Below are 56,890 nucleotides of genomic sequence, written 5' to 3' on the forward strand. Positions count from 1 at the left end.
TTCCGCAAGGAAGTAAGATCCCTGAAAGATGATCAGGTTGATAGGTCTGAGGTGGAAGTGTGGCGACACATGGAGCTGACAGATACTAATCGATCGAGGACTTAACCTAATTTCTAATGATGTCACACCTGTTATCTAGTTTTGAGAGAACACTCTCAATTGTTTGGTGGCGATAGCGAAGAGGTCACACCCGTTCCCATGCCGAACACGGAAGTTAAGCTCTTCAGCGCCGATGGTAGTCGGGGGTTTCCCCCTGTGAGAGTAGGACGCCGCCAAGCAATTGCACGTTAGTGCAATTATGGAGGATTAGCTCAGCTGGGAGAGCATCTGCCTTACAAGCAGAGGGTCGGCGGTTCGAGCCCGTCATCCTCCACCATTCTTACTATACATAATATGTTTACATATGAGCCGGTGTAGCTCAATTGGTAGAGCAACTGACTTGTAATCAGTAGGTTGGGGGTTCAAGTCCTCTTGCCGGCACCACTTTTATATGATATAATATTCAAGTCTCTTGTAAGAAGAGCCATTAGCTCAGTTGGTAGAGCATCTGACTTTTAATCAGAGGGTCGAAGGTTCGAGTCCTTCATGGCTCACCATTTATATGTTGCGGATGTGGCGGAATTGGCAGACGCGCTAGAATCAGGCTCTAGTGTCTTTACAGACGTGGGGGTTCAAGTCCCTTCATCCGCACCATTTCTGCGGAAGTAGTTCAGTGGTAGAACACCACCTTGCCAAGGTGGGGGTCGCGGGTTCGAATCCCGTCTTCCGCTCCAACTATACCATCCACGCCGGGGTGGTGGAATTGGCAGACACACAGGACTTAAAATCCTGCGGTAGGTGACTACCGTGCCGGTTCAAGTCCGGCCCTCGGCATTATAATTTGCGCCCGTAGCTCAATTGGATAGAGCGTTTGACTACGGATCAAAAGGTTAGGGGTTCGACTCCTCTCGGGCGCGCCATGATCTACATGAAATCGGGAAGTAGCTCAGCTTGGTAGAGCACATGGTTTGGGACCATGGGGTCGCAGGTTCGAATCCTGTCTTCCCGACCATTCTTGGGGCCTTAGCTCAGCTGGGAGAGCGCCTGCTTTGCACGCAGGAGGTCAGCGGTTCGATCCCGCTAGGCTCCACTTGATTTCAATATATGATTTGGCGGTGTAGCTCAGCTGGCTAGAGCGTACGGTTCATACCCGTGAGGTCGGGGGTTCGATCCCCTCCGCCGCTACCAAAGGACCTTTAGCTCAGTTGGTTAGAGCAGACGGCTCATAACCGTCCGGTCGTAGGTTCGAGTCCTACAAGGTCCACCACAATACGGAGGAATACCCAAGTCTGGCTGAAGGGATCGGTCTTGAAAACCGACAGGGGTGTCAAAGCCCGCGGGGGTTCGAATCCCTCTTCCTCCGCCATATATATTCTTGCATTTTTATCATCGCGGGGTGGAGCAGTTCGGTAGCTCGTCGGGCTCATAACCCGAAGGTCGCAGGTTCAAATCCTGCCCCCGCAACCAAACAAATATATCCTTTTAAATAAGGAGCGCCCGATGGGTGCAACTAATTAAAATGGTCCGGTAGTTCAGTTGGTTAGAATGCCTGCCTGTCACGCAGGAGGTCGCGGGTTCGAGTCCCGTCCGGACCGCCATTTAAATAATAAGGCTCGGTAGCTCAGTTGGTAGAGCAACGGACTGAAAATCCGTGTGTCGGCGGTTCGATTCCGTCCCGAGCCACCATTTACAAATATATATATTTTGGCGGTTGTGGCGAAGTGGTTAACGCACCAGATTGTGGCTCTGGCATTCGTGGGTTCGATTCCCATCAATCGCCCCAAAAAATTGCGGGTGTAGTTTAGTGGTAAAACCTCAGCCTTCCAAGCTGATGTCGTGGGTTCGATTCCCATCACCCGCTCCATTTCTATATCGTCATGGGCCTGTAGCTCAGCTGGTTAGAGCGCACGCCTGATAAGCGTGAGGTCGATGGTTCGAGTCCATTCAGGCCCACCATACCATGACTTTTACGTTCCACAGTAGCTCAGTGGTAGAGCTATCGGCTGTTAACCGATCGGTCGCAGGTTCGAATCCTGCCTGTGGAGCCATATGGAGAAGTACTCAAGTGGCTGAAGAGGCGCCCCTGCTAAGGGTGTAGGTCGTGTAAGCGGCGCGAGGGTTCAAATCCCTCCTTCTCCGCCATGACGGCCCGTTGGTCAAGCGGTTAAGACACCGCCCTTTCACGGCGGTAACACGGGTTCGAATCCCGTACGGGTCATCCTGAAACCTTGCATATCCTGCAAGGTTTTTTTGTTTTCTAAAACTATATGATATGCGTCTGATTTTGTTTTTTATTCTATATCAAATTTACAACAAAAAACTCCATATCTTTTGTTTTTCTTCAGAAAATGAAGTTTTATGTCAATAAATATAAGCGCTTTCTAGAAAGGGCTTTTTTTTATTTCTACGAATAAATAATATAAATGAAAACTATGATGTCAGAAAGGATGATTACATGGCCGCTGCCAGCCCAACAGCACATGATGTTTATCTTTTTCACGAAGGCAGTCTGTTTAAAAGCTATCAGCTGTTTGGCTCGCATTATCGCGAGCTGAATGGCCAAAGCGGGTATGAATTTTGTGTGTGGGCGCCTCATGCGTCAGAAGTTCGAGTGGCTGGAGATTTTAACAGCTGGTCAGGTGAGCTTCATGTTATGCAGAAAGTTAATGATCATGGCATTTGGACGTTATTTGTTCCAGGTTTGAAAGAAAAGGAACGATATAAGTATGAAATCGTGACAAATAGCGGAGAGACCATGCTGAAGGCAGACCCGTATGCTTTTTATTCAGAAGTAAGACCGAATACGGCGTCTCTTACTTACGATCTTGCAGGGTACAGCTGGAATGATCAAAAGTGGCAGAAGAAGCAAAAAGCTAAAACGATATATGAAAAGCCGGTTTTTATTTATGAGCTTCATCTTGGTTCATGGAAGAAGCATCCCGATGGCACGCTTTACTCCTATGAAGAATTAGGCCAGTTTCTTATTCCTTATATCAAAGAGCAGGGATTTACCCATATCGAGCTGCTGCCCGTTTATGAACATCCTTATGATCGCTCTTGGGGTTATCAAGCAACGGGGTATTACAGCCCGACAAGCCGATTTGGCACGCCTCATGATTTGATGAGGTTTGTTGATGAATGCCATCAGGCAAACATCGGCGTCATACTTGATTGGGTCCCCGGACATTTTTGTAAAGATTCGCATGGGCTTTATATGTTTGATGGAGCGCCGCTTTACGAATATCAAAAAGAGCGTGACAGGGAGAACTGGCTGTGGGGCACCGCTAACTTTGATTTAGGAAAACCGGAAGTTCATAGTTTTTTAATTTCTAATGCGTTGTACTGGGCGGAATTCTATCATATAGATGGTTTTAGGGTCGATGCCGTGGCTAATATGCTGTATTGGCCAAATCAGGATGAACGCCATACGAATCTCTATGCAGTTGAATTTTTAAAAAAGCTAAATCAAACAATGCGGGAGGCATATCCGCATGTCATGATGATAGCGGAAGATTCCACCGAATGGCCTCAAGTAACAGGTTCTGTTGAGGAAGGGGGACTCGGCTTTCATTTTAAATGGAATATGGGCTGGATGAATGATGTGCTGAAATATATGGAGACGCCTGCTGAACAAAGGCGGCACTGCCATCAGCTTGTGTCTTTTTCCTTGCTTTATGCGTTTAGTGAACATTTTGTATTGCCATTTTCTCATGACGAAGTCGTCTATGGAAAAAAATCACTTCTTCATAAAATGTCTGGCGACTATTGGCAGAAATTTGCCCAATATCGGCTTTTACTCGGTTATATGACGGCTCATCCCGGAAAAAAACTCATTTTTATGGGATCAGAATTTGCCCAATTCGATGAATGGAAAGATACAGAGCAGCTTGATTGGTTTTTGAACTCCTTCCCCATGCATCAAAAAGCAAGTGTTTTTACTCAAGATCTTCTCCGCCTTTATCAAAAAAGCAAAATCCTTTATGAAAATGACCATCGTGCTCAATCATTTGAATGGATTGATGTCCACAATGAGGAGCAATCAATCTTTTCTTTTATTCGGTATGGCAGAAGGCACGGTGAGGCGCTTATCATCTTATGTAATTTTACACCCTCGGTCTATCATCAATACGATGTTGGCGTTCCCTTTCTTACCCAATATATCGAAGTGTTGAACAGTGATAATGAAAAATATGGGGGCTCAGGTCAATTGAATAAAAAGCCGTTGGCAGCCAAAGCTGGAGCTGTTCATCACAAACCGTGCTATATCACAATGACAATCCCCCCTTATGGCATTTCGATTATGCGGGCGGTGAAAAAAAGAGGAGAGATAAATGAATGAAAAAACAATGTGTGGCTATGCTCCTTGCCGGCGGGAAGGGCAGCCGTCTCAGCGGATTAACAAAAAACATGGCAAAACCGGCCGTATCTTTTGGGGGAAAATACAGGATTATTGATTTTACGCTCAGCAACTGTTCGAATTCAGGCATAGACACAGTAGGCATCTTAACGCAATATCAGCCGCTGGAGCTGAATTCCTATATTGGCATTGGCAGTGCATGGGATCTTGACAGGCACAATGGCGGCGTTACGGTATTGCCTCCTTATGCCGAGTCATCCGAAGTGAAATGGTATAAAGGGACGGCAAGCGCAATTTATGAAAATCTCAATTACCTGAACCAGTACGATCCTGAGTATGTGCTGATCTTATCAGGCGATCACATTTATAAAATGGACTACGGCAAAATGCTTGATTTTCATATTGAAAAGAAAGCGGATGTGACCATCTCCGTGATTGAAGTAGGATGGGAAGAAGCGAGCCGATTCGGCATCATGAAGACAAATGAAGACGGGATAATCACACATTTTGATGAAAAGCCTAAATTTCCAAAGAGCAATTTGGCATCCATGGGTATTTATATTTTCAATTGGCCGCTCTTGAAGCAATACCTTGAGATGGATGACCGGAATCCGTATTCAAGCCATGACTTCGGCAAAGACATCATTCCTTTGCTTTTGGAGGAGAAAAAGAAGCTTTCCGCTTATCCGTTTAAAGGATATTGGAAGGATGTCGGCACGGTGCAGAGCTTATGGGAAGCCAATATGGATTTGCTGAAAGACCAGTCTGAGCTAAGGCTGTTTGAACGCAATTGGAAGATTTACTCTGTCAATCCGAATCAGCCTCCGCAATTTATTTCGCCTGAGGCGCAGGTTCATGACTCACTTGTGAATGAGGGGTGTGTTGTTTATGGGAATGTGTCTCACTCCGTTCTATTTCAAGGTGTCACCGTCGGTAAGCACGCAACGGTCAAGCGTTCAGTGATTATGCCGGATGTGACAATCGGTGAGCATGTCGTGATTGAGAATGCTATCGTGCCCAAGGGCTTAGTGCTTCCGGATGGCGCAGTGATTAAATCTGAAAAAGACATTCAGGAGGTACTGCTTGTTTCGGAGGAATTTGTAGAGAAAGAATTGATTTAATGACTGAAGAGGAGGCAGAATCAGTTGATCAATAATCAAATGTTAGGTGTTATAGATGAAACCACATATAAGCATTCTCTTCAGGATTTAACCGCACAGCGGTCGCTTGGTGCGATTCCTTTTGCTGGCAGATACCGTTTGATAGATTTTATGCTGTCCAATATGGTGAATGCGGACATTAGGAGTGTGGCGATTTTTCCGAAATATCGCTACCGGTCTCTTATGGATCATCTTGGAGCAGGGAAGGAATGGGATTTGCACCGAAAAAAGGACGGCCTCTTTTTTTTTCCGTCACCGCATTTGCATGATGAGTATAATGAATTCGGTTCATTTCGCCAGTTTTCTGATCATCTTGATTACTTTCATAGAAGCACACAGCAATATGCCGTCATCACCAACAGCCATACTGTGTGCAACATTCAATTTCAATACGTGCTGAAAAGACATCAGGAGGCGGGCTGTGACATTACCGAGGTCTTTCAGGACGGTCAGTCGCTGCAAATCTATATCATGTCTTCTAAACTCTTGAAGGATCTGATCTACGGACATATTGAAAAAGGATACAGAACCATTCAGGAGGTTGTTGAAAAGGAAGCCTCCGCATTGACCATCTGCCCATATGAATATTCGGGGTATACAGCTGTTATTGATTCTGTAGAAAAGTATTATACCCACAGTATGGAGCTTATTCAGCCGCGTTTTTGGCAGCAGGTGTTTTTGCCTCAGCAGCCGATTTATACAAAAGTGAAGGATGAGCCCCCCACGAAATACGGGAAGAACAGCACTGTTAGAAATTCTTTAGTGGCAAACGGCTGTGTGCTTGAGGGAGAGATCGAAAACTGCATTTTGTTCAGGGCGGTGCATGTCGGGAAAGGCACAAAACTGAAAAACTGCATTATTATGCAAAAAACGCAGATTGGTGAGGATTGTTTGCTGGAGCAGGTGATTGCTGATAAAGATGTCAAAATCGGCAATACAACTGAAGCTGCGGGAACGGAGGAGCAGCCGCTCGTATTAAAAAAAGGTTTGGTGCAAGGAGAGCTGATGAATTCTTGAAGGTGTTATTTGCTGTCTCAGAATGTATCCCGTTTGTAAAATCAGGAGGCCTGGCCGATGTGGCCGGCGCGCTGCCCAAAGTGCTTTCTCGTCTTGGGAACGACGTAGCGGTGATCATGCCGAAATACAGTCAAATTCCTGATCCTTGGAAAAAGCGTATGAAGAAAACAGCTGAATGTACGGTTGCTGTTGGCTGGCGTCAGCAATATTGCGGGATTGAACATTTGGCTGAAGATGGTGTGAATTATTATTTTATCGACAATAAATATTATTTCTCAAGGGATTCCCTGTACGGGCATTTTGACGATGGGGAGCGGTTTGCTTATTTTTCAAGAGCTGCGCTGGAAGCGGCAGAAGCAGTGAGTTTTCAAGCCGATATCATTCATACTCATGACTGGCATACAGCGATGGTCAATTACTTGTTGAAAGAGGAATACAGCAAGCGCCCTTTTTATAAGCAGATGAAAAGTGTGCTCACGATCCATAACTTGCAGTTTCAAGGTATATTCCCGCCTGAGGTGACACATGACTTGCTCGGTCTGGACATGAGTCATTTTCATTATGAGAGATTAGAATGCAATGGATTTGTTAATTTTATGAAAGCAGGGATTCTCGCTGCTGATCATGTAACAACGGTGAGCCCGACTTATAGAAATGAAATCTTAACGCCGTATTACGGCGAGCAGCTTGAGCCAGTTTTGCAGCATAGAGAAAAAGATTTAACAGGGATCTTAAACGGTATTGATGACTCTTTCTATCAGACAGAGAGCGATCCGTATATTGAGATGCATTACGATCCTGAACGTCTTGATTTAAAGGAAGAAAATAAAACGAAGCTCCAGCGGCGGATGGGCCTTCCGGAACGAAAAGATATTCCGCTGATCAGTATGGTAACAAGGCTGACCAAACAGAAGGGGCTTGATCTTGTTAAGAGAATGATGCACGAGCTGCTGGAGGAGAGAGACATACAGCTGATTGTGCTCGGTACGGGGGAACGGGAATTTGAGGACTACTTCCGGTACATTGAATTTGCATTTCACGATAAATGCAGGGCGTATATTGGGTTTGATGAGCCGCTTGCCCATCAGATTTATGCGGGCTCGGATTTGTTTCTGATGCCGTCGAAATTTGAGCCGTGCGGCCTGGGGCAGATGATCGCGCTTCAATATGGCGCTATTCCGATTGTCAGAGAAACAGGCGGGCTCTATGACACTGTCCGTTCCTACCGGGAGGAAGAGGGCACAGGCAACGGTTTTACGTTCTCAGCCTTTAATGCTCACGATCTGAAATTTACGATCGAGAGGGCGCTGTCGTTTTATCGCCAAAAGGATGTATGGAAGAGCATCATGAAGACCGCAATGAATGCAGATTACAGCTGGAAACAATCAGCCAAACAGTATCAGCGCATTTTCGAGCATGTGACAAGGAGTGGACGGGATGTTCTCGAGTAAAGAACGCTTTGTAGCCTTATTTTTAAAGCGTCTGGAAATGACGTGCGGGAAAAGCTTTAAGGACTCTTCCAGGCTTGATCAATATAAAACCTTAGGCAATATGATCAGAGAGTACATCAGCGCTGATTGGATCCAGACAAATGAAAGAAGCAGGTCCAATTCCGGAAAGCAGACATACTATTTGTCGATTGAATTTCTTCTCGGACAGCTCCTTGAACAAAATTTAATGAATCTCGGTATTCGGGATGTAGTGGAAGCGGGTCTGAAAGAGATCGGCATCAGTTTAGACGAGATCCTTTATATGGAGAGTGATGCAGGGCTTGGGAATGGAGGTCTGGGGCGATTGGCAGCTTGTTTCTTAGATTCTCTGGCTTCGTTAAACTTGCCTGGGCATGGGATGGGGATTCGCTATAAGCATGGTTTATTTGAACAAAAAATTGTTGACGGGCATCAGGTTGAGCTGCCTGAGCAATGGCTGAAAAACGGAAATGTGTGGGAAGTAAGAAATGCTGATCAAGCGGTTGACGTGCCGTTTTGGGGCGAGGTGCATATGACTGAAAAAAACGGCCGTCTGCATTTTCGTCATGAGCAAGCAACAATCATTACCGCCGTTCCTTATGATATCCCGATCATCGGATACGATACGGGCACAGTCAACACATTAAGACTTTGGAACGCCGAACCTTATGCGCATTATCATGGCGGCAATATTTTGTCTTATAAACGGGAAACAGAAGCTGTATCTGAATTTTTATACCCTGATGACACGCATGACGAGGGTAAGATATTACGGCTGAAGCAGCAGTATTTTTTAGTATGTGCAAGTTTAAAAAGCATTGTGAACAATTACCGCAAAACGAATCAATCATTATATGGTCTGCATAAAAAAGTAAGCATTCATATTAATGACACCCATCCTGCACTTGCTGTGCCTGAACTGATGCGGATTTTGCTTGATGAAGAAAACATGAGCTGGGAAGATGCCTGGCATATCACGGTACATACAATTTCCTATACGAATCATACGACACTGTCAGAAGCGCTTGAAAAATGGCCGATTCATTTATTTAAGCCGTTGCTCCCACGAATGTATATGATTATTGAAGAGATTAATGAGAGGTTTTGCAGAGCGGTTTGGGAGAAGTATCCCGGTGACTGGAAAAGGATAGAGGATATGGCGATTACGGCGCACGGAGTTGTCAAAATGGCTCATCTCGCAATAGTGGGAAGCTACAGTGTAAACGGAGTTGCCAAAATTCATTCCGACATTCTAAAGGAACGAGAGATGCGTCATTTTCATTTGATGTTTCCGAATCGGTTTAACAATAAAACAAATGGAATTGCCCATAGGCGCTGGCTGTTAAAAGCCAATCCCGGCTTGTCTGCGATGATAACGGATGCGATAGGCGATGAATGGATAAAACAGCCTGAATCCTTGATTCGGCTGGAACCATACGCTACTGATCCCGCTTTTATTGAGCAGTTCCAAAACAACAAAAGCAGAAAAAAGCAAGAGCTTGCTGATCTGATTTTTTGCACGGCCGGAGTGGCTGTAAATCCGGACAGCATATTTGACGTACAGGTGAAACGGCTTCATGCGTATAAACGGCAGCTGCTGAATGTTCTTCATATTATGTATTTGTATAACCGCCTGAAGGAGGATTCGGGATTTTCTATTTATCCGCAAACCTTTATTTTCGGAGCAAAGGCTTCACCAAGCTATCATTACGCGAAGAAAATTATTAAACTGATTCATTCCGTTGCGGAGAAAGTAAATTATGACCCGGCGGTGAGGCAGCTGCTCAAGGTCGTTTTTTTAGAAAATTACAGGGTCTCTATGGCGGAGCAGATTTTTCCGGCATCAGATGTAAGTGAACAAATTTCGACTGCAAGCAAGGAAGCGTCCGGTACAGGAAATATGAAGTTTATGATGAATGGCGCGCTGACAATCGGCACGCATGACGGGGCGAATATTGAAATGCTGCAACGGGTCGGAGCTGATTGTGTTTACACTTTTGGTTTGAAAGCGGATGACGTTCTTTCCTACCAGGAAAACGGAGGCTACAGATCAAGGGAGTATTATCAGCATGACCGCAGAATCAGGCAGGTAGCAGATCAGCTGATCAACGGTTTTTTTGAAGGTGAAGCCGATGAATTTGAATCCATCTATGATTCGCTGCTGCCGCATAATGACGAGTATTTTGTATTGAAGGATTTCAGTTCATACGCGGATGCCCAGGAGCGTATTCAAGCCGATTATCAAGATCGGCGAAAGTGGTCAAAGCGTTCGATTTTAAACATTGCCCATTCAGGTTATTTTTCAAGCGACCGGACGATTCACGAATATGCGAAACACATTTGGAGAATTAAGCCGATGATGTAAAAAAGCCGCTGTTTGAGCGGCTTTTTTTGTTCAAAGATTCATTGAATAGATCGTAAAGGATAAGACAGTTGCAAAGGCACTCCATAAAAAATAAGGCACAAGAAGCCAGCTTGCGGCCCTGCTGTATACTTTTGCAATGATGATTACAACCAGCGCTGTTATGGCGACAAGCAGGCAGTCAATGGATGCGGCAAGGAGATTCTTTTGCGTAAACTGAAAATAACTGAATGCCTGATTAAGCACATAATTGATCAAAAACGCCAGCCAAAAGCTTTTGGCTTTTTTAAATGAACATTTGGCAAAAACAATGGCAGCTGAAAGAGAAATCAGTGCAAACAGGACGGCCCAGATGATGCCGATCGTTGACCCGCTTGGCGTCCAGTCTGGCTTTTTCAGTGAATGATACCAACTTTGGTCGATCGGAAATAGAAAGTCTGCGGCTGAAAACAGTGCGTATGTAATGATAAAAACTACGATTGCGCCGAACATCTTTTTCATATATTTCCCTCCGGTATGTATTTATTTTACATGTAGGTTTACCCTTTATCTTGGATAGATCAAACCCCTGATATGCGGGAGAGATAATGTAGAGAGCCGCTGTAATGCGGTCATTTATGAAAACACAAAAGAGAACCCCCTTTGCCTGGGGGTTCAATCTGCATGGAGATCGCCAAACGTCGTCATGATGCCTTCTTCATCCAGCTCTTCCTCATAACGTTCATGTGCCCTGCTTGGATACACTGTAATTTCTTTGCCTGTAATATCTGTGGCAATGAAATTCTCATATGATTCTGTATTGCCGATATTTTCTTCGGCATTCATCGTCATATCATCATAGCTGAGCGGCGGATTTTCCATGTCTTGCGGTGTTTCTGAGTTTCCGTATTTTTCAACGTCCTGGTAGGAATCTTCACTGTCGTAAGGCGCTCTGATTTCTTCATCATCGTCAAATTCAAATTGCCCGAAGGGTGTTTCTTCTTCGATCGGACGGTCTTTGGAAACAACATCCTGTGATGAATATTCCGCGAGCGTTGTAGCAGTCGGAAGCGCTTCTAGGCGTTCATAAGGAATTTCCTTTCCGCTGACCTCACAAATCCCGTACGTGCCGTTTTCTATCGCCTTCAATGAATGCTCAATGTCACGGAGATGCTCCCGTTCATGCAAATCAAGAGCAATGTCTTTTTCGCGCTCATAAAGCTCTGTCGCCTGATCGCCTGGGTGATTGTCATAAGCAGAAAGCTCACCCCACGAATCATATGGAAAAGCGGAATTGAGCTGAAAATGGTCATTGTCTTTGAAGCGGTTCAATATATCTTCTTTCGTTTGTTCAAGTTCCTTTTTTAAATGCTGAAGCTGTTCGTTTGTAAGCAATATGATCGCCTCGTTTCTCTGTAATGCATACCTTTAGTATGGACAGATCGCCTGAGAACTTTCATAAATCCCTTGTGGAGGAATATAGGAGATTTTCCTTATATGGTAAGCGGATACAAGCTTTGCTATCAGTGGAGAAAGAAATTTAAGGTTTGTTTCTTTTTCATTTCTGCAATTAGGTTTATAATAGGTAAGGCAGGCCATTTGGACTGCATGATCTGTGTATTTGACACAATGTAGACACAGGTGTATGGTATTAAAAGCATTTTAAGAATTATGGAGGAATGTCTCATGGTGACAACGGTGCAGCGTACGTTCCGAAAGGAAGTTCTACATGCATTACATAAAGCCAAAGAAGTCAACCATGCTGTCTTAATAAGCTATTCGAGACAAATTGAGTCTCTTGACCCTCTATCATTTTTCAATTACGGAGCAAAAAAATATACAGGCAATCGATTTTTTTGGTCAGAACCTGAAAGTGAATTGACAATAGTCGGTCTTGGCAAAGAAGCTGTTTTCCAGACGAATCAAAAAAACGACGAGCGGTATCGCGAGGTTTTTGAACAATGGGAGCGCTTTAAAAAGACGGCTTTTCATATTTATGAAGAAGAAAAGCTGCAGCATCCTGCAGTGGGACCTGTCTTATTCGGAGGCTTTTCCTTTGACCCTTACGAAGAAAGAGGTACTCAATGGGACCATTTCTCGGAAGGGGATTTCTTTGTGCCTTCGCTTATGCTGACAATGTCTGCTGACAGTTCGTTTTTAACAGTCAACAGATGGGTCAGCGGAGAAGATGATGCAGAAGCTGTTTTGGAAGGCTTAAAAGCTTTTGCAGCGGAATTTATGGTCCCCGATTTAAATCAAGAAGATCAGGCTGTGATGACAGCATCTCAGGAGCTGGATAAGTCTGATTGGCTGAAAGCAATCGAAACGGCAACAAGCCAAATTAAAGAGAATCAATATGATAAAGTGGTTCTTGCCAGAGAGCTGCTGCTCACGTTTGACGGTCCGGTCAAAATGGAACCGGTGCTTAAAACGCTTTTGACCGATCAGCAGACAAGCTATGTTTTTGCAATCGAACAAGAAGGCAAAACCTTTGTCGGCGCATCCCCGGAAAGACTGATCAAAAGAGACGGCAACACTGTCATGTCTACTTGTCTGGCAGGTTCCGTAAAGCGCGGCTCCGATGAAGAAGAAGACCGCCGCATCGGCCTTGAATTATTAAACGATGAGAAAAATCTGCTGGAGCATGACATTGTTGTAGGCATGATTCATAACGCTTTTGTATCAAGCTGTTCTGACGTTGAAAAGCCTGACGAACCTGTATTGTACAAAACGAAAAGCGTCCAGCACTTATTTACGCCGATTGTCGGACAGCTTCACGCGTCTGCTTCGCTTTTTGACTTAATTGAGAAACTGCATCCCACACCGGCGCTTGGGGGAGCACCTCAGAAAAAAGCTGTAGAAGTGATCAGAGAGATCGAACCGATGTCCCGCGGCTGGTATGCGGCTCCTGTCGGCTGGATTGACAGTCAGGATAACGGAGAATTTGCTGTTGCCATCCGTTCAGGGCTGATTGAAGGCAGCACAGCACGCCTGTTTGCCGGGTGCGGCATTGTGGAAGACTCTGAACCGCAATCGGAATACGAAGAAACACAGATTAAGTTAAAGCCGATGATCTCTGCACTGGGAGGTGAGAGACGTTGACAGTGAACCCGATTACTCATTACATCGGAAGCTTTATTGATGAATTCGCCCTTTCCGGAATTACGGACGCTGTCGTTTGTCCGGGCTCAAGATCTACACCGCTGGCAATTCTTGCTGCCGCGCATCCGGATATCAACGTCCATATCCAAATTGATGAAAGATCTGCCGGATTTTTTGCATTAGGGCTGGCAAAAGCACAGCAGCGTCCCGTGCTTCTGATTTGCACATCAGGAACAGCCGCGGCCAACTTTTATCCGGCTGTGATTGAAGCCCATTATTCAAGAGTACCGATTATAGTGTTAACTGCTGATCGGCCGCACGAGCTGCGTGAAGTAGGCGCACCGCAGGCCATTAATCAGCACTTCTTATTCGGTAACTTTGTTAAGTTTTTCACAGACTCTGCTCTTCCCGAAGAGTCGCCGCATATGCTGAGATATATCCGAACGCTGGCAGGCCGTGCCGCCGGGGAAGCGCAAAAGCGTCCAATGGGGCCTGTGCACGTGAATGTACCTCTTCGTGAGCCGCTGATGCCTGACCTTTCTGATCAGCCGTTTGAAAGAATGAGAACTGGGCGTCACGTGTCAGTGAAAACGGGTACGCAATCCGTGGACCGGGACTCTCTGTCTGACGTGGCTATGATGTTGAAAGAGGCCGAAAAAGGCATGATTGTCTGCGGGGAACTCCACAGTGATGCTGATCAGCAAAAAATTGTGGAGCTGTCAAAAGCGCTGCATTATCCAATTTTAGCTGACCCGCTGTCTAACCTGCGGAACGGCGTCCATGATAAAAGCACCGTTATAGATGCTTATGACTCATTTTTGAAAGATGATGAGCTGAAGTCAGTACTGCGGCCTGATGTCGTGATCCGTTTCGGACCGATGCCTGTTTCAAAGCCGGTTTTTTTGTGGCTGAAGGATGACCCGGCCATTCAGCAGATTGTGATTGATGAGGATGGCGGCTGGAGAGAGCCGACACAGGCAAGCGCACATATGATTCACTGCAGCCCGTCTAGTTTTGCCGACGCGATCATGGCTGAACATACTGGAATGGATCGAACATCGGAATGGCTGGAAAAATGGCAGATCGTGAATCAGCGTTTCCGTGAATATCTGCAAACGGTCAGCAGTGAAGAGGTTTCATTTGAGGGCAACCTCTATCGAATCCTCCAGCATCTTGTGCCTGAAAATAGCTCGCTGTTTGTCGGAAACAGCATGCCAATCAGGGATGTCGATACGTTTTTCGAAAATCAGGACCGCAATTTCCGTATCTATTCAAACCGTGGCGCAAATGGGATTGATGGTGTTGTCTCTTCTGCCATGGGTGTTTGTGAAGGAACAAAAGCACCTGTGACACTCGTGATCGGGGATTTGTCTTTTTATCATGATTTAAACGGGCTGCTGGCGGCTAAAAAACTGGGTATTCCGCTTACTGTGATCCTCGTGAACAATGACGGCGGAGGGATTTTTTCATTTTTGCCGCAGGCATCTGAAAAGACACACTTTGAAGATTTGTTCGGCACGCCGACCGGGCTTGATTTCAAGCATGCGGCTGAGCTTTACGGGGGCACGTATTCATGCCCGGCTTCGTGGGATGAATTTAAAGCATCATACGCACCGCAGGCTGACAAGCCCGGCCTTCACATTATAGAAATCAAGACTGATCGCCAATCAAGAGTTCAGCTTCATCGTGATATGCTGAATGAGGCTGTGCGGGAAGTGAAAAAACAATGGGAACTGTAAGCATAACTGTTGCAGACGGCGTCCGCTATGCTGTGACAGATGATCGGCCGAATGCTTCTGATACCATAGTCTGTCTGCACGGGTTTACCGGCAGCAAACAATCCTGGGCCTTTCTGGACCAGTTGCTGCCTGATTCCCGTGTCATCAAAATTGATTGCTTAGGACACGGAGAAAGTGATGCCCCGCTGAATGGAAAAAGGTATAGCACGAGCCGGCAAGTTTCAGACCTTGCCGAAATATTTGATCATTTAAAACTTCACAAAGTGAAACTTATTGGTTATTCTATGGGGGGAAGGCTTGCATATTCCTTTGCCATGACATACCCCGAACGGATATCAGCGCTTGTGCTCGAAAGCACGACACCCGGCCTTAAAACCCTCGGGGAACGGAAAGAACGAATCTTGCGGGATCGGAAGCTTGCCGATTTTATTTTGCGTGACGGGATCAAAGCCTTTGTGGACTATTGGGAAGGCATCCCTTTGTTTTCGACGCAGCAGCGGCTTGCTGAAGACGTTCGGCAAAGGATACGGTCGGGCCGTCTGAGAAATAATAACATTGGACTGGCCAACAGTTTAATCGGTATGGGCACCGGTTCTCAGCCTTCCTGGTGGAGCCGGTTAAAAGATATTGCGGCGCCTGTGCTTCTCATCTGCGGAGAATGGGACGAAAAGTTTTGCGCCATTAATCAAGAGGTGCATAAGAAGCTTCCATCTAGTAGAATAGAGATTGTTCCTGAAGCAGGCCATACAGTGCATGTGGAACAGCCGCGTTTTTTTGGTAAAATAGTGAGTGGGTTTTTAACAAACTTATAACTCGTTCATATGGAAAAATAGAGGAGGTCATATCATGGCTGTAGAATGGAAAACTGAACGTACATACGATGAAATACTGTATGAATCGTATAATGGTATTGCAAAAATAACTATCAACCGCCCTGAGGTACATAATGCGTTTACCCCTAAGACGGTTGCTGAAATGATTGATGCATTTGCTCGCGCGAGAGATGATCAAAACATCGGCGTTATCGTGCTTGCCGGTGCCGGAGACAAAGCGTTTTGTTCTGGCGGAGACCAAAAAGTGCGCGGACACGGCGGTTATGTAGGCGACGACCAAATTCCGCGTTTAAACGTATTGGATCTTCAGCGTTTAATCCGCGTCATCCCGAAACCTGTTGTTGCGATGGTATCCGGATATGCGATCGGCGGAGGACACGTGCTTCATATCGTATGTGATTTGACAATCGCTGCCGACAATGCGATTTTTGGACAAACCGGCCCTAAAGTGGGAAGCTTTGACGCAGGTTACGGTTCAGGCTACCTGGCTCGAATCGTAGGACATAAAAAAGCCCGTGAAATCTGGTACCTGTGCCGTCAGTACAACGCGCAGGAAGCGCTGGATATGGGACTTGTCAACACAGTTGTTCCTTTGGAACAGCTTGAAGAAGAAACGATTAAATGGTGTGAAGAAATGCTTGAGAAAAGCCCGACCGCACTTCGTTTTCTTAAAGCTGCGTTTAACGCGGACACAGACGGACTTGCTGGAATTCAGCAGTTTGCAGGGGATGCAACCCTTCTTTACTACACAACTGATGAAGCAAAAGAAGGCCGTGATTCCTTTAAGGAAAAACGCAAACCGGATTTCGGTCAATTCCCGCGTTTTCCGTGATCAGCAGATACGTATGAAACGAACAGCTTGAGCCATTGCGGTCCAAGCTGTTTTCTTTTCAATAAAGTAATTTTACCTCGGAGATGATGACATGCTGACAGAACAGCCCAACTGGCTCCTGCAACGGGCACAGCTAACACCTGAGAGAATCGCTCTCATTTATGGAGATCAAACCGTGACATTTGCTGCATTATTTGCCGCATCCAAACGAATGGCGTCCCAGCTTTCCGCTCATTCTTTTCGAAAAGGGGACACCGCGGCTCTTCTGCTCGGAAACCGGGCGGAGATGGTATATGCCGTACACGCGTGCTTTTTGCTCGGCGTAAAAGCGGTGCTGCTCAATACAAAGCTGTCTAAACATGAAAGGCTGTTCCAGCTGGAGGATTCCGGCGCCCGCTTTTTACTGACGGATGAAAGTTTTGACATGCAGGATTATGAGCATATGGTTGAAACCGTTAATGTGGATGAACTGGTAAAAGAAGATGCACAGGATATTGAAATTGAGCCATACATGCAAATGGACGCAACGGCGACTCTCATGTATACCTCCGGGACAACCGGCAAGCCCAAGGGAGTTCAGCAAACGTTTGGAAATCATTATTTCAGTGCGGTGTCTTCTGCTCTTAATTTGGGTATAACAGAACAAGACCGCTGGCTTATCACGCTGCCGCTCTTTCATATCAGCGGACTGTCCGCATTATTTAAATCTGTGATTTACGGAATGACGGTCGTGCTTCACCAGCGTTTTTCCGTAAGTGATGTATTGGATTCTATCGACAGGCATCAAGTTACGATTATTTCTGCGGTGCAGACAATGCTGGCAAGTCTTTTAGCAGAAATAAGCTACTGCCCGTCATCCCTCAGATGCATCCTGCTCGGCGGAGGTCCTGCGCCGCTTCCTTTGCTGGAAGAATGCCGAGAGAAAGGCTTCCCCGTCTTTCAATCATACGGAATGACGGAGACGTGCTCACAAATCGTTACTCTCTCGCCGGAATTCAGTATGGAAAAGCTCGGATCAGCAGGAAAACCGCTGTTTTCATGCGAAATCAAAATTGAGCGGGACGGAAAAGCGTGTGAGCCGTTTGAACACGGTGAAATTATGGTGAAAGGCCCGAATGTCATGAAAAGCTATTTCAACCGGGAAAGCGCAAATAAAGCATCCTTTCAAAATGGCTGGCTGAAAACAGGCGATCTCGGTTATTTGGACAGTGAAGGGTTTTTATATGTATTAGACAGGCGATCAGATCTTATCATTTCAGGCGGAGAAAATATTTATCCCGCTGAAGTGGAGTCTGTGCTGCTTTCTCATCCGGCTGTTGCAGAAGCCGGCGTTTCAGGCGCGGAGGACACAAAATGGGGAAAAGTGCCTCATGCTTATCTTGTGCTCCATCAGCCTGTCAGCGCTGAAGAACTGACCGTTTTTTGCAAAGAACGTTTGGCGAAATATAAAGTTCCGGCAAAATTCTTTGTATTAGACCGCCTGCCGCGCAATGCGTCGAATAAGCTATTGCGAAATCAGCTGAAGGATGCGCGTAAAGGAGAACTGTTATGATCGAAATAGAAAAAATTACGCTTTATCATTTGAGCATGAATCTAAAAAAACCGTTCAAAAACAGTATTGAGACGCTTCAGGAGCGCAAATTTTTGATTGTAGAAGCCATCGATATATCCGGAGTTACAGGATGGGGAGAAGTGTCTGCATTCTCCTCACCATGGTACACCGAGGAAACGATTGGTACTTGTCTGCATATGCTGAAGGATTTTTTTATTCCTAATGTCGTCGGACGTGAATTCAGCCACCCTTCTGAAGTGCCGGACAGCTTGGCGCGCTATAAAGGTAACAGGATGGCAAAAGCGGGGCTTGAATCGGCTGTTTGGGATATTTATGCAAAAAAGATGGGGATTTCTCTTGCGGATGCATTAGGAGGGACAAGAGACAAAGTCCCTGCCGGAGTCGTTGTCAGCTTAGCGCCTCTTGAGGATATGCTGAAAGAAATTGAAGCTTATCAAAAAGAAGGCTATCAAAGAATAAAAATTAAAATTCAGCCAGGACAAGATGTGGAACTGGTAAAAGCCATCCGCAGCCGATTCCCTGGCATCCCGCTTATGGCTGATGCGAATTCCTCTTATGAACTCAAGGATATCAGCCGCTTAAAGGAGCTTGATGAATATCATTTAATGATGATTGAACAGCCGCTCCAAGCTGATGATATTGTTGATCACCGCCACTTGCAAAAGCATATGAAAACGGCGATTTGCCTTGACGAAAGCATTTGCTCAGCTGATGACGCGAGACGGGCGATTGAGCTGGGAAGCTGCAAAGTAATTAATATCAAGCCTTCTCGTGTCGGCGGATTGACGGAAGCTCTGAAAATCCATGATCTGTGCAAGGAGCACAATATGCCGGTTTGGTGCGGAGGAATGCTGGAGACTGGCATTTCAAGAGCGCAAAACGTGGCGCTGGCTTCCTTGCCCCAATTTACGATACCTGGCGATATTTCGTCATCTTCAAGGTATTGGGATGAGGATATTGTGACCCCTGATATCCGTATCGATAACGGATTTATTTCTGTGTCGAAACAGCCTGGTTTAGGGGTTGAAGTAAATCAGGAAATAATGCGAAAATATGTGACCAAAATGGATGTTTTCACACAGCATGGATGAGAAAAAGGCATTTTATCAATTTGAGAGAATGTGAGTGTGCTGTTAGAGTAAAAGCGTTGAATACATCCCTTCTCGTTTGACCGGCTGCTGAACCAGCCGGTTTTTTTATGTGGAAATATCTTGACAGAAATGGACAAACACGATATTTTTGCACTAAGGAAACTTTTTGTCCTATATAAACAAAACATGCTTTTGTCTAATTAAATGTCACATGTCTAAGAAAACACAACATAAGATAAAACAACAGGACATCGATGACAAAGAGGAGGAACAAATGAAAAAAAGAGGACTGATAGCGGCATTGATCCTTGCATGCCTTGCTTTAACGGGCTGTGGATCAGAGTCTTCCGGTAAAAGCTCTGATCAGCGGCTGCAAGTGACGGCAACGACTTCCCAAATTGCAGACGCGGCTGAAAAAGTCGGCGGAAAGCATGTGAAGGTCACTTCTTTAATGGGACCGGGAGTAGACCCGCACCTTTACAAAGCGTCACAAGGTGATGCGAGAAAATTGACATCAGCAGACGTTGTACTGTACAGCGGCTTGCATCTCGAAGGGAAGATGGAAGACATTCTCCGTAAAATCGGTGAACAAAAACAAGCGGCGGCGGTTGCCGAAGCAATTCCGAAAAGCAAGCTTATTTCTGCGGAAAAAGGGAAGATGTATGACCCTCACGTCTGGTTCAGCATCCCATTATGGATTTACGCAATTGATGAAATCGAAGAGCAATTCAGCAAAGCGATGCCTGAGCATGCGGATGATTTTAAGAAAAACGCAAAAGAGTACAAAGATAATTTGCAATATTTAGATAAATGGGCTCGTCAGGAGGTTGCGAACATTCCGGAGAAAAGCCGTGTGCTTGTAACCGCTCATGATGCGTTTGCGTATTTTGGGAAAGAGTATGGATTTAAAGTGGAAGGCCTGCAGGGGCTCAGCACAGATTCAGATTATGGCTTAAAGGATGTACAGGACCTGGTTGAGCTTTTGGCAGAAAAACAAATTAAGGCTGTTTTTGTAGAAAGCAGCGTGTCTGAAAAATCAATTAATGCCGTGGTGGAAGGGGCTAAAGAAAAAGGCCATTCGGTGTCAATCGGCGGTCAGCTCTATTCGGATGCAATGGGTGAAAAGGGGACAAAAGAAGGCACATACGAAGGCATGTTCCGCCATAATATCAACACGATTACCGAAGCGCTTAAATAAGGAATAGGGGTGAAAGAAATGTTTCCTGTTGAGCTGGAAAATGTAACAGTCGCTTATGATAAAAAGCCCGTTCTGCAAGAGATTTCGCTGCAGGTGCCGGAGGGGAAATTAATCGGTATTATCGGCCCGAACGGCGCTGGAAAGTCCACTTTGATCAAAACGATTCTCGGTCTTGTGCCCCGTGCCTCAGGAGACATCTCCATTTACGGCGAAACTTATAAACAACAGCGGACAAGAATCGGATATGTGCCGCAGCGAGGTTCGGTTGATTGGGATTTTCCTACCAGCGCTCTCGATGTCGTGCTGATGGGAAGGTATGGCCGAATCGGCTTGCTGAAAAGACCGAAAAAGGCAGACGCGGAAATGGCTGAAGCGGCTTTGGAAAAAGTCGGCATGCTCGATTATGCGAACAGGCAGATCAGCCAGCTGTCAGGGGGCCAGCAGCAGCGGGTATTCCTTGCCCGGGCACTCTGCCAGGACGCCGACATTTACTTTATGGATGAACCGTTTGCCGGCGTGGATGCAGCGACGGAGCGGGCAATCATGACTCTTTTGGCGGAGCTTAAGGATAAGGGCAAAACCGTACTTGTCGTCCACCATGACCTGCAAACCGCCGAAGACTATTTCGATTGGATATTGCTGCTTCATTTAAGGAAAATCGCCTTCGGCCCGGCGGAGGAAGTGTTTACGATTGAAAACCTTCAAAAAACGTATGGAGGAAGGCTGACATTTCTAAAAGATAAAGTGCTGGCAGAAGGTAACAAGGGGTGAGCGCATTGATAGAAAGTTTGTGGCTGCAGCTCCAGCATCCGAATACACAGTGGGTGTTGGCCGGGACGCTTTTGCTCGGCGCAGCAAGCGGCGTGTTGGGGAGCTTTGTGCTGCTTAGAAAACAAAGTTTAATCGGAGATGCGATGGCCCATTCTGCCCTGCCGGGTGTGTGTCTCGCTTTTCTGTTCACCGGAGAAAAATCGCTCCCTTTCTTTTTGCTCGGCGCAGCGCTTGCAGGGCTTCTCGGAACGTGGATGATTCAGCTGATACCGCGGCTGTCAAAAACAAAAGAGGACTCGGCAATTGGGATCGTTCTCTCTGTGTTCTTTGGCGTCGGTATTATACTGCTGACATATATTCAGCAGCTGGGGTCGGGAAGCCAAAGCGGACTTGATTCCTTTCTGTTCGGCCAGGCTGCTTCATTAGTCAGACAGGATATCATTCTTATTGCGGGAGTATCCGCCGTTTTATTGCTGCTTTGTACTGTCTTTTTTAAGGAATTTAAAATCATCACCTTTGATATCGCATTTGCAAAGGGATTGGGATTGCCGGTACGTTTTTTAAACGGATTTATGGCCTGTCTTATTGTCTGCGCTGTTGTGATAGGGCTTCAAACTGTAGGTGTCATCTTAATGGCAGCTATGCTCATTACACCCGCGATTGCCGCAAGATATTGGACCGAGCGTTTAACGGGCATGATCGTGATTGCCGGGATGACAGGCGGGATCAGCGGCGTGTCCGGAACATTGCTGAGTACAACAATGGAGGGCATGGCGACGGGGCCTTTGATGATTTTATCGGCAACGATCATTTTTCTTTTTTCGATGATTTGTGCACCTAAGCGGGGACTGGCTGCTAAAGGGATAAGATTAATAAGGCTGCGCAGAAAAACAAACCGGGAGCAGGTGCTTCTGACGATTTTTGAGCAGTATGAACATAAGGAAATATATGTAACGGAGGAAAGTATACGAAAGAAAAGGCGGCTTTCACCTTCATCATGTCATAAAGTTTTCGATGATTTGGAAAAAGAGCGGTGCGTTGTGCGGATTGAAAACGGGGTTTGGAAAGTGACACAGGCTGGGATAGAAAAAGGTTATCTGACGGCTTTAAAATATCGGATGTATGAAATGTACCTCATGCATGAAATGGATATAGAAAAAGCAGGTGCGGATCAGGATGATTTTGTGCCGGACCGATTGCCGGAGGCTATAAGAGATAGGCTTCTTTCACTTTTGAAGCTGCATGGCAGGATGCCTGAGCTCCGCCAGCCATACCCTGAAATCAAGAAGGGGAAGATTGCCAATGAGCTTTGAAGCGTGGATTATAGTGACGGGCATACTAGTCGGTGTCAGCTGTGCGTTGATCGGAACATTTCTTGTATTAAGGAGAATGGCAATGCTGGCCGATGCCATCAGCCATACTGTTTTGCTTGGAATTGTGGGTGCTTTTCTTGTGACAAAAAGCCTTGACGGGATTCCTATGTTCATCGGTGCAGCCGTGTCGGGACTGTTAACGGCATTTTTGGTACAGCTTCTTCACAGCAAAGGGGTTCAATCAGATGCCGCCATAGGCGTTGTTTTTACCTCCTTATTTGCAGTTGGTGTCATTTTGTTATCAGTATATGGAGCGAATGTCCATCTCGATATTGAACATTCATTAATGGGAGAAATCGCTTTTGTGCCATGGAATACGATCACGGTATTCGGAGTGGACATCGGGCCAAAAGCGTTTTGGATGCTGGTTGTTGTGCTGCTTTTCAATATAACGATGGTCAGTGTGTGTTATAAGGAGTTCAAAATTTCTTCGTTTGATCCGCAAATGGCTTTGGCCCTCGGAATACCGGTCATGCTGATTCATTACCTCCAGATGGGTATGCTGTCGCTTACGACCGTTGCCTCCTTTGATTCGGTCGGCGCCATATTGGTTGTGGCGATGCTGATTGTTCCGCCTGCTGCCGCCCATCTATTAACGGACCGGCTGCTTTATATGCTGATTATCAGCGCGGTCATCGGAGGGCTGTCAGCTCTATTGGGCTATATCTGCGCAACATGGCTCAATGTTTCCATCTCCGGAGCGATGGCGGCAATGACAGGAGTTTTTTATGCAGGTGCCTTTTTATTTTCGCCGTCAAACGGAGTGATGACGAAAAAGATAAGAATGCTCAAAACAGAAAAAGAAAGAGCTGTCTGATGCCAGCTCTTTCTTTTGATTTTTACAAATCTTGCGGTTTAAACGTTTTGCAGTCTGTTTCCCGGCTGTTTTCGGCAGTCTCGCCAGCATGGCTGACAACATAAATGGCATCGGCTGTGCATCTGTTGCCTTTGTCCCAATAAGAACAGTTGTTGACCTCACATAGGATTTTCTGGTCCATGCCATCCCCTCCTTATAAAGGTTCAAGCTTAGTATAGCCGGAGGGCTTGGGCCCTATTCTTCCTGCTGGCGGATATACCGTTTATCCTTCATAAACAGCTTCCAGAAGAAATAGAAGCCCGGGAAGAGGATAATGAATGCAACGATATATGTCATAAACAGCGCTCTGAACGTGGCGGGCTCGGTGAAACCGGACATGATCGTCACGTCAGGATAAATCATATAAGGGAGGTGGGCGCGGCCGTACGCGTAGCTTGCCAGAAAATACTGTATCGCAATCGCGACAAGCGCCAGTCTGGGTTTCCCAATCTTTTTGCCGAAGCTTTTGTTAGGCAGAAAAAGAGCTATGCCTGCGATGATGAATGTAATAAACGACGCAATAATCCAGGAAAAATCATTCATCATTCCAGTATAAAGCCAGTTTGCTTCATTCCGCATTGTTAGCATAATGCATATGGCAAATAGGAGCGAAATCGGGCCGGTGATTAAGGCGCTTTTTCTGTACGCCGTGTAGGCGTCCTGTTCCTCAGCCACATTCGAAACATCCGCCAGCAGCAGGGAGGATAAAAATAAAGTGCTTAAAATCGCAAACCCTATAAATGAATAGGCGTTTGGGCTTGTCAAAATGGTAGACATATTCAAGCTGTATACGCCGTCTGTGTTTTCGATAAATCCACCGTGTGTCACCGGGAGAACCAAAATCAGAACAGCAGGAATAATAAAACCGGAGATGCCGGAAATATATCTGAGCAATTTCCTTTCCTTCGCTGTGTTTGAAAAAACGAGAAATCCGCTTCGGATTGCTAAAAGCAATAAAATAATGCTGCCGGGAATTAATAAAACAGTTCCGAGCACAAACGTCGCACCTGGAAAAAAGCTGAAAAGTGCAACGACGATGGCCACGATAAAGACGTTAGTGACCTCCCAAGTCGGCGACAGAAAGCGGTTTGCGATATCAGTCGCCTTCATATGCTCCTTATTTAAATAGATCATAGACCAAAATCCCGCTCCGAAATCCATTGTGGCCATGACGGCGTAAATAAACACAAAACCCCAAATAATTGAGATGGCGATCAGAGCGTCAGTTGAAATGTCCATTTGTCGATCTTCCTTCCATTTAGTTTCCTGCTTGCTTGCGAAGCTATTAAGACTCCGCCGTATTTAAATCCTCATCCACAGGGTGCTTTTTGAAATAGTAAAGCAGCACATAAACGACAGCTGCGCCCAACACGGCGTAAACAAATGTGAAAAACAGAAAGAGCACACCGATCGAGCCTGTCGTCGTGACGACATCTGATGTTTTCAGCAGATGATAGATGACCCACGGCTGTCTCCCCGTACAAGCAAAAATCCAGCCGAATTCAATTCCGATAATGCTGAGAGGACCGGCCGTCATGAAAATCAACAGCAGCCAGGTTGGAAAACGATCTTTCTTTAATACTTTTCTCCAGACGACACCGATAATGGAATAAAGAATGAGCAGCATTCCGACACCGACCATCGCATTAAATAACGTGTGGATAAAAAGCGGCGGCCATTCGTCTCTCGGAAACGCATTTAATCCTTTTACAACAGTGTCAAAACTGTTGGCTGCCAAAAAGCTTAATGCCCACGGAATCTCGATTGCCCATTTCACTTTTTCCTCTTCCGGATCGGTAAATCCGCCGATTGCAAGCGGGGCATGGGATCTTGTTTCAAACAGGCCCTCTGCTCCGGCGAGTTTTTCCGGCTGATATTCATGCAGCATCTGTGCTGATTCGTGGCCGTTTAAGGCTGTTATCAATGAAAAGATACCGCCGATCGTCAGCGCGAGCAGCAGGGCCTTCCGGTGAAAGCGATAGACGTTTTCTTTTTTTCTCGACCGGATCATTTTGTATGCGGCAACAGAAGCAACGATAAAGGCTCCTGTCATGAACGCAGACAGAACGACATGGCCGGCGGTTACAAAAAAGCTTGGGTTAAAAAACGCGGCCCACGGATCAACATCAGTTATTTTTCCGTTTATAATTTTAAATCCGGCCGGGGTTCCTTCAAAGGCATGGACATTCGTGATCAGAATGGCAGACGCCGCGGCCCCGATCAGCACAAAGACAACAGCGATAATCCTCATGATCGGCGATAAGCGGTCTGCGGCATATACATAAATCGACATAAATAGGGCTTCGATAAAAAAAGCGTAGATTTCAATTTGGAATGGCAGGGACATGACCCGGCCGATGACTTCCATAAAACCCGGCCATAAAAGCGCGAGCTGAGTACCGGCAATGGTTCCGGTCGGAATGGCGACCCCCAGTAAAACAGCCTGTGCTTTTGTCCATCTCTTCGCCATGATGGCATAATGGTCATCCTTCGTTTTTTGATAGATCAATTCAGCTATTAAAATCATGAGCGGCAGACCGACTCCCAAGGTTGCGAAAATGATATGAAAGCCCATTGTCGTACCAAAAAGACTCCTAGCCAATACTAAATCATCCACAATAATAAACCACCTTTCTCAAAACGATCTGTATGTAATATGGGTTTATTATTTGCTTCCTCGGTTAGATTATTCTTCCTGTTCTTAAAAGCATGAGGTTTATGAAGCGAAAGATCGGGAAACCTGTAAGGAGATTGACAAAATGTTTGTTAGGATATAAAATAAAACGTAATTATTACGATTTGATAAGGAGAGATAGACATGAAGGAAGGAATTCATCCGAAGAATCACAAAGTAATATTTCAGGATGTAAACAGCGGATACCGCTTTTTGAGCAGGTCTACCAAAACATCGGAAGAAACAGCGGAGTGGGAAGATGGAAACACATATCCGGTTATTAAAGTAGAGGTAAGCTCAGATACTCATCCGTTTTATACAGGCCGCCAGAAATTCAATGAAAAAGGCGGAAGAGTCGAGCAGTTCAACAAAAGATATAACATGGGAAAATGAGGCAGCCGCAGGGCTTGCCTTTTTTTCTGGCCTCAACATCTTGCCGGTAGGATGACGAAAGGCAGAGGCTGTGATATATTGAAGAAAAAAGACCGGAAAGGAATACCGCTATGAGTCTTCTAAATGATATTCTTGACTTTAATAAAACTTTTATTGAACAAAAAGATTATGAAAAATATCAGACATCAAAATTCCCGGATAAAAAAATGGCGATTCTTTCTTGCATGGACACTCGTTTGGTTGAATTGCTGCCGCATGCGATGAATATGCGAAACGGTGACATCAAAATTATAAAGAGTGCCGGTGCGCTTGTTACACACCCGTTCGGAAGCATTATGAGAAGTTTACTGGTTGCAGTGTACGAGCTGAACGCAGATGAAGTCTGTGTAATCGGACACCACGATTGCGGTATGAGCAAAATCAGCAGTGAAAGCATGCTTAATAGAATAAAGGAAAGAGGAATTCCGGAAGAACGCATCGAAACATTGAAGTACTCCGGAGTTGACTTTGACCAATGGTTTAAAAGCTTCGATTCAGTGGAAGCGAGCGTAAAAGACAGCGTGGACGTCATTAAACATCATCCGCTGTTCCCGGAAACTGTGCCTGTCCATGGTTTAGTCATTGATCCTGAGACAGGAAAACTGGATGTTGTCGTAAACGGCTATAACGCTTAATCTTTGCGCTTTTTTTCAGGGACGGGGTCGACTCCGCCCGGATGAAATGGATGGCATTTCAAAATCCGTATGAGAGTCAGCCATCCGCCTTTAAGGGCGCCGTGCGTTTTAATGGCTTCGATTCCATATTGTGAACAAGTCGGATAAAAGCGGCATGTTGGCGGCGTCAGCGGCGAGATGAATTTTTGGTACCCTCTGATCAGAGCAATAAATATGGTTTTCATGTGTCTTCAGCAACCTTTCTGATGCAAGTATAAAAAAAATAACGCGGTTTGAAAAGTTATTCGATAATTCTTATCGGAAAGGTATGTTATAATAAAAATACATTTTTAAAAAAGGGAGAGTGCCATTATGCCTTCAGTAGAAAGTTTTGAACTTGACCATAATGCGGTTGTTGCCCCATACGTAAGACATTGCGGTGTGCATAAAGTAGGAACAGACGGTGTTGTAAATAAATTTGATATTCGTTTTTGCCAGCCGAATAAACAGGCGATGAAGCCTGATACGATCCATACACTTGAGCATTTGCTCGCATTTACGATTCGCACTCATGCTGAGAAATATGATCATTTTGATATTATTGATATTTCGCCAATGGGCTGCCAAACCGGCTACTATCTTGTTGTCAGCGGAGAGCCGACTCCTGCGGAAATCGTTGACTTGCTTGAAGACACAATGAAGGAAGCTGTAGAAATTACCGAAATTCCGGCTGCCAATGAAAAGCAGTGCGGCCAGGCGAAGCTTCATGACCTGGAAGGCGCAAAACGTTTGATGCGTTTCTGGCTGTCACAGGATAAAGAAGAATTGCTAAAAGTATTTGGCTAAATAGAAAAAAGACCTTTTTGCCCGAAAGCAAAAAGGTCTTTTTTGTGACGTTACAGATTTTGTATACCATTTGCTGTAAGCGTTTGCTACTATTGAGGTAAACGACGAAAAGGGTGATGGAATGAAAAAGATGGTCGCTGCAGTACTTTTTTCTGCTGTTTTTTTACTGAACGGGTGCGGATCTGAGGCGAATAAAGCACATACAGCAGCTGAGACGCCTGAGGTATTAGATGTAAAACTCACCGGACCGGAAAAAGTGAAGCCGGGAGAGAATGCTGCTTATGAAGCGGCGGTTTCTTACGGAGATGAAGCGGTGACAGATGCTGATGAAGTGGAGTTTGAGGTATGGAAAGACGGAGAAAAAAACGACAGCAAGATGTTTAAAGCCAAACAGGAAGATGGCGTATATCGATTTGAGACAGAGTTTAAGGAAGATGGCGTATACACTGTCCAATCTCATGTAACTGCAAAAAAACAGCACAGCATGCCGACCTTAAAAGTCCAAGTCGGAGATGCCGATGCTGCCACCAAGCAACCTGAAGAAGAGCAATCACACCATCATTGACCTTTTGGGTCTGAACCGGGAGCATTTCCTTCTTGAGGAGGATCAATCGTGTGTTTTACATTATAGGCTTTTACAGTCGTCCAAACACTTACGAGCAAAACAGCCAGCACAATCAAAATACTTATCGTGATGAGAAGCGTCATGATTCCACCTCCCGTTTTCAATAATTGTAACATAGTGGAAGACATTGTGACAGACGGGTAAAATAAAGGTTTTAGCGTACGATATGAAGGGTATACACCTAATATAAACAAGGAGGAAGATAATATGTCAGAACAATTGATTCAAGCCGTGAACAAACAAGTAGCCAACTGGACAGTCATGTATGTGAAACTACATAATTATCACTGGTATGTAAAAGGGAAAGATTTCTTTACACTGCATGAAAAATTTGAAGAGCTTTATAACGAGACAGCAACTTATATTGATGATTTGGCAGAGCGTCTTTTGGCTTTGAACGGAAAACCGATCGCGACAATGAAAGAATCTTTGGAAACAGCTTCTGTAAAAGAAGCGAACGGAAACGAGACAGCAGAACAAATGGTTCAGAGTGTGTATGATGATTTTACAGTCATCGCGGAAGAACTGAAAAGCGGCATGGACTTAGCTGATGAAGTCGGAGACGAAACAACAGGGGACATGCTTCTTGCCATTCACCAAAATATTGAAAAACATAACTGGATGCTGAAAGCTTACCTTGGATAATAGAAAAGAAAGACCGGATATCTTTGAAGATGTCCGGTTTTTATTTTGCCTCGCAAAAATAGGCGACAACTAGTCCATTTTTCTGAAAAATCCAATCCGTTCGGCGTGCTTTCCATAGAATATGGTAAGGCCGTTTCTGTGAAAGGATGTTGGGATAAATGGATAGAGACTTTGGCATCTTTTCGTTTTTTGCAGTCAGCGTTTCAGCAGCGGGGTTTTTCTTCGGAGGTTTTCAGTACTCACTCCTCATTCTGCTGTCTCTTATGGCAATTGAATTTATCAGTACGACCTTGAAGGAAACGATTATTCACAAACTGGCGTTCAAGAAGGTTTTTGCCCGTTTCGTCAAAAAATTAGTTACGTTGGCTCTGATCTCTGTCTGCCACTTTTTTGACCAGCTGCTGAATACACAGGGATCAATACGTGACTTGGCCATTATGTTTTATATTCTTTATGAATCTGTGCAAATTGTCGTGACAGCAAGCTCTCTCGGTATACCTGTTCCGGAAATGCTTGTGGATCTATTAGAAACGTTAAAAAATAAATTCAGGCGCAAACCGTAACTTTTATCTGTTCGCGGGTCATAATAAAGCCCAGAGCGTCAGTCATTTACATTTTGACAAGAGCTGCGGCCAAAAGCTGTACGAGCTGGTCTATCGTTTCAGATCCGGATGGCGTGCTGGGTTTCCCTTATTTTTTGATAAAAAGCTTCCGAAGAAACGTAACTGTGGTATGATGTATGGAAGATAGCTAGGAACGGATTTGAGGGATAAACATGTACGAGTTTAAAGATTATTATCAGAATACTGTTCAGCTCTCCTTTGACAATCAGCCCTTTTCGGACAGCCCGAAGCATGTCTGGGTCATCTGCCGTTTTGGTGACAAATGGCTTTTGACAGAACATGAGGACAGAGGCTTTGAGTTTCCGGGCGGGAAAGTGGAACCGATGGAGTGCGCGGAAGAGGCGGCGCTTCGAGAAGTAAAGGAAGAAACAGGGGCGAGAGTGAAAAGCCTCAAGTATCTCGGACAGTATAAAGTTCTCGGAAAAGAAAAGGTTATTGTGAAGAATATATATTTTGCAGATATAGAGAAACTTGAAAAGCAAAGCGATTACTTTGAAACGAAAGGGCCGGTTCTGTTTCATGAACTTCCGGAAAACTTGCCCCGTAATAAAAAATTCAGCTTTATTATGAAGGATTCTGTGCTTCCCATCAGTTTGAAAAAACTGAAAGAAGCGGGATGGATCAAGTAAAAACCCGGCGGATAGCCGGGTTTTTATGTTCTGCCCTTCGTCCATTTCTTTTCTAACAGTTCTACGCCCTGATACATCAGGGTGGCAAATACAGCAATAATCAACAGGCTTAAGAAGACGAGTGTAAAATTGAAGACTTGGAATCCGTAAATAATCATGTATCCTAATCCGACCTTTGAAACAAGAAACTCGCCTACGATGACACCGACCCACGATAAACCAACGTTTACCTTCAGGGTTGAAATAATAGCGGGCGAAGATGCGGGAAGAATCGCTTCTTTAAAAATAACCCACTTGTTTGCGCCGAATGTTTTCATTACTTTAATATAGTTTTCATCCACCTCTTGAAAGGCGGTATAAACGACGATGGTTGTGATGATGACACTGATGACCGCTCCCATCGCGATAATGCTGACAAAGCCGGGACCGAGCGCGACAATCAGGATAGGTCCGAGCGCCACTTTCGGCATTGCATTTAAAATGACCAGATACGGATCTAATATCCTGGCAAGCCGATTGGACCACCATAACAACGCGGCAAGACACGTGCCAAGGAAAGTCCCCAGCAAAAAGCCAAGCACCGTCTCAAATAAAGTAACCCCGATATGCGACAGCAATGAGCCGTCAGCAAGCTTTTCAATCAGTAAACGCCATACGGCTGACGGCGAGCTGAAGATCAGAGGATCAATCCAGCCCTGTCTGCTTGCGATTTCCCATCCGGAGAAAAAGAGGATAAATATCGCAAGCTGAAAAGAATGCACATTCCATTTCTCTTTTTTCTGTTTAAATTGATATTGCTCATGAAGCAGATCAATTGTTTCTTTGCTGTTTCTCAAGAGAATTCAGCTCCTTCCATATCGTTTGAAACAGCGTCTGGAAGGATGGCTCCTGACGGGCGTCAAAAGGCATCATCGCAGCCAATTCTCTAGGGATTGTGAAAATTTGATGAATGGTGCCCGGCTGATTAGAAAATAAAAAGATGGTATCACTCATCGCAATCGCTTCCCCTATATCATGAGTGACAAGCACCGCTGTTTTTTGATACTCCTTTAATGTGCGGAAAACGAGGTTTTCCAAAGACAGCTTCGTTTGAAAATCAAGCGCGGAAAATGGCTCATCCAGTAAAAGCAGACTTGGGTTTGGGGCAAGAGTTCTTGCAAGCGCAGCCCGCTGCCTCATCCCGCCTGACAGCTCCTTAGGATATTTCTTTTCAACATCAACGAGACCCAGATCCGGCAAAAGACCAAGTGCTGCGGCCTTGTTTTCTTCAGTAAGCGTGTCGGCAATTTTTAAACCGAGGAGCACATTTTCCTCAATGGATTTCCAGGGAAATAAGTAATCCTGCTGAAGCATGTAGCCAATGTTATGTTCTTTTTGATTCGGCTCGCGGCCTTCAATCAGAACTCTGCCTTCCGAAGGTTCAATCAAGCCTGCAATTATGGAAAGCAGTGTTGTTTTTCCGCAGCCGCTCGGACCGAGAAATGAGATGAAATCGCCTTTTTCGGCATCAAAATGAATGTCCTGTACGGCGGTTGTTTTTTCTTTAATAGAAAAATAAGTATGGGTTACATGGTCGACATGTAAAAAAGACATAGATGGCGCCTCCTATTTTTCCGAGGTGACTTTTTCGGCGATGTGTTTGTTCACAAGCTGACTGTATGGTATATGCTTTGGCAGTTCACCCGACTGATCCATAATCGTTTGGAGCAGTTCCCATTCTTTTTCGTTGAGGAGCGGGTCCGGAGAATACGAATTTTGTTTTTTGTAGCGTTCAATGGACGTTTCGATGACATCTGGATCGGTATCGTCAAATTCATTTTTAATCGCTTCTGTGATGTCCTTCGCTGAGTGGTTTTCCACCCACTGCTGCGCTTTATAAATAGCTCTCGTGAATTTGACGGCTGTATTCTCGTTTTTCTTTAAATAGCTTTGTTTTGCCATAAAAGTTGTATAAGGAACCTGGCCTGATTCTTCTCCGAACGAAGCAACGATGTGGCCGATGCCTTCTTTCTCAAAGAGTGAAGCAGTCGGTTCAAAAAGCTGGACATACTCACCGGTTCCAGAAGCAAAGGCATTGGATATATTGGCGAAGTCTATGTTTTGGATGAGTTCAATATCCTTATGCGGATCAATGTGATGTTGGTTCAGCACATACTCGCCGACCATTTGCGGCATACCGCCTTTTCTCTGGCCGAGAAAAGTCTTTCCTTTCAGCTGATCCCAGCTGAAATTTTCGGCATCTTCTCTTGCGACAAGGAACGTTCCGTCTGTCTGAGTCAGCTGTGCGAAGTTAATGACAGGGTCTTTAGCCCCTTGCGATTCGACATAAATGGATGTTTCTGATCCGACAAGAGCAATGTCCGAGCCGTTTGAAAGAAGCAAAGTCATCGTTTTATCACCGCCCCAGGTCGTATTGACGTCGACATCAAGGCCTTCATCCTTGAAAAATCCTTTAGATTCTGCAACATATAAAGGTGCATAAAAAATGGAATGGGTCACTTCGGCTACTTTTACTTTCGTGAGTGTAGCTTCCTGCTTGCAAGCGCTCAGGGCAATGATGAGAAACACACTGCAAACGCAGAAACAGCCCAGCCTTAACCATTTGTTCACATGACAACCTCCTTATTTAGCATCAAGTTAATATCCTTTTTTGCTTTACATATCGTATGATGGGTATAAAAATGTGTGAATGCCTAATCCGGGTTACAGGATTTATTTTTAAAGGCAGGAAAGAATAAAGAAAAAAGGAGGCGGGAGCATTGATTGTTGAGAAAAGAAGATTTCCGTCGCCGAGCCGGCATGTGCGTTTGTTTACCATCTGCTACCTTTCAAATGGCTTAAAAGTGAAAGGGCTGCTGGCGGAGCCGGCGGCACCTGGGCAATATGACGGATTTTTATATTTGCGCGGCGGTATTAAAAGTGTTGGAATGGTCAGACCGGGCCGAATTATCCAGTTTGCGTCCCAAGGATTTGTTGTATTTGCCCCCTTTTACAGAGGGAACCAGGGAGGGGAGGGCAACGAGGATTTTGCAGGAGAAGACAGAGAGGATGCTTTTTCCGCTTTTCGCCTGCTCCAGCAGCATCCGCAAGTGAAAAAGAACAGAATTCATATTTTCGGTTTCTCCAGAGGCGGCATAATGGGAATGCTTACTGCGATTGAAATGGGACGACATGCGGCTTCATTCGTTTCGTGGGGAGGCGTCAGTGATATGATTCTTACATATGAAGAGCGGCAGGATTTACGAAGAATGATGAAAAGAGTGATTGGGGGAACGCCGAAAAAGGTGCCTGACGAATACAAATGGCGAACGCCTTTTGACCAAGTGAACAAAATTGAGGCACCCGTTTTATTAATTCACGGAGAAAAAGATCAAAACGTTTCCATTCAGCATTCGTATTTATTTGAGGAGAAATTAAAACAGCTGCACAAGCCTGTAGAGACGTGGTACTACAGTACCTTCACACATTATTTTCCGCCGAAGGAAAACCGGCGTATTGTGCGGCAGCTCACGCAGTGGATGAAAAACCGCTGACGGTGAAATATGTTATGATGTAGAAAAAAGAGAACGAAAGGGGATTTCAATTTGGGAATGCCTGTTGAATTTAATACATTGATTGTGACAAAAGGAAAAGAAGTTCGCATAGATGAAAATATATTCAGATTAGAGAAAGACGGGTATCGCATTTATCCAATGGAGATTCCGATGGATGTCAGCAAAACAAAGTTTGGTGAAAAGTCAGGCACAGCCGAAGTGCAGAAGCTTGAATGGACAGACGGGCGGACAATCATTACGTACAAGCTGACTTCTTTGCATACAGTCAATTAAAACAAGCCAAGAGCTTAATTGCTCTTGGCTTTTGCTTTTTTAAACGAGAGGCCCGCCAGCTTGTGCGATGGCATCTGTATTTGTGAACTTTTTGAAGTTTTCTTTGAATTCGTTTGCCAGATACACAGCCTTTTCTCTGTATTCCTCTTTGTTATTCCACGTGTTTTCCGGCTGAAGGATATGATCGGGAACACCCGGAACATGAACCGGGATGTGCAGGCCGAAAATATCGTCAGTGGTCATTTGCACATTTTCTAATTTGCCTTCAATCGCTGCTTTTACCATCGCCCGTGTGTATGAAAGCTTCATGCGTTCGCCTGTGCCGTAGCCGCCGCCGGTCCAGCCGGTGTTGACCAAGTAAACGTCTGCGCCGTGTTCGTCGATTTTCTTGCCGAGCATTTCCGCATATACATGAGCCGGGAGCGGAAGGAACGGTGAACCGAAGCATGTGGAGAATGTCGTCTCAGGAGACGTGACGCCGCGTTCGGTTCCGGCTAGTTTACTCGTATAACCGCTTAAGAAGTGGTACATAGCCTGCTCCTTCGTCAGCTTGCTGATTGGCGGCAGAACGCCGAATGCATCAGCCGTCAGAAATACAATCGCTGACGGGTGGCCCGCAATGCTCGGAGAGACAATGTTGTCGATCATATGAATCGGGTAAGCGGCACGTGTGTTTTCTGTATAGAAGGAATCATCGTAATTGGCTTCACGCGTATCTTCATCTACAACAACATTTTCGAGAACGGATCCAAACCGAATCGCTTTAAAAATCTGCGGTTCCTTTTCTTCGCTTAAATGAATGCACTTGGCATAGCATCCGCCTTCGATATTGAAGACACCAGTATCCGACCAGCCGTGTTCATCATCACCGATCAGTTTCCGGTCAGCATCCGCCGAAAGGGTGGTCTTTCCTGTTCCCGACAGGCCGAAGAAAAGCGCGACATCGCCTTTTTCACCGACATTGGCGGAGCAATGCATGGATAAAATATCTCGCTCAGGCAGCAGGAAATTCATGATGGAGAAAATCGATTTTTTCATTTCTCCGGCATACTCCGTTCCGCCGATTAAAATCGTGCGCTTTTCGAAAGAAACAATAATAAAGGTTTCTGAATGTGTGCCGTCTGTTTTTGGGTCCGCTTTGAAATGCGGAGCGGAAAGAATGGTAAACGGCTGTTCGACTGTTTTTTTATCATTGTCTTCAGGACGGATAAACAGCTGTCTGGCAAATAAATTGTGCCATGCAAATTCATTAACGACCGTGATCGGCAGTCTGTATTTTTCATCAGCACCGGCAAATCCTTCGAAAACAAACAGCTCATCACGTTGTTTCAGATAGCTGACAACTTTCGTGTATAGCCGGTCAAATGCTTCCTCGGAAATAGGCTGATTCACCGGACCCCAATCAATCTTACTCTTTGTGCTTGCTTCTTCTACAATAAATTTATCCTTCGGCGAACGTCCCGTGTAAGCGCCTGTGGTCGCCCGGACGGCACCCGTGGATGTCAAAATGCCTTCGTTGCGGGAAAGTACTTTTTCTGTAAGCTGAGCTGCAGATAAATTATGCTGCACATTAGGACTTGTTAATAAGGCTTGCAAATCAGCGGTTAAATCAACTGAGTTCATAAGAAACCTTCCTTTATCATTTTATTTGTGTTTTGCTAATTGTGAATTAGTATAACATATATTTTCAAATAGTCTATACTATTTATCGTTTTTTGTGTGTACATTTCCATTGTTTTCCCTCAATATAGGTGCCTATTTCTTCTGAATCATATTGACATTGCAAACCCTTTTACGATAAGATATTTCATTGAGCGGATACTCTTATCCCGAGCTGGCGGAGGGACAGGCCCTATGAAGCCCAGCAACCGGTTTCTCTATTATTCATTATGTTTAAATTGTGTGAGACAACCAAGGTGCTAACCTGATGCAAGGTTGAATGATTCCTTGAGCGATAAGAGTGAAAGGCACAAAGACCAAACCCTTTCCTCGAACGGAAAAGGTTTTTTTATTTCATAAATATGCCAATTAACATCTCTAATATAAACGTAACATTGTATAAGAGGGAGCGAGTTCCGTATCATATATATAAGGTCTTTCGGGAGGCCTTGTGCAGGAGGAAGCAAATCATGAGTAAAAATCGTCGTTTATTTACATCAGAATCTGTTACGGAGGGGCATCCGGATAAAATCTGTGATCAGATTTCTGACAGCATTTTAGATGAAATTTTAAAGAAAGACCCTAACGCGCGTGTTGCTTGTGAAACGTCTGTGACAACTGGTTTGGTTCTTGTCAGCGGAGAAATCACAACTTCTACGTATGTTGACATTCCAAAAACGGTTCGTGAAACGATTAAAGAAATCGGATACACACGTGCAAAATACGGATTTGATGCGGAAACTTGTGCGGTTTTAACATCAATTGACGAGCAGTCTGCTGATATTGCGATGGGTGTAGACCAAGCGCTTGAAGCCCGTGAAGGCACAATGAGCGACGAAGAAATTGAAGCAATCGGAGCGGGTGACCAAGGTTTAATGTTCGGTTATGCGTGCAACGAAACGAAAGAGCTTATGCCTCTTCCAATTTCACTTGCTCATAAATTAGCCCGCCGCTTGAGTGAAGTGCGTAAAGAAGATGTTCTTCCTTACCTTCGCCCTGACGGCAAAACACAGGTAACGGTTGAGTATGATGAAAATAACAAACCTGTCCGCATTGACGCGATTGTTATTTCAACCCAGCACCACCCTGAAATTACGCTTGAGCAAATTCAGCGCAACATTAAAGAACATGTCATCAATCCGGTTGTTCCTAAAGAATTAATTGATGAAGAAACAAAATACTTCATTAACCCTACAGGCCGTTTCGTCATTGGAGGACCTCAAGGGGATGCGGGGCTTACAGGACGTAAAATCATCGTTGATACGTACGGCGGCTACGCACGTCACGGCGGCGGCGCGTTCTCTGGTAAAGATGCGACGAAAGTAGACCGTTCAGCTGCTTATGCTGCAAGATACGTTGCGAAAAACATCGTTGCGGCTGAGCTTGCAGATTCTTGCGAAGTGCAGCTTGCTTACGCGATCGGTGTTGCACAGCCTGTGTCTATCTCAATCAACACATTCGGTTCCGGAAAAGCTTCGGAGGAAAAACTGATTGAAGTTGTGCGCGATAACTTTGATTTACGACCTGCCGGCATTATCAAAATGCTTGATTTACGCCGGCCGATCTACAAACAGACTGCCGCGTACGGCCACTTTGGACGCCACGATGTTGACCTTCCGTGGGAGCGTACAGACAAAGCGGAACAGCTGCGTAAAGAAGCGTTAGGAGAATAATTTTATAGCCGCTTACTGGTTAAGCGGCTTTCCCTTTTTTATCGATGTATCCATGTTTATTTTTTTACATAACTGTGAAACCAAACACTGTTCACAGCGTCTATAAATAGGGGTTCAATGATGACAATTTTAAATATGGAGGCAATACTATGTGTGGATTTGTCGGGGTTTTTAACAAGCATCCGTTAACTCAAACCGCTGATCAAGAAGAACTAATCAAACAAATGAACCAAATGATCGTTCACCGCGGTCCTGACAGTGACGGATATTACCATGATGAGCACGTTGGATTCGGATTCAGACGGCTCAGCATTATTGATGTGGAGAATGGCGGACAGCCTTTATCATATGAAGATGAAAAATATTGGATTATTTTTAACGGGGAAATCTATAACTATATCGAACTGAGAGAAGAGCTTGAAGCAAAGGGATATACTTTCAACACAGATTCTGACACAGAGGTTCTTCTTGCGACTTACCGTCACTATAAAGAAGAAGCGGCTTCCAAGCTGCGCGGCATGTTTGCCTTTCTGATTTGGAATAAAAACGATCATGTTCTTTATGGAGCAAGAGATCCATTCGGCATTAAGCCGTTGTATTACACAACGATCAATGATCAGGTTTATTTTGCCTCAGAGAGAAAAAGTTTAATGGCAGCCCAAAATGATATTGAAATAGATAAAGAAGCATTACAGCAGTATATGTCTTTCCAATTCGTTCCTGAGCCAAGTACCCTTGATATTGATGTGAAAAAAGTAGAGCCGGGTTCTCAGTTTACAATCCGTCCTGACGGTGATATCACATTCAAAACGTATTTCAAGGCGCGCTTCCAGCCTGTTCAGACGGAGGAAGATAAACTTGTTAAAGAAGTCAGAGACGCTATCTATGACTCTGTAAACGTTCATATGAGAAGTGATGTGCCTGTCGGTTCATTCCTATCAGGCGGAATCGATTCTTCGTTTATTGTATCCGTTGCGAAAGAATTTCATCCCAACCTGAAAACATTTTCTGTCGGATTTGAACAGCAGGGCTTCAGTGAAGTTGATGTAGCGAAAGAAACTGCCGCTGCACTGGGCATTGAAAATATCAGCAAAGTCATTTCACCTGAAGAATACATGAACGAGCTTCCTAAAATCGTATGGCACTTTGATGATCCGCTTGCAGACCCGGCTGCGATTCCGTTGTATTTCGTGGCGAAAGAAGCAAAAAAACACGTAACGGTTGCGTTATCTGGCGAAGGTGCGGACGAGCTGTTCGGCGGATACAACATCTACCGTGAACCGCTTTCTCTTAAACCGTTTGAACGCATTCCGTCCGGCTTGAAAAAGATGCTTCTGCACGTAGCGGCCGTTATGCCTGAGGGAATGAGAGGAAAGAGCCTGCTTGAGCGCGGCTGCACTCCGCTTCCGGAGCGTTATATCGGCAACGCGAAGATCTTTGAAGAATCCGTGAAGAAACAGCTGCTGAAGCACTATGATCCGAGCCTTTCGTATCGTGATGTGACGAAGCCTTACTTTACAGAAAGCAGCTCATACAGCGATATTAACAAAATGCAGTATGTCGATATCCACACTTGGATGCGAGGCGACATTTTGCTAAAAGCGGATAAAATGACGATGGCGAATTCTTTGGAATTGCGTGTGCCATTCCTTGATAAAGTCGTATTTGACGTTGCGTCTAAAATTCCTGATGAATTGAAAACAAAGAACGGTACGACAAAGTATCTCCTTCGCAAAGCTGCTGAAGGCATTGTGCCGGATCATGTATTGAACCGCAAAAAGCTCGGTTTCCCTGTACCGATCCGTCATTGGCTGAAAAACGAAATGAACGAATGGGTGCGCAGCATTATTCAGGAAAGCCAAACGGACGCTTATATCCATAAGGATTACGTTCTTCAGCTTCTTGAAGACCATTGTGCCGACAAGGCTGATAACAGCCGTAAAATTTGGACAGTGCTCATCTTTATGATCTGGCACAGCATCAATATCGAAAAACGGTATATGCCTGAAGAGCTGAGCCATCAGCCTAAAGAAGTCATCTTTGTCTAACAGATAAGGCTTTCGATTCGTCGAAAGCCTTGTTATTATACCAGTATTTCTCCATCATCATTGATTACCCTGCACATTCGTGTGAAATATTCAGAAAAATGATGTAATGATATTTTTTTCTAGGGGAGAAGGGAACATGCAAAAACAAAAACAAGAATTGCATCGCGGTCTGGAAGAAAGGCATATTTCTTTGATGTCTTTAGGGGCTGCCATAGGAGTGGGACTTTTCCTTGGCTCCGCATCAGCTATTCAATTAGCAGGGCCGGGTATTTTGGTGGCATATGCCTGCAGCGGCCTGGTTATGTTTTTTATAATGAGGGCGCTTGGGGAAATGGCGATTCAAAAGCCGGTCGCGGGCTCCTTCAGCAGGTATGCGCGTGACTACTTAGGTCCGCTCGCAGGTTACTTAACCGGGTGGAATTACTGGTTCTTATGGGTTGTAACCTGTATGGCGGAAATCACCGCTGTCGGAATTTATATGGGATACTGGTTTCCGGATGTGCCCAATTGGATTTGGGCATTGTCGGCGCTGGTGATTATGACTGGTGTTAATTTCCTCGCCGTAAAGGCGTATGGAGAGCTGGAGTTTTGGTTCGCATTGATTAAAATTGTCGCGATCCTTTCTATGATTGCTGTCGGTTTATTAATGATCATTACAGGAGTCGGCAATGGAGGCATTGCGACTGGCATCAGCAACTTGTGGAGCAACGGCGGATTTTTTCCTCATGGAATAAAAGGGGTTTTATTGTCACTTCAAATGGTGATGTTCGCGTATTTAGGCATAGAGATGATAGGGGTGACTGCCGGCGAAGTCAAAAATCCGCAAAAATCATTAGCGAAAGCGATTGATACGGTATTTTGGCGTATCCTGATTTTTTACGTCGGTGCTTTATTTGTTATCATGTCCATTTATCCGTGGCAGGAAATCGGATCGCAAGGAAGCCCTTTTGTACTCACGTTTGAAAAAGTGGGGATTCCATATGCGGCAGGCATCATTAACTTTGTCGTTCTGACGGCGGCGCTGTCTTCTTGCAACAGCGGCATATTCAGCACCGGACGTATGCTCTTTAACTTAGCGGAGCAGAGCGAGGCGCCAAAAGCGTACGGTAAGCTGACCAAAGGCGGCATTCCGGGTAAAGCCGTACTGGCTTCTGCGGGTGCGTTATTAGTCGGTGTGCTGTTAAACTATGTCGTGCCTGCGAAGGTATTTACTTGGGTCACAAGCATTGCGACGTTCGGAGCGATTTGGACGTGGGCGATCATCTTGCTTTCTCAGATCAAATATCGTAAAGGCATGCAGCCAAAGGATCAAAAGCAATTAAAATACAAAATGCCTTTTTACCCGTTCACGTCATATTTATCTTTGGCCTTTTTAGCACTTGTCATTATCCTGATGGCTTATAGCCCGGAAACAAGAGTCGCCGTAATTGTCGGTCCGATTTGGTTTCTGATTTTGATAGCCGTTTATTATGGCAAAGGCTTTCATAAGAAAAACGCAGCTGTGTCAACTGAACAACAGATCAGCTGACAAAAAGAGCTCCCGGAGGGCTCTTTTTTGTTTAAGTAAAGCTGCTCGTAGAGAGCAGAGAATAGGAATATGTTTTTTGCAGAGACTGCTTACAGTGGCGTCTTGTTTTTTATGATAAGATAAAAGTCACATGTTCATTTTTACATGTGAACGTTTTATGGAAAATTAAAAACCCGAACTGCATTTGGTTCGGGTCAGCGATGGTTATCGCTTAAATAATATTTTGAAAAATGGTAAAGTAAAACGAAGCTGGTCTTACATTTGCTGAAGTGATTTATAATATTGACCCTTTGCTACATATTCAGACCGTATTCTCTGCATGTCTTTTCGGTCTTCATCCGTCAAAGGACGGATGACTTTTGCCGGGCGGCCGAAGGCTAGATGGCCTGGCGGAATGATTTTTCCCGGCGGAACAAGGCTGCCGGCACCGATAAATGCGCCTTCACCGATTTCGGCTCCGTCTAAAATGATTGAACCCATGCCGATTAAGGCGTTCTTGCGGATCACGGCGCTATGGAGTGTAACCTGGTGGCCTATCGTGGCGTCATCTTCAATGAGAAGAGTCCGGTTCGGGCTTTGATGGAGGCAGCTTAAATCCTGGATATTGACTCTGTTACCAATTCTGGTCGGGGCTACATCTCCTCTTATGACAACTGAGAACCAAATACTGGACTGTTCCCCGATGACCACATCACCGGTAATTGTTGCATTATCGGCTACAAAAGCCGTTGGATGGATTTCTGGCGTGTATTCCTTATAAGGGTAAATCATATATCTTTCATCCTTCTTTCTCTATTTAATTTTTGTATGAGGTGAACCGCATGTGGACCTGGAAAGCAGACAGACCTGTGGCAGTGATTGTTATGATCCACGGGGCAAGTGAACATCATGGACGGTATAAATGGCTGAGTGAAATGTGGAGATCTTCGGGTTATCACGTTGTAATGGGTGATCTGCCGGGACAAGGGACAACCACCCGGGCCAGGGGGCATATTCACTCATTTCAAGAATACATTGATGAAGTAGATACTTGGATAGATAAAGCGCGAACCTTTGAACTGCCTGTTTTTCTTCTCGGCCACAGCATGGGCGGCCTGATTGCGATTGAATGGTTTAAACAGCAGAGAAACCCCCGCATTACGGGAATTATTTTATCATCACCGTGTCTCGGGCTGCAAATTAAAGTCAATAAAGTGCTTGATCTTGCATCAAAGGGGCTGAATGTCATTGCTCCGTCGCTTAAAGTTGATTCAGGATTATCGATTGATATGGCGACACGCAACGAAGATGTCATCGAAGCAGGCCAGAACGATCCCCTTTTTGTGACGAAGGTTTCTGTCAGATGGTACAGAGAGCTGTTAAAAACTCTTGAGTCTGCCATGGTGCCGACAGAGGCTTTTCTGAGGGTGCCGCTTTTAGTCATGCAGGCCGGAGATGACAAGCTGGTCGATAAAACGAAGGTCATCAAGTGGTTTTCAGGGGTTGCTTCCCACAATAAGTCATATAGGGAATGGGAAGGGCTTTATCATGAAATATTTAATGAACCGGAAAGAGAAGACGTTTTTAAAGCCGCAAGAGCATTTACTGATCAATATATTTGAACTAGGGGGGGTGCATGTGTTGACAGTACCGGAACATCCTTTTGGACTGATGGCAAAAGTATATCGTGATATTTTTCCGCTCGTTCATCAAGAGCTGAACATATGGAAGCAAAAATCAGAAGCAATTAAAAACAGTGAATTAAAAGCACAGGCAACCGCAAGTATTCGAGATAAAACGTTTCACTGCGAAGGCGGCGGCATATTGGCCTTATTGTCAGGAAATCATAAGCAGAAATGTGTTGAGTTCATCATCGCATACCAAACGATCAGCGATTACCTGGACAATTTGTGCGACCGCAGCACATCACTTGACCCAGAAGATTTTCGAATGCTTCATACCTCTATGCAGGACGCATTGACAGTGGGAGCTGAACCGCAAAATTATTATCAATTCAGGGACGAGCAGGATGACAGCGGATATTTGCAGGAATTGGTGAAAACGTGCCAGCGAGTTCTCGGATCTATTGAACACTACGAAATGATTAAACCTTATCTGCTTGAGTTGTGCGGCTATTATTGCGATTTGCAGGTGCATAAGCACGTTGTTGAGCATGAGCGTGTCCCGCGCCTTGAAAAGTGGTTTACCCAATATGAATCAGAGCTTCCCGAGATGGAATGGTATGAATTCTCAGCTTGTGCAGGCTCCACGCTGGGCATTTTCTGTCTTGTCGCATATTCGTTTCAGCCCGATTTTACTGAAAGCACCGCAAAAAAAATCCGCAACAGTTATTTTCCTTACATACAAGGTCTTCATATTCTGCTTGATTATTTGATTGACCAGGAGGAGGACTTGCTTGAAGGGGACTTGAATTTCTGCTCGTATTATCAGTCACATGAAGAAATGATAAATCGGCTGCAGCACTTTATTCAGAAAGCCGATGAACATCTGCACGGCATTCCGCACGAAAACTTCCACCGCTTAATCAACCGCGGCTTGCTGGGTGTCTATTTGTCTGATGATAAAGTGGCGGGCCAAAAGGAAATGGGCCGGCTCGCGAAAAAGCTGATCAAAGCAAGCGGAAAAACCTCCTTTTTCTTTTATATCAACGGCAGAGCCTACAGAAAGTTTCAAAAAATGGCCTGGATGAAAAACTCAAAGAAAAAAGCTCAAATCATTTGCTGATTTGAGCTTTTTTTTCGATAGCAATAATAAACGGCGGGTCATTTTGCTGATTGATAAATCCGTATGTCAAGACACGGGCTGTTTGCTGATCCAAGTCCCGGCAAAAGTCGAGCACGTCGTTTTTTTCAGCTTTACCTTCCGGATGGCCGTGATAGACGACCAAAACAATCAGGCCTTCATCTTTCATGATGCTGAGAAGCTGTTCAATTGCTTGAATCGTTGAATTGCCGTTTGTCGTAATCGATTTGTCCCCGCCTGGCAGATAGCCGAGGTTAAACACAGCGGCCGCCACTTTCCCGTGTGTTTCCTGCGGAAGTGATTCAGCAATTTTGTCATGGCTTTTATGAAATAAAGTTGTCCGGTTTTGATAGGTGTCACCGAGCCGCTCCTTCGTACTGGCCACTGCTGATTCTTGTATATCAAATGCGTATACATGACCGTTTTCACCGACAAGCTCAGCTAAAAACAGGGTGTCGTGCCCGTTCCCCATTGTGGCGTCAACAACGATGTCTCCGCCCCCTGCGGCCATTTTCAGCAGCTCTTTACTGTAGGGAAGAATTTTTTTCAGGATCATAAGGCTGATTCCTCCTGAAGACGCTGAAAGAACTTACCTTGGTAGCTGCCGCGGTTTTCAAGTTCTTTATTGATAGCGCCAAGCACTTCCCATTTGTTCACACTCCACATCGGCCCAATCATCAATTCAATTGGCCCGTCACCAGTGATACGGTGTACGATCATTTCTGGCGGGATGATTTCAAGCTGGTCACAGACGAGCTGCACATATTCGTCTTGAGAGAGAAATTCCAGCTTTCCTTTTTCGTATTGTTTCACCATCGGCGTGCCTTTTAGCAGGTGCAGCAAATGGATTTTAATACCCTGTACGTCCAAATCTGCCACTGCTTTTGCCGTCTCCATCATCATGTCCCGGTCTTCAAGAGGAAGTCCATTGATAATATGTGAGCAGACGCGTATGCCGTGTTTTCTTAGCTTATTCACACCTTCAACGTAGCAGTCAAAGTCATGTGCCCGGTTGATCAGAAGCGCTGTGCGTTCGTGAACTGTCTGAAGCCCGAGCTCTACCCAAAGATATGTGCGTTCATTCAGTTCTGCCAAATACTCAACAACGTCGTCCGGCAGGCAGTCCGGACGTGTGGCGATTGAAAGGCCGACCACATCATCGAGCGCGAGAACAGACTCGAATTTCTCTCGCAGCACGTCAACCGGAGCATGCGTATTGGTGAAAGCCTGGAAATAAGCGATATATTTCCCGTCCTTCCATTTTTCGTGCATGCGGTTTTTAATGTCGTGGAATTGCGTCATTAAATCATCGGCCCGGTTTCCTGCAAAATCACCGGATCCCGCAGCGCTGCAAAAGGTACAGCCGCCGTGAGCGACAGTGCCGTCCCGGTTCGGGCAGTCGAAGCCGCCGTCAAGCGCTACTTTAAATACCTTATGCCCGAAATGATCTCTGAGATGATAATTTAATGTATGATAGCGTTTTTCCGTATTTGAATAAGGAAAAGGATTGTTCTGAATCACGATTAATGTGCCTCCTTGCGTACAATTGCATCCTAAAATTGTAGCACGCATTTCATATGAGAACAAATGAATATCGACCATAAATTTCTTTATTGAATCGTGTCGGATGAGGCTACACTATGGATGATGGATTGTTTCCATTACCAAGAGGAGGGGTTACTGTGGCAACAAGACAATCAGTAGATGAACATCTCCAACAATGTATGCAGGCGTATGATTATGCTGAAGAACAGCTGAAAATCGCTTCTAAACAAGAGCATTATAACGACCAAGAATACAGTGATGCGCAAATGCAGATTGAAAATGCGGTAAATGCCTTGAATAAATTATGGCTGTCATCAAATGATCAGCAGAGAGAACAGCTGTACAGAATGAGACTTCAGCTTCAAGCTTTGCAAAATAATATGATCTTGCAGCACCCTCTTGATGTGTAAGAAACGGACCCTTTTGATAAGGGTCTGTTTTTTTGTAAAAAAAGGATTGACTTTGCACAGTAAAGTATTTATTGTATTAAGTGTACTAATTGAAGTAATACACTATAGACACTGATGAAAAGTCATTTATATATTGAAATTAAGGGAGGCAGTTATGAAACATAAAAAACAAAACAAACGTAACGTGCCAATGCTGATCGCGGCATCTGTGATCGCTTGTTCTTTTTTTCTTGTACTCGTTATGATCGGTTTTGAATGGCAAAAAAGTATAATTGATCCGTTTTATTTATGAAAGGTTCAGATCGTATAGAAAGTAGGGAAGTAAATGATTCAAATCGATCCAAGAAGCTCAACGCCCATTTATGAACAAATTATTCAGCAAATGAAAGAGCTTTGTTTGAAAGGGATCATGAAGCCTGGTGATAAGCTTCCTTCTGTCAGAGAATTGGCGACGATCATTATTGCGAATCCGAATACTGTCAGCAAAGCGTACAAAGAGCTTGAGCGAGAGGGTATTATTGAAACGCTGCGTGGCAGAGGGACCTATATATCGGAAAATGCAAAAACGACACTGGTTGAAGGGAAGATGACGATGATTAAAGAGCAACTCAAACAGCTCATCATCGATGCACATTATGCGGGGGTTGAGCTGGATAAACTGCAAGAATGGATAAAGGAAATCAGCGCTGATGTGAAAGGGGGCAAGAGCGATGATTGAATTAAGACAGCTGTCAAAAACGATTGACGGAAATCAAGTATTAAAAGATGTTTCATTAACAATTGAAAAAGGAGAAATCTTCGGGCTGCTCGGCCGCAATGGGTCAGGCAAAACGACAATGCTTCGCTTAATCCAGCAAATCATTTTCGCCGACAGCGGGACGATTTTATTTGATGGCGTAGAAATCAAAAAGCATCCGAAGGTCAAACAGAATATCATCTACATGCCTGTTCAAAATCCTTTTTATGATAAGTATACATACAAGCAGCTTGTTGACATCCTAAGAAGAATTTATCCGAAATTTGATGTCACGTACGCGAATGAGCTGATGAACAGATATGAAATTCCAGAAACGAAAAAATACCGCGAGCTGTCGACAGGTTTGAAAAAACAGCTGTCGCTCGTTCTGTCGTTTGCAGCGAGACCGGCACTGATTCTCCTTGATGAACCGACGGACGGTATTGACGCGGTAACAAGACATGATGTGCTGCAGCTGATGGTTGATGAAGTGGCTGAGCGTGATACGAGCATCCTGATCACCTCCCATCGCCTTGAGGACATTGAACGGATGTGCAACCGAATTGGTTTTCTCGAAGATAACAGACTGACAAATGTAATGGATCTTGATGAATTAAAAGAAGAATACATCAAAATTCAAATGGCGTTTGATGAAGATGTCAATCTGGCGATCAGAGAGCAAAACATTCCGATGCTCGATCAGGCCGGTGTGTTTTACACGGTGCTGATCCCGAAAAGCGATGAGAAGAACAAGAGCTTTTTGAGAGAGCTGAAGCCAAAAGTGTGGAATGAGCTTCCTGTCAACTTGGAAGAAGTATTCATTGCGAAGTTTGGAGGGAAGCGGAGATGGTAGACCGAGGTCTCCTCTATCGAGAGTGGAAGCAGAATCAAGTGGTGATTTTGTTAAGTATTGTGTTTTTGGTGCTGGCAAATCCGCTTTCTATCGTTAATATGTATTTGTCTTATCAAGGATGTCTTGATCGCCAAGACCCGCAATATTGTGATTTTATTGTGAATTACACGAGCAACTTGATAGATATCAACTGGGTGCCGGGTGTCATTTTGGCGGTCTGCTTCCTGGGAATGGAACGTTCGAAAGGCACGATGGATTTTATATTAAGCCTCCCATATAACAGAAGCCAAATTTTCCAGACGAAATTTTGGTTAGGCGGTTTTGTGATTGTACTGTCACAACTGATTGGTTTTTTACTTACATGGCTGCTGATTCTTGTTTATCAACCTGAGCATGTCTACTATTTTGAGCACAGCAGTGTTGGAGTAATCGTGATTAGCTTTATGGCTTACTCACTTGTGATGGCCGCCGGAGCGTTAACTGGAAATGCTTTTGCCCAGCTATTAACGGCATTTGCTGCTACGGTACTGCCGTATTTAATTGTTGCTTTGCCGATTCTAAACATAGAATATATTTTTGATGTAAATATATGGGATTATTTTCCTTCTGTTGAGGATTATTTTGCATTGGTTCGTAAGTTATACTATCTTGTGCCTATGGGATATGTTGCAAATGACTGGCTAACCGACAGTAAATATATTCTACTCATTCCGGCTGTCATGAGCATTCTGTTTTACTTGATTGGCTATATAAGCTTTAAAAAGCATCCAAGTGAACGAAACGGATACTTTTTCCTTTGGAACAGCTTAGATCGTCCGGTGCAAATTTTGGTTATTGCTTTTGGCATTCTTGGGTTTGGCTTGTTTGGATATTCTGCCGGACATTCCATGATTGGTTATATTTTTGGAATGATCATTGGTGCGGTTGTCGGCTTTTTTGTAAGCTACTTTGCAATTTATAAGAAAACAAAACATTAAAGAAGTGCTTTCAGTTGGGAGGGAAGTGATGTGCCGGATTCCGGGCTGTTTTATAAAGAGTGGAAGCAAAATAAAGCTCTGTTAACCATGATTTTTTTGGTATTTATGCTTAGCAATCCTTTTACTGTATTAAATACGTACATCTCATACCAAGGCTGCGTGGCTAATCAGAACGAGTGGGTCGGAACCTGCGTATTTACGATTAACTATTTAAATGGCACATTTATCTCGCTGTTTTGGATTTGGGGTGTCGTTTTGGCTGTCAGCCAGCTTGGAATAGAACGAAGCAAGGGCCTTTTTGATTTTACATTAAGCCTTCCTTATACGAGAGGCCAGATATTTAATATGAAGTTCCTTACCGGCGGGATGGTGATTGTGGCACCGCAAATTTTTGGATATATATTATCCGTTTTGCTTCTAGTGCTTTTGAAACCCGAACAAGCCGTTTATTTTCATCACTACAGCCTGGGAATGATCATCGTCAGTTTGCTGGCTTATTCTCTGGTCATGGCGGGGGGAGCTTTGACGGGCCATATTTTTGCACAGCTTTTGGTTTCAGCTACTGTTACGATTTTGCCTTTTTTGCTCATGACTCTTCCTGCTATCAACCTGGAAATCCTTCTTGGCGGAACAGTAGAATTTATACATGGTCCTGTGCCCGAATGGGTGAAGTATCTATTCCCGGTTACTTACGTTGTGCCGAACTGGGTTGAGGATTCTCCGTATTATTTAGTGATTCCGGCCATCATGACGATCATCTTTTACATCATCGGCCACATCAGTTTTGTCAAACTGTCTAATGAACGGAACGGATATTTCTTTTTGTGGAAAACGCTTGACCGCCCGGTACAGGTCATTGTCATTATCATTGGAATCCTGGGCTTCGGGTATTTTGGATTTGCCGCAACGGAAAGCTTCGCCGGCTACATATTTGGCATGGCTGCAGGCGCCGTGATTGGTTTCTTCATCAGCTATTTTGCGATTTATAAAAAAACAAAACATTTATAAGGGAGAGAGAAAAGATGATTGATGTTCAGCATATTAACCATTCTTTCACGATCGGAAAAAAGGGCCGTGAGAATGAAGTTCCAGTATTGAAGGATGTCTCATTGAATGTGGCGAAAGGAGAAATCGCCTGTATCGTCGGACGAAGCGGGTCGGGGAAGTCAACGCTTCTGAATTTGATTTCAGGCTACATCTCACCGACAAAAGGGCGTATTGTGATTAACGGAACTGATGTCACGGGCTTTAATGAAAAGGAATGGGCGCAGTTCCGCCTTGAACACTTTGGGTTTATTTTTCAAAGCTTTCAGCTCATCCCGGGCTTAACGACGTATGAAAATGTCGAAATGCCGCTGGCGCTAAAAGGGATCAAACCGTCTGAGCGCAAGAAAAAGGTACAGGACATGCTGAAACGCGTCGGTCTTGAAAACCATGCTGCTCACTATCCTAATGAACTGTCAGGCGGCCAGCAGCAGCGTGTCAGCATTGCGAGAGCGCTGATTTTAAATCCGTCGATTATTTTAGCGGATGAGCCAACGGGAAGCCTTGATTCAGAAACGGAACAGGAAGTGCTGGAATTGATTCAGCAGCTGAACCGTGAGCGGGGCATTACATTTGTGATTATTACTCATGATGATGAAGTAGCTTCAATCGGACACTCAAAATTCCAGCTGCATGACGGTGTGTTAAAAGGAGGTATTACCGTTGAGATTTAAGGATCAGGTTCATTTTATCAGAAGAAATATGAAGAAAAACAGGCTCCGCGTCTTTATGACAATTCTTGCGACAACAATGGCGTGTGCGTTTTTGGTTGTGCTATCGTCTGTAGGATTTGGGATTCAAAAGACAATCACAGATATGACGATGAGCCAGCAAATTGTGACTAAAGTCAGTGTAATGGGCAAGGAAGGGGATAAGCCTATTAAAAAAGCTGATTTAGAGAAGTATGATCATGTAAGGTCAGTTGTAGAAAGAACGCAAGTGTATGAGCCAAACAAAGCAACTTTAGGCAATCGCACAAATGAAAGCTCTAATCTTATCTTTACCAATATGAATGATGAATTAAAGGCCAATATGGAATTAGAAAAAGGAAGAGTCGCAAAGTCGGAAAATGAAATCGTAGTAGGATACGACTTTGCAAAGAGATTATTGACGAAAAAAGAATCTGAAGCATATAACAAAAAAATCGAAGAAGCAAAAGGAAACCCCGAAGATATAGAAGAACCAAAGGGTTATACGAAAGACATCCTGAACAAAACGATTGAATTAAGTGTATCAAAAACAGATCCTAAAACAGGGGATGTTACGAAAACAAAAACATATGACTTTAAAATTGTCGGTATTACAAAAAAACCATCTCAAGATTGGATGGAGGATTCAAACATCTTTATTAGTGATCAGTTCAAGAAGGACTTTTCGGAATTTTTGGACTTCAAGGGCGGGAATGTTGAAAAAAATATTGGCGTTTTTGCTGATAAATTTGAGAATGTGGAACAGCTGACAAATGATCTGACAGATGACGGATACTATGTCACATCAGTTACTACCGAGCTTGAAGGAGCCAACACCTTCTTCATGGTCTTCAAAATCGGCCTGATCTTTGTCGGATGTATCGCGGTTATCATTTCAGCCATTGGAATATTTAACACGATGACGATGGCGGTTACAGAAAGAACGCAGGAGATCGGCATTATGAAAGCGATTGGGGCAAGTCCGTCTATCATTCGCCGAATGTTCTTGATGGAAAGCGCGTATATCGGAATTTTAGGCTGTGTGATTGGGATTATCATTTCTTACGGCGTGAGCTACCTTGTCAACCTTGCCGTTCCGATGATTCTCGCGGCGACAGGCGGAGGCGAAGCGGGCGATCTGAATTATACGTTTTCTTATATTCCGCTCAGCCTTGTCATCATTGCGGTTGTGATTTGCGGCGGTGTCGCTGTGATCTCGGGTATGAACCCAGCCCGAAAAGCAACAAAAACCAACGTGCTGACAGCATTAAGAAGAGAGTTGTAATCAGAAAAAGCCGGCTGAACCAGCCGGCTTTTCTGTATAGCGCATCAACAAGATTTGCTATACACTTGACATAAAAAAGGAAAAAGTGCGGTGAGTCCATTGTTTAAACTTTTGCTGATAGAAGATGATAAATCGCTGTTTCATGAAATCAAGGAGCGCTTAACGGGATGGTCCTATGATGTATACGGCATACAGGATTTCAGCCAAGTAATGCAGGAATTTGCGTCAATCAAACCTGATTGCGTCATTATTGATGTTCAGCTCCCTAAATTTGACGGGTTTCATTGGTGCCGGCTGATCCGTTCCCGGTCAAATGTTCCGATTCTCTTTTTATCCTCTCGTGACCACCCTGCTGATATGGTCATGTCGATGCAGCTGGGAGCGGATGACTTTATTCAAAAGCCGTTTCATTTTGATGTGGTGATTGCGAAAATCCAAGCGATTTTCCGGCGCGTGCATCATTATAATACGGAGCCGAGCACGATCAAAACATGGTGCGGGGCTGCCATAGACGCAGAGCAGAACCTCGTCAGCAATAACGAAGGCTCTGTTGAACTGACTAAAAATGAAATGTTCATTCTAAAACAGCTAATAGAACAAAAAAACAAGATCGTCAGCCGGGAAGAGCTGATCAGAAGCTTGTGGAATGATGAGCGTTTTGTCAGCGATAATACACTGACCGTCAATGTCAACCGCCTGCGGAAAAAATTGGACGAACTGCAGCTTGGAACATATATCGAGACGAAGGTCGGCCAAGGCTACATGGCGAAGGAAGAGGATCATTTCTATGATTAAAGCATTCCTCATCGAAAGACGAAGCTGGATTGCCGCATTTTTGCTGCAGCAAATTCTGATTTTGCTGATAGCCTTTGTTGATCCGTCTATTCCATTTAAAAATGTTCTTTATATTGTTTATTTGTGTGTCCTGATCTTTGTTGTGTTTGTTATCATCCGTTTTCGGAAAGAAATCGCATTCTATAAAAGCCTCGAAGAATGGGAAAATAATCTTGATGTCACAGCCATAAGTGAACCGGAGACGCCGTTTGAAGAGATGATTGAAAAAAGCCTCACCGGACAAACGGAACAATTGAAGCAATCTGCATTGCAGAATCGCTTGGCATTAGAAAATGAAAAAGATGAACTGATGGCGTGGATACATGAGGTCAAAACGCCATTAACAGCGCTGCATTTAATCATCGATCGGATGGAAGACCCATCATTAAAATCCCAGCTATCGTATGAGTGGCTGCGCATCCATCTGCTTCTTGATCAGCAGCTTCATCAAAAGCGCATGTCCTTTATCGAAAATGATCTGTCTTTAGAGATGATCAAGCTTAAGCCCTTGATTATCAAAGAGATCAGAGACTTGCAATCGTGGTGTATACAGAAAGGAATCGGTTTTGACATTCAGCTGGAGGCAGAGGAAGTCTTGAGCGATGCGAAATGGCTGGCCTTTATCATCAGGCAGCTGCTGACCAACGCCGTAAAATACAGTGAAGCCGCTGATATTGTGATCAACAGCTATGAAAAAGACGAACGGAAGGTTCTTGAGGTGAAAGATTTTGGACGGGGCATTGACAGGAAAGATGTCTCACGGATTTTTGATAAAGGGTTTACATCCACAACCGATCATCATAATCAGTCTTCTACGGGCATGGGGCTGTATCTGGCGAAGAGAGCCGCAGGACCGTTGCTGATCGATATCAATGTGCATTCAGAGCTTGGGGATGGAACAACCTTTACCTTAACCTTTCCGAAACGAAATCAATTCGAACGTGTCATTAGCGTGTGACGAAAATGTCACATGCTTTTCTTTTTTGTTCGCTTAATCGAAGGAAAAGCCCGTCAATCCTTTTTATAATAACATTATCCAATATAAAGGAGACTACGGAAATGATGATTTTAGAAGCGAATAAAATTCGAAAAAGCTATGGTAACAAGCTAAATAAACAGGAAGTGCTGAAGGGCATCGATATTCACATTGAAAAGGGCGAATTCGTCAGTATTATGGGTGCTTCAGGATCGGGCAAAACGACTTTGCTTAACGTTCTGTCCTCGATTGATAAGGTAAGCCACGGAACGATCAACATTAACGGAAACGAAATGACGTCCTTGAAGGAAAAGCAGCTGGCTGAATTTAGAAAACAGCACTTAGGCTTTATCTTTCAAGATTACAATTTGTTAGACACATTAACAGTGAAAGAAAATATCCTTCTGCCGTTATCGATCACGAAAATATCAAAAAAGGAAGCAAACCGCAAGTTTGAGGAAGTGGCGAAGGAATTGGGTATTTATGAATTGCGGGATAAGTACCCGAATGAAATTTCCGGCGGCCAGAAGCAGAGAACATCCGCCGGGAGAGCGTTTATTCATGACCCGAGCATTATTTTCGCTGATGAGCCGACCGGCGCGCTCGATTCAAAATCAGCCTCTGATCTATTAAACAAGCTGAGCCAGCTCAATCAAAAACGCAGCGCCACAATTATTATGGTTACCCATGATCCCGTTGCAGCGAGCTACTGCGGCAGAGTCATTTTTATTAAGGATGGCCTGATGTATACGCAGCTGAATAAAGGAGGCCAAGACAGGCAGACGTTTTTCCAGGATATTATGAAAACACAAGGCGTGTTAGGCGGGGTGCAGCATGAACATTAATCAGCTCATACTGCGAAATCTGAAAAAGAATATCAGGAATTATTACCTCTATGTGTTTGCTTTGATCTTTAGTGTGGCGCTTTATTTCGCATTTGTCACACTCCAATATGACCCGGCCATTAATGAAGTAAAAGCTTCCATTAAAGGCGCCGCGGCTATTAAAACCGCTTCAATTTTGCTTGTGGCTGTTGTATCAATCTTTATTTTGTACGCCAATACCATTTTTATTAAAAGACGGAGTAAAGAGATCGGGCTGTTTCAATTAATCGGAATGACAAAGCACAAAATCTTTCGAATCTTAAGTGCGGAAAACATCATGCTGTATTTCGGCTCGTTAGCCATCGGGGTTTTTGCCGGATTTTCAATCTCAAAGCTTGTGCTCATGATCTTGTTCAAAATCGTCGATGTCAAAGCTGATGCGAAACTGCATTTTTCTGAGCAAGCCTTGGTTCAAACAATCATTGTGTTCTGCGGCATTTACCTTTTGATTATGATCATGAATTATACGTTTATCAAAAAACAAAGCATTTTATCTTTGTTTAAAGTAACGTCTTCCACTGAGGATAAAGTGAAGAGAATCTCTTTTTTCCAGATGCTGATCGGGGCGCTGGGCATCGTGTTGATTTTAACGGGATACTACGTGTCTTCCGAGCTGTTTAGCGGAAAATTCAAGACCATAAACGAACTGTTTTTCGCAATGAGTCTTATCTTAGGTTCCGTCATTATCGGGACGTTTCTCTTTTATAAAGGATCGGTTACGTTTATCTCGAACATCATTCGGAAAAGCAAGGGCGGCTACTTGAATATCTCAGAGGTTCTGTCACTGTCATCGATTATGTTCAGAATGAAATCGAACGCTTTGCTTCTGACAATTATCACAACCGTTTCAGCGCTCGCCATCGGGCTGTTATCCCTTGCTTATATTTCGTATTACTCGGCAGAAAAGACTGCTGAACAAAATGTAGCGGCGGATTTTTCATTCATGAATGAGAAAGATGCCAAACGATTTGAAAGCAGTTTGAGTGAAAATGACATGTCGTACGCCAAAAAAGAAATGCCTGTCCTGCAATCGTCATTTGATCTCACAAATATCATGGATGGAACTTCGAAAGAGATGCAGAGCGATCCCAGCAACACACAGCTCGCTGTTGTTAGCGATAAAGATGTAAAAGGAGTCGATGTGGCGGCTGGGGAAGCGGTTTTCTCAGGATATACTGACTTGCTGCAAAAGATAATGGTTTTAAAAGACTCCGGCAGCATTAAAGTCAAAAGCAAGAATGAGACAAAATCATTAAACTATAAAGGATTAAGAGAAGAGTTTCTTGTATCCTACACGTTTACAAGCGGGGGAATGCCCGCAGTCATAGTGGATGACAACCTGTTTAAACAGCTGAATAAAGATAAAGACCCTCGCATTCAGCTGGCGCAATCTGAATTTATCGGCATCAATATGAAACATGGAGATCAGCTTGAAAAAGCAAATGAGCTCTTTCAAAAGGTCAACAAGAAAGATCTACATTTATCAAGGCTGGATACAAGTATTGCGCAAAAATCTCTTTTTGGTATGGTCATGTTCATCGTTGGTTTCTTAGGATTAACATTTCTCATCACATCGGGGTGTATCCTTTACTTTAAACAAATGGGTGAAAGTGAAGAAGAAAAACCGAATTATACCATCCTAAGAAAACTCGGTTTTACACAGGGCGACCTGCTGAAGGGGATACGCATCAAACAAATGTATAACTTCGGCATTCCATTGGTGATCGGCCTCTTTCACAGTTATTTTGCCGTACAATCCGGCTGGTTCTTATTCGGATCAGAGGTATGGTCGCCGATGATTATGGTGATGGTGTTATATACTGCACTCTATTCTATTTTCGGTATTCTGTCGGTTCTTTATTATAAAAAGGTGATTAAGTCGGCATTGTAAAACAGTAAAAGCTCCAGAGAACTGGAGCTTTTTTGTTTATCGTTTCGGCGCCCGATACCCGGCTGCCTCAGCCTCTTCAACTGAACAAAACATTTCAGCTGGGTCTGTCGTCCGGTCATAGTATGTACTGCCCGGCGTATGATAAATGCCGTTTTTGCTGCCTTTGATAAGACAGCCTTCTGCTGTATCAGCTGAGCTGGTTTCGTTGCTTTTATTTGTGCTGGTTGAAGAATGTTCGCTGTTTTCTTTTGTGCTGGCTGTTCGGTTTTGTGCCTCTTTTAATTGCTTTTCAAGTTTTGTTTTATCTTGTTGAAGGGCTTCATTTTCAGCCTTTGCTGTTTTGGTATCATCTTTGAGCTGTTTTTGTTTTTCTTGAAGTTCTTTATTTTCTGCTTTTAATGATTTCTGAGTCTTTTTTAGTTCACTATTTTCTTTCTCCAGCTGCTTGAG

Annotated in this window: 56 protein-coding genes, 21 tRNA genes, 2 rRNA genes and 1 riboswitch (1 of these 80 cut by a window edge); of the genes, 64 read left to right on the top strand and 15 right to left on the bottom strand. The window is 44.4% G+C overall.

The window, feature by feature from the left end; genetic code table 11:
• The 28 genes from KXD37_RS00005 to glgP form a co-directional block, all read left to right on the top strand.
• Positions 1–109, top strand: a 23S ribosomal RNA gene (locus tag KXD37_RS00005); the annotation flags it as partial.
• 53 nt (positions 110–162) lie between these two features.
• A 5S ribosomal RNA gene (gene rrf, locus KXD37_RS00010) occupies positions 163–278 on the top strand.
• A 22-nt stretch (positions 279–300) separates the two neighbouring features.
• A tRNA-Val gene (locus KXD37_RS00015) sits at positions 301–376 on the top strand.
• Positions 377–407: 31 nt separating this feature from the next.
• Positions 408–483, top strand: a tRNA-Thr gene (locus KXD37_RS00020).
• A 37-nt stretch (positions 484–520) separates the two neighbouring features.
• A tRNA-Lys gene (locus KXD37_RS00025) sits at positions 521–596 on the top strand.
• 10 nt (positions 597–606) lie between these two features.
• A tRNA-Leu gene (locus KXD37_RS00030) sits at positions 607–693 on the top strand.
• A 5-nt stretch (positions 694–698) separates the two neighbouring features.
• Positions 699–773, top strand: a tRNA-Gly gene (locus tag KXD37_RS00035).
• Positions 774–787: 14 nt separating this feature from the next.
• Positions 788–873 (top strand) — tRNA-Leu (locus KXD37_RS00040).
• A gap of 9 nt (positions 874–882) precedes the next feature.
• Positions 883–959, top strand: a tRNA-Arg gene (locus KXD37_RS00045).
• A gap of 15 nt (positions 960–974) precedes the next feature.
• A tRNA-Pro gene (locus KXD37_RS00050) sits at positions 975–1,051 on the top strand.
• A gap of 5 nt (positions 1,052–1,056) precedes the next feature.
• A tRNA-Ala gene (locus KXD37_RS00055) sits at positions 1,057–1,129 on the top strand.
• A 21-nt stretch (positions 1,130–1,150) separates the two neighbouring features.
• Positions 1,151–1,227 (top strand) — tRNA-Met (locus KXD37_RS00060).
• Between the two features lie 2 nt (positions 1,228–1,229).
• Positions 1,230–1,306, top strand: a tRNA-Ile gene (locus KXD37_RS00065).
• A gap of 6 nt (positions 1,307–1,312) precedes the next feature.
• Positions 1,313–1,405 (top strand) — tRNA-Ser (locus tag KXD37_RS00070).
• Positions 1,406–1,429: 24 nt separating this feature from the next.
• Positions 1,430–1,506 (top strand) — tRNA-Met (locus KXD37_RS00075).
• Between the two features lie 54 nt (positions 1,507–1,560).
• Positions 1,561–1,637 (top strand) — tRNA-Asp (locus tag KXD37_RS00080).
• Positions 1,638–1,649: 12 nt separating this feature from the next.
• Positions 1,650–1,725: transfer RNA gene (locus KXD37_RS00085), tRNA-Phe, on the top strand.
• 21 nt (positions 1,726–1,746) lie between these two features.
• Positions 1,747–1,822, top strand: a tRNA-His gene (locus tag KXD37_RS00090).
• Between the two features lie 7 nt (positions 1,823–1,829).
• A tRNA-Gly gene (locus KXD37_RS00095) sits at positions 1,830–1,903 on the top strand.
• Between the two features lie 15 nt (positions 1,904–1,918).
• A tRNA-Ile gene (locus KXD37_RS00100) sits at positions 1,919–1,995 on the top strand.
• A 17-nt stretch (positions 1,996–2,012) separates the two neighbouring features.
• A tRNA-Asn gene (locus KXD37_RS00105) sits at positions 2,013–2,087 on the top strand.
• Between the two features lie 3 nt (positions 2,088–2,090).
• Positions 2,091–2,181, top strand: a tRNA-Ser gene (locus KXD37_RS00110).
• A gap of 4 nt (positions 2,182–2,185) precedes the next feature.
• Positions 2,186–2,257 (top strand) — tRNA-Glu (locus KXD37_RS00115).
• A gap of 237 nt (positions 2,258–2,494) precedes the next feature.
• The gene (gene glgB / locus KXD37_RS00120; protein WP_151174468.1) at positions 2,495–4,378 is read left to right on the top strand and encodes a 1,4-alpha-glucan branching enzyme; all 1,884 of its coding nucleotides are present in this window, start codon (positions 2,495–2,497) and stop codon (positions 4,376–4,378) included.
• Entirely contained in the window at positions 4,375–5,517 is a 1,143-nt protein-coding gene (locus KXD37_RS00125) for a glucose-1-phosphate adenylyltransferase (RefSeq protein WP_024122609.1), read from the top strand. Before glgB ends, KXD37_RS00125 begins: the two co-directional genes overlap by 4 nt.
• A 24-nt stretch (positions 5,518–5,541) precedes the next feature.
• Entirely contained in the window at positions 5,542–6,573 is a 1,032-nt protein-coding gene (gene glgD / locus KXD37_RS00130) for a glucose-1-phosphate adenylyltransferase subunit GlgD (RefSeq protein ID WP_263462947.1), read from the top strand.
• Positions 6,570–8,024 (top strand): glycogen synthase GlgA, encoded by a 1,455-nt coding sequence (glgA, locus tag KXD37_RS00135; protein ID WP_188323246.1) that lies wholly within the window; start codon positions 6,570–6,572, stop codon positions 8,022–8,024. Before glgD ends, glgA begins: the two co-directional genes overlap by 4 nt.
• Positions 8,011–10,407, top strand: coding sequence for a glycogen phosphorylase GlgP (glgP, locus tag KXD37_RS00140; protein ID WP_151174465.1), 2,397 nt, complete (start codon positions 8,011–8,013; stop codon positions 10,405–10,407). The genes glgA and glgP overlap by 14 nt, the downstream gene beginning before the upstream one ends.
• Before the next feature lie 30 nt (positions 10,408–10,437).
• On the opposite strand, the gene KXD37_RS00145 is transcribed toward glgP, so the two are convergent.
• Both KXD37_RS00145 and KXD37_RS00150 read right to left on the bottom strand, forming a co-directional pair.
• Positions 10,438–10,905: a TspO/MBR family protein gene (locus KXD37_RS00145; RefSeq protein WP_106020319.1), complete on the bottom strand. Its 468-nt coding sequence runs from the start codon at positions 10,903–10,905 to the stop codon at positions 10,438–10,440.
• Between the two features lie 153 nt (positions 10,906–11,058).
• The gene (locus KXD37_RS00150; protein ID WP_024122606.1) at positions 11,059–11,778 is read right to left on the bottom strand and encodes a yteA family sporulation protein; all 720 of its coding nucleotides are present in this window, start codon (positions 11,776–11,778) and stop codon (positions 11,059–11,061) included.
• A 291-nt stretch (positions 11,779–12,069) separates the two neighbouring features.
• On the opposite strand from KXD37_RS00150, the gene KXD37_RS00155 reads away from it, so the two are divergent.
• From KXD37_RS00155 to KXD37_RS00200, 10 genes are all read left to right on the top strand, one after another.
• Positions 12,070–13,485, top strand: coding sequence for an isochorismate synthase MenF (locus KXD37_RS00155; protein WP_263462961.1), 1,416 nt, complete (start codon positions 12,070–12,072; stop codon positions 13,483–13,485).
• Positions 13,482–15,224: a 2-succinyl-5-enolpyruvyl-6-hydroxy-3-cyclohexene-1-carboxylic-acid synthase gene (gene menD, locus KXD37_RS00160; RefSeq protein WP_106020317.1), complete on the top strand. Its 1,743-nt coding sequence runs from the start codon at positions 13,482–13,484 to the stop codon at positions 15,222–15,224. The genes KXD37_RS00155 and menD overlap by 4 nt, the downstream gene beginning before the upstream one ends.
• Complete coding sequence (menH, locus tag KXD37_RS00165) at positions 15,212–16,036, top strand: 2-succinyl-6-hydroxy-2,4-cyclohexadiene-1-carboxylate synthase (protein WP_127696607.1); 825 nt, start codon at positions 15,212–15,214, stop codon at positions 16,034–16,036. The genes menD and menH overlap by 13 nt, the downstream gene beginning before the upstream one ends.
• A gap of 34 nt (positions 16,037–16,070) precedes the next feature.
• On the top strand, positions 16,071–16,889 hold the full coding sequence (menB, locus tag KXD37_RS00170) for a 1,4-dihydroxy-2-naphthoyl-CoA synthase (protein ID WP_095714585.1): 819 nt from the start codon (positions 16,071–16,073) through the stop codon (positions 16,887–16,889).
• A 91-nt stretch (positions 16,890–16,980) separates the two neighbouring features.
• Positions 16,981–18,441, top strand: coding sequence for an o-succinylbenzoate--CoA ligase (locus tag KXD37_RS00175; protein ID WP_127696608.1), 1,461 nt, complete (start codon positions 16,981–16,983; stop codon positions 18,439–18,441).
• Positions 18,438–19,553, top strand: a complete 1,116-nt coding sequence (gene menC, locus KXD37_RS00180; protein WP_106020314.1) for an o-succinylbenzoate synthase — start codon at positions 18,438–18,440, stop codon at positions 19,551–19,553. The genes KXD37_RS00175 and menC overlap by 4 nt, the downstream gene beginning before the upstream one ends.
• Positions 19,554–19,827: 274 nt before the next feature.
• Entirely contained in the window at positions 19,828–20,751 is a 924-nt protein-coding gene (locus KXD37_RS00185) for a metal ABC transporter solute-binding protein, Zn/Mn family (protein WP_106020313.1), read from the top strand.
• 18 nt (positions 20,752–20,769) lie between these two features.
• On the top strand, positions 20,770–21,522 hold the full coding sequence (locus KXD37_RS00190; RefSeq protein WP_101863546.1) for a metal ABC transporter ATP-binding protein: 753 nt from the start codon (positions 20,770–20,772) through the stop codon (positions 21,520–21,522).
• A gap of 5 nt (positions 21,523–21,527) precedes the next feature.
• A complete protein-coding gene (locus KXD37_RS00195) occupies positions 21,528–22,835 on the top strand; it encodes a metal ABC transporter permease (protein WP_188323242.1) in 1,308 nt (435 codons plus the stop codon).
• Positions 22,825–23,712, top strand: coding sequence for a metal ABC transporter permease (locus KXD37_RS00200; RefSeq protein WP_095714580.1), 888 nt, complete (start codon positions 22,825–22,827; stop codon positions 23,710–23,712). Before KXD37_RS00195 ends, KXD37_RS00200 begins: the two co-directional genes overlap by 11 nt.
• A gap of 22 nt (positions 23,713–23,734) precedes the next feature.
• On the opposite strand, the gene KXD37_RS00205 is transcribed toward KXD37_RS00200, so the two are convergent.
• The 3 genes from KXD37_RS00205 to KXD37_RS00215 are packed head-to-tail and all read right to left on the bottom strand — an operon-like array spanning position 23,735 to position 26,368.
• Complete coding sequence (locus tag KXD37_RS00205) at positions 23,735–23,893, bottom strand: DUF1540 domain-containing protein (RefSeq protein WP_263462975.1); 159 nt, start codon at positions 23,891–23,893, stop codon at positions 23,735–23,737.
• Between the two features lie 53 nt (positions 23,894–23,946).
• Positions 23,947–24,990 (bottom strand): cytochrome d ubiquinol oxidase subunit II, encoded by a 1,044-nt coding sequence (locus KXD37_RS00210; RefSeq protein WP_106020312.1) that lies wholly within the window; start codon positions 24,988–24,990, stop codon positions 23,947–23,949.
• A gap of 46 nt (positions 24,991–25,036) precedes the next feature.
• Complete coding sequence (locus KXD37_RS00215; protein WP_106020311.1) at positions 25,037–26,368, bottom strand: cytochrome ubiquinol oxidase subunit I; 1,332 nt, start codon at positions 26,366–26,368, stop codon at positions 25,037–25,039.
• 201 nt (positions 26,369–26,569) lie between these two features.
• Here KXD37_RS00215 and KXD37_RS00220 point away from each other — a divergent pair, with 201 nt between their 5' ends.
• Positions 26,570–26,818: a type B 50S ribosomal protein L31 gene (locus KXD37_RS00220; RefSeq protein ID WP_010331593.1), complete on the top strand. Its 249-nt coding sequence runs from the start codon at positions 26,570–26,572 to the stop codon at positions 26,816–26,818.
• A gap of 110 nt (positions 26,819–26,928) precedes the next feature.
• On the top strand, positions 26,929–27,492 hold the full coding sequence (locus tag KXD37_RS00225; RefSeq protein ID WP_024122594.1) for a beta-class carbonic anhydrase: 564 nt from the start codon (positions 26,929–26,931) through the stop codon (positions 27,490–27,492).
• Here the strand turns inward: KXD37_RS00225 and yidD are convergent.
• Complete coding sequence (gene yidD, locus KXD37_RS00230) at positions 27,489–27,716, bottom strand: membrane protein insertion efficiency factor YidD (protein ID WP_010331591.1); 228 nt, start codon at positions 27,714–27,716, stop codon at positions 27,489–27,491. The genes KXD37_RS00225 and yidD overlap by 4 nt on opposite strands.
• Positions 27,717–27,843: 127 nt before the next feature.
• Between yidD and KXD37_RS00235 the strand changes: the two genes are divergently transcribed.
• Together KXD37_RS00235 and KXD37_RS00240 are read left to right on the top strand one after the other, a co-directional pair.
• Complete coding sequence (locus KXD37_RS00235) at positions 27,844–28,317, top strand: S-ribosylhomocysteine lyase (RefSeq protein ID WP_010331590.1); 474 nt, start codon at positions 27,844–27,846, stop codon at positions 28,315–28,317.
• A 121-nt stretch (positions 28,318–28,438) separates the two neighbouring features.
• The gene (locus tag KXD37_RS00240; RefSeq protein ID WP_095714579.1) at positions 28,439–28,882 is read left to right on the top strand and encodes a FixH family protein; all 444 of its coding nucleotides are present in this window, start codon (positions 28,439–28,441) and stop codon (positions 28,880–28,882) included.
• Here KXD37_RS00240 and ytzI read toward each other — a convergent pair.
• Complete coding sequence (ytzI, locus tag KXD37_RS00245) at positions 28,876–29,025, bottom strand: YtzI protein (protein ID WP_044153683.1); 150 nt, start codon at positions 29,023–29,025, stop codon at positions 28,876–28,878. The genes KXD37_RS00240 and ytzI overlap by 7 nt on opposite strands.
• A 124-nt stretch (positions 29,026–29,149) precedes the next feature.
• Here ytzI and KXD37_RS00250 point away from each other — a divergent pair, with 124 nt between their 5' ends.
• From KXD37_RS00250 to ytkD, 3 genes are all read left to right on the top strand, one after another.
• Positions 29,150–29,587: a Dps family protein gene (locus KXD37_RS00250; protein ID WP_010331587.1), complete on the top strand. Its 438-nt coding sequence runs from the start codon at positions 29,150–29,152 to the stop codon at positions 29,585–29,587.
• 158 nt (positions 29,588–29,745) lie between these two features.
• Positions 29,746–30,150 carry a holin family protein gene (locus KXD37_RS00255; RefSeq protein WP_024122591.1) on the top strand — a complete coding sequence of 135 codons (405 nt, stop codon included), beginning with the start codon at positions 29,746–29,748 and terminating at the stop codon, positions 30,148–30,150.
• A gap of 212 nt (positions 30,151–30,362) precedes the next feature.
• Positions 30,363–30,839, top strand: coding sequence for an RNA deprotection pyrophosphohydrolase (ytkD, locus tag KXD37_RS00260; protein WP_202852646.1), 477 nt, complete (start codon positions 30,363–30,365; stop codon positions 30,837–30,839).
• A gap of 23 nt (positions 30,840–30,862) precedes the next feature.
• Here ytkD and KXD37_RS00265 read toward each other — a convergent pair whose 3' ends face one another.
• From KXD37_RS00265 to KXD37_RS00275, 3 genes are read right to left on the bottom strand one after another with little or no spacing between them, the layout of a single operon-like run.
• Positions 30,863–31,675 (bottom strand): ABC transporter permease, encoded by an 813-nt coding sequence (locus KXD37_RS00265; RefSeq protein WP_059352153.1) that lies wholly within the window; start codon positions 31,673–31,675, stop codon positions 30,863–30,865.
• A complete protein-coding gene (locus KXD37_RS00270; protein ID WP_024122588.1) occupies positions 31,650–32,432 on the bottom strand; it encodes an ABC transporter ATP-binding protein in 783 nt (260 codons plus the stop codon). Before KXD37_RS00270 ends, KXD37_RS00265 begins: the two co-directional genes overlap by 26 nt.
• A 12-nt stretch (positions 32,433–32,444) precedes the next feature.
• On the bottom strand, positions 32,445–33,449 hold the full coding sequence (locus KXD37_RS00275; protein WP_188323240.1) for an ABC transporter substrate-binding protein: 1,005 nt from the start codon (positions 33,447–33,449) through the stop codon (positions 32,445–32,447).
• 149 nt (positions 33,450–33,598) lie between these two features.
• On the opposite strand from KXD37_RS00275, the gene KXD37_RS00280 reads away from it, so the two are divergent.
• Entirely contained in the window at positions 33,599–34,372 is a 774-nt protein-coding gene (locus KXD37_RS00280; protein ID WP_024122586.1) for an alpha/beta hydrolase family protein, read from the top strand.
• Between the two features lie 51 nt (positions 34,373–34,423).
• Positions 34,424–34,666, top strand: a complete 243-nt coding sequence (locus KXD37_RS00285) for a DUF2584 domain-containing protein (RefSeq protein WP_024122585.1) — start codon at positions 34,424–34,426, stop codon at positions 34,664–34,666.
• A 39-nt stretch (positions 34,667–34,705) separates the two neighbouring features.
• On the opposite strand, the gene pckA is transcribed toward KXD37_RS00285, so the two are convergent.
• On the bottom strand, positions 34,706–36,289 hold the full coding sequence (gene pckA / locus KXD37_RS00290; RefSeq protein WP_095714576.1) for a phosphoenolpyruvate carboxykinase (ATP): 1,584 nt from the start codon (positions 36,287–36,289) through the stop codon (positions 34,706–34,708).
• A gap of 198 nt (positions 36,290–36,487) precedes the next feature.
• Positions 36,488–36,627: riboswitch (SAM riboswitch) on the top strand.
• Positions 36,628–36,795: 168 nt separating this feature from the next.
• On the opposite strand from pckA, the gene metK reads away from it, so the two are divergent.
• The 3 genes from metK (at position 36,796) to alaP (ending at position 41,574) form a co-directional block, all read left to right on the top strand.
• Positions 36,796–37,998 (top strand): methionine adenosyltransferase, encoded by a 1,203-nt coding sequence (gene metK, locus KXD37_RS00295; protein WP_127696613.1) that lies wholly within the window; start codon positions 36,796–36,798, stop codon positions 37,996–37,998.
• Positions 37,999–38,147: 149 nt separating this feature from the next.
• Positions 38,148–40,046, top strand: a complete 1,899-nt coding sequence (gene asnB, locus KXD37_RS00300) for an asparagine synthase (glutamine-hydrolyzing) (RefSeq protein ID WP_024122583.1) — start codon at positions 38,148–38,150, stop codon at positions 40,044–40,046.
• A gap of 136 nt (positions 40,047–40,182) precedes the next feature.
• A complete protein-coding gene (gene alaP, locus KXD37_RS00305) occupies positions 40,183–41,574 on the top strand; it encodes an alanine permease AlaP (protein ID WP_263463014.1) in 1,392 nt (463 codons plus the stop codon).
• A 255-nt stretch (positions 41,575–41,829) separates the two neighbouring features.
• On the opposite strand, the gene KXD37_RS00310 is transcribed toward alaP, so the two are convergent.
• Positions 41,830–42,345 (bottom strand): gamma carbonic anhydrase family protein, encoded by a 516-nt coding sequence (locus tag KXD37_RS00310; protein WP_095714573.1) that lies wholly within the window; start codon positions 42,343–42,345, stop codon positions 41,830–41,832.
• A 50-nt stretch (positions 42,346–42,395) separates the two neighbouring features.
• On the opposite strand from KXD37_RS00310, the gene KXD37_RS00315 reads away from it, so the two are divergent.
• Positions 42,396–43,175, top strand: coding sequence for an alpha/beta hydrolase (locus KXD37_RS00315; protein ID WP_106020304.1), 780 nt, complete (start codon positions 42,396–42,398; stop codon positions 43,173–43,175).
• Positions 43,176–43,194: 19 nt separating this feature from the next.
• Entirely contained in the window at positions 43,195–44,298 is a 1,104-nt protein-coding gene (gene tbcS / locus KXD37_RS00320) for a tetraprenyl-beta-curcumene synthase (RefSeq protein WP_263463395.1), read from the top strand.
• On the opposite strand, the gene KXD37_RS00325 is transcribed toward tbcS, so the two are convergent.
• Positions 44,288–44,872 carry a tRNA (mnm(5)s(2)U34)-methyltransferase gene (locus KXD37_RS00325; protein WP_263463020.1) on the bottom strand — a complete coding sequence of 195 codons (585 nt, stop codon included), beginning with the start codon at positions 44,870–44,872 and terminating at the stop codon, positions 44,288–44,290. The genes tbcS and KXD37_RS00325 overlap by 11 nt on opposite strands.
• Positions 44,869–45,837 carry a TIGR01212 family radical SAM protein gene (locus KXD37_RS00330; RefSeq protein WP_044153711.1) on the bottom strand — a complete coding sequence of 323 codons (969 nt, stop codon included), beginning with the start codon at positions 45,835–45,837 and terminating at the stop codon, positions 44,869–44,871. The genes KXD37_RS00325 and KXD37_RS00330 overlap by 4 nt, the downstream gene beginning before the upstream one ends.
• A 161-nt stretch (positions 45,838–45,998) precedes the next feature.
• On the opposite strand from KXD37_RS00330, the gene KXD37_RS00335 reads away from it, so the two are divergent.
• From KXD37_RS00335 to KXD37_RS00390, 12 genes are all read left to right on the top strand, one after another.
• A complete protein-coding gene (locus KXD37_RS00335; RefSeq protein WP_010331570.1) occupies positions 45,999–46,271 on the top strand; it encodes a YtzC family protein in 273 nt (90 codons plus the stop codon).
• A 154-nt stretch (positions 46,272–46,425) separates the two neighbouring features.
• Positions 46,426–46,563 carry a hypothetical protein gene (locus KXD37_RS00340; RefSeq protein ID WP_141243802.1) on the top strand — a complete coding sequence of 46 codons (138 nt, stop codon included), beginning with the start codon at positions 46,426–46,428 and terminating at the stop codon, positions 46,561–46,563.
• A gap of 33 nt (positions 46,564–46,596) precedes the next feature.
• Complete coding sequence (ytrA, locus tag KXD37_RS00345) at positions 46,597–46,989, top strand: GntR family transcriptional regulator YtrA (RefSeq protein ID WP_024122575.1); 393 nt, start codon at positions 46,597–46,599, stop codon at positions 46,987–46,989.
• Positions 46,982–47,860, top strand: a complete 879-nt coding sequence (ytrB, locus tag KXD37_RS00350) for an ABC transporter ATP-binding protein YtrB (RefSeq protein ID WP_095714569.1) — start codon at positions 46,982–46,984, stop codon at positions 47,858–47,860. Before ytrA ends, ytrB begins: the two co-directional genes overlap by 8 nt.
• Complete coding sequence (gene ytrC / locus KXD37_RS00355) at positions 47,854–48,837, top strand: ABC transporter permease YtrC (protein ID WP_263463030.1); 984 nt, start codon at positions 47,854–47,856, stop codon at positions 48,835–48,837. Before ytrB ends, ytrC begins: the two co-directional genes overlap by 7 nt.
• 30 nt (positions 48,838–48,867) lie before the next feature.
• A complete protein-coding gene (locus tag KXD37_RS00360) occupies positions 48,868–49,845 on the top strand; it encodes an ABC transporter permease (RefSeq protein WP_106020300.1) in 978 nt (325 codons plus the stop codon).
• Between the two features lie 14 nt (positions 49,846–49,859).
• Positions 49,860–50,555, top strand: a complete 696-nt coding sequence (gene ytrE, locus KXD37_RS00365) for an ABC transporter ATP-binding protein YtrE (RefSeq protein WP_263463032.1) — start codon at positions 49,860–49,862, stop codon at positions 50,553–50,555.
• Positions 50,545–51,855: an ABC transporter permease YtrF gene (gene ytrF / locus KXD37_RS00370; protein WP_095714565.1), complete on the top strand. Its 1,311-nt coding sequence runs from the start codon at positions 50,545–50,547 to the stop codon at positions 51,853–51,855. Before ytrE ends, ytrF begins: the two co-directional genes overlap by 11 nt.
• A gap of 99 nt (positions 51,856–51,954) precedes the next feature.
• Positions 51,955–52,650 carry a response regulator transcription factor gene (locus KXD37_RS00375; RefSeq protein ID WP_106020350.1) on the top strand — a complete coding sequence of 232 codons (696 nt, stop codon included), beginning with the start codon at positions 51,955–51,957 and terminating at the stop codon, positions 52,648–52,650.
• Positions 52,643–53,647, top strand: coding sequence for a sensor histidine kinase (locus KXD37_RS00380; RefSeq protein WP_106020298.1), 1,005 nt, complete (start codon positions 52,643–52,645; stop codon positions 53,645–53,647). The genes KXD37_RS00375 and KXD37_RS00380 overlap by 8 nt, the downstream gene beginning before the upstream one ends.
• Positions 53,648–53,748: 101 nt before the next feature.
• On the top strand, positions 53,749–54,510 hold the full coding sequence (gene bceA, locus KXD37_RS00385; protein ID WP_024122567.1) for a bacitracin ABC transporter ATP-binding protein BceA: 762 nt from the start codon (positions 53,749–53,751) through the stop codon (positions 54,508–54,510).
• Entirely contained in the window at positions 54,500–56,440 is a 1,941-nt protein-coding gene (locus tag KXD37_RS00390; RefSeq protein WP_263463036.1) for an FtsX-like permease family protein, read from the top strand. The genes bceA and KXD37_RS00390 overlap by 11 nt, the downstream gene beginning before the upstream one ends.
• A 36-nt stretch (positions 56,441–56,476) precedes the next feature.
• On the opposite strand, the gene KXD37_RS00395 is transcribed toward KXD37_RS00390, so the two are convergent.
• Positions 56,477–56,890: the 3' portion of an LMBR1 domain-containing protein gene (locus tag KXD37_RS00395; protein ID WP_024122565.1), read on the bottom strand. The gene runs 333 nt beyond the window's last position; only the last 414 of its 747 coding nucleotides appear in the window; its start codon lies beyond the right edge, outside the window; the stop codon is at positions 56,477–56,479.

This window comes from Bacillus sp. XT-2 (genome assembly GCF_025696525.1).
Lineage (GTDB): Bacteria > Bacillota > Bacilli > Bacillales > Bacillaceae > Bacillus > Bacillus halotolerans.

Coding starts and splice junctions, on each gene's coding strand:
- glgB (WP_151174468.1), top strand. CDS start 2,495: ATGGCCGCTGCCAGCCCAACAGCACATGATGTTTATCTTTTTCACGAA.
- KXD37_RS00125 (WP_024122609.1), top strand. CDS start 4,375: ATGAAAAAACAATGTGTGGCTATGCTCCTTGCCGGCGGGAAGGGCAGC.
- glgP (WP_151174465.1), top strand. CDS start 8,011: ATGTTCTCGAGTAAAGAACGCTTTGTAGCCTTATTTTTAAAGCGTCTG.
- KXD37_RS00145 (WP_106020319.1), bottom strand. CDS start 10,905: ATGAAAAAGATGTTCGGCGCAATCGTAGTTTTTATCATTACATACGCA.
- KXD37_RS00155 (WP_263462961.1), top strand. CDS start 12,070: ATGGTGACAACGGTGCAGCGTACGTTCCGAAAGGAAGTTCTACATGCA.
- menH (WP_127696607.1), top strand. CDS start 15,212: ATGGGAACTGTAAGCATAACTGTTGCAGACGGCGTCCGCTATGCTGTG.
- menB (WP_095714585.1), top strand. CDS start 16,071: ATGGCTGTAGAATGGAAAACTGAACGTACATACGATGAAATACTGTAT.
- KXD37_RS00175 (WP_127696608.1), top strand. CDS start 16,981: ATGCTGACAGAACAGCCCAACTGGCTCCTGCAACGGGCACAGCTAACA.
- menC (WP_106020314.1), top strand. CDS start 18,438: ATGATCGAAATAGAAAAAATTACGCTTTATCATTTGAGCATGAATCTA.
- KXD37_RS00185 (WP_106020313.1), top strand. CDS start 19,828: ATGAAAAAAAGAGGACTGATAGCGGCATTGATCCTTGCATGCCTTGCT.
- KXD37_RS00190 (WP_101863546.1), top strand. CDS start 20,770: ATGTTTCCTGTTGAGCTGGAAAATGTAACAGTCGCTTATGATAAAAAG.
- KXD37_RS00200 (WP_095714580.1), top strand. CDS start 22,825: ATGAGCTTTGAAGCGTGGATTATAGTGACGGGCATACTAGTCGGTGTC.
- KXD37_RS00205 (WP_263462975.1), bottom strand. CDS start 23,893: ATGGACCAGAAAATCCTATGTGAGGTCAACAACTGTTCTTATTGGGAC.
- KXD37_RS00210 (WP_106020312.1), bottom strand. CDS start 24,990: ATGGACATTTCAACTGACGCTCTGATCGCCATCTCAATTATTTGGGGT.
- KXD37_RS00220 (WP_010331593.1), top strand. CDS start 26,570: ATGAAGGAAGGAATTCATCCGAAGAATCACAAAGTAATATTTCAGGAT.
- KXD37_RS00225 (WP_024122594.1), top strand. CDS start 26,929: ATGAGTCTTCTAAATGATATTCTTGACTTTAATAAAACTTTTATTGAA.
- yidD (WP_010331591.1), bottom strand. CDS start 27,716: ATGAAAACCATATTTATTGCTCTGATCAGAGGGTACCAAAAATTCATC.
- KXD37_RS00235 (WP_010331590.1), top strand. CDS start 27,844: ATGCCTTCAGTAGAAAGTTTTGAACTTGACCATAATGCGGTTGTTGCC.
- KXD37_RS00240 (WP_095714579.1), top strand. CDS start 28,439: ATGAAAAAGATGGTCGCTGCAGTACTTTTTTCTGCTGTTTTTTTACTG.
- ytzI (WP_044153683.1), bottom strand. CDS start 29,025: ATGACGCTTCTCATCACGATAAGTATTTTGATTGTGCTGGCTGTTTTG.
- KXD37_RS00250 (WP_010331587.1), top strand. CDS start 29,150: ATGTCAGAACAATTGATTCAAGCCGTGAACAAACAAGTAGCCAACTGG.
- KXD37_RS00255 (WP_024122591.1), top strand. CDS start 29,746: ATGGATAGAGACTTTGGCATCTTTTCGTTTTTTGCAGTCAGCGTTTCA.
- ytkD (WP_202852646.1), top strand. CDS start 30,363: ATGTACGAGTTTAAAGATTATTATCAGAATACTGTTCAGCTCTCCTTT.
- KXD37_RS00270 (WP_024122588.1), bottom strand. CDS start 32,432: ATGTCTTTTTTACATGTCGACCATGTAACCCATACTTATTTTTCTATT.
- pckA (WP_095714576.1), bottom strand. CDS start 36,289: ATGAACTCAGTTGATTTAACCGCTGATTTGCAAGCCTTATTAACAAGT.
- metK (WP_127696613.1), top strand. CDS start 36,796: ATGAGTAAAAATCGTCGTTTATTTACATCAGAATCTGTTACGGAGGGG.
- asnB (WP_024122583.1), top strand. CDS start 38,148: ATGTGTGGATTTGTCGGGGTTTTTAACAAGCATCCGTTAACTCAAACC.
- alaP (WP_263463014.1), top strand. CDS start 40,183: ATGCAAAAACAAAAACAAGAATTGCATCGCGGTCTGGAAGAAAGGCAT.
- KXD37_RS00310 (WP_095714573.1), bottom strand. CDS start 42,345: ATGATTTACCCTTATAAGGAATACACGCCAGAAATCCATCCAACGGCT.
- KXD37_RS00315 (WP_106020304.1), top strand. CDS start 42,396: ATGTGGACCTGGAAAGCAGACAGACCTGTGGCAGTGATTGTTATGATC.
- KXD37_RS00325 (WP_263463020.1), bottom strand. CDS start 44,872: ATGATCCTGAAAAAAATTCTTCCCTACAGTAAAGAGCTGCTGAAAATG.
- KXD37_RS00340 (WP_141243802.1), top strand. CDS start 46,426: ATGAAACATAAAAAACAAAACAAACGTAACGTGCCAATGCTGATCGCG.
- ytrA (WP_024122575.1), top strand. CDS start 46,597: ATGATTCAAATCGATCCAAGAAGCTCAACGCCCATTTATGAACAAATT.
- ytrB (WP_095714569.1), top strand. CDS start 46,982: ATGATTGAATTAAGACAGCTGTCAAAAACGATTGACGGAAATCAAGTA.
- ytrC (WP_263463030.1), top strand. CDS start 47,854: ATGGTAGACCGAGGTCTCCTCTATCGAGAGTGGAAGCAGAATCAAGTG.
- ytrE (WP_263463032.1), top strand. CDS start 49,860: ATGATTGATGTTCAGCATATTAACCATTCTTTCACGATCGGAAAAAAG.
- KXD37_RS00380 (WP_106020298.1), top strand. CDS start 52,643: ATGATTAAAGCATTCCTCATCGAAAGACGAAGCTGGATTGCCGCATTT.
- bceA (WP_024122567.1), top strand. CDS start 53,749: ATGATGATTTTAGAAGCGAATAAAATTCGAAAAAGCTATGGTAACAAG.
- KXD37_RS00390 (WP_263463036.1), top strand. CDS start 54,500: ATGAACATTAATCAGCTCATACTGCGAAATCTGAAAAAGAATATCAGG.